The organism is Mucilaginibacter arboris (assembly GCF_009754915.1).
Classification (GTDB): domain Bacteria; phylum Bacteroidota; class Bacteroidia; order Sphingobacteriales; family Sphingobacteriaceae; genus Mucilaginibacter_A; species Mucilaginibacter_A arboris.
Genome location: NZ_WPIK01000002.1, coordinates 114,414 through 172,084, shown reverse-complemented (window position 1 = coordinate 172,084; position 57,671 = coordinate 114,414). Strand labels below are relative to the sequence as shown.

Here is a 57,671-nt window from a genome sequence, read left to right as displayed (position 1 = left end):
ATAGTTAAAAAGATGCCTGGATACCAAATACAAAACTTTTTGGCGTTGGATAAGTCCCCTGATAGATCCCGTTAATTAACCCGGTACTTGGATCAATAGGAGCTTCTGGTGTTGGACCGCTGAATTTTTTCAGGTAAAACAAGTTCTCGCCGCTGACGTAGATCCTGGCCCCCGACAGGAATTTAGTTTTACCCAAAAGATTTTTGGGGAAATCATAAGACAAGGTAATTTCCCGGCAGGCCAGGTAATTGCCGCTTTCGTAAAAATTAGAGTTATTGCCATTTAAAGTAGCGGTGCCATTATTGCCCCGGGTATAGTTTTGCTTGGAGCCCACCACCTGATCAGCATAATACACTTTGGGTATATCTGTGACAGTGTTTGTTGGGGACCATGCCTGTTTAATCAGGTCGATATAATTAAACGTTCCCTGGTAATTACCTAAAGTACGGGCAACCAGGTCATTATAAATGGTATTACCGGTATTGTACTGGAAGCGGGTGTATAAAGAGAGGGCTTTATAGGCAACATTGATATTGAAACCGCCCTGCCATCTCGGGTTGATATTGCCTAAGTAAACCTGGTCCCTTGAGTCGATGGTATCATTTTTATCCACATCCAGCCAGTTCACATCACCTGGCGTAATATGGCCGCCTTTTCCTGCAGGCAAGTTTGGCCCGGTAATATTGGCTACATTATCAATCCGGTTACCTGCTACCGCTGCCACATCTGCTGCATCTTTAAAAATAGACACTTGTTTATAACCGTAGATCTGGCCCGGTTCCTGGCCTTCCTGCAAACCCCCAACATAAATCACCTGTCCGGATTTAGGGTCATAAACCTGCAAGCCGCCCTGCCTGTTATTAACATTTCCATTATAAGGCAGTTTCAAAACTTTGTTCCTTACATAAGATGCCGTTACACCTGCGCTTAAACGAAAGCCTTTAGGGTTATTGATGATATTGCCATTCAGTGTAAACTCAACCCCTCTGTTCTGTAAAGTACCTAAGTTGGTTTTTAAGGTAGAAAAGCCGGTGTAGCTTGGTAAAGATAAGTTAGTTAGCAGATCGCTGGTGATGCGGTTGTAATAATCAAATATCAAACTGATCCTGTCTTTAAAAAAGCCAATATCAGCACCTACATCTGTAGTCCTGCTTTTTTCCCAAACCAAATTATTGTTGGTTAAACCAGTGTTTAAGAAAGTTCCCAAACCATTATATAATGTCTGAGAACTATAAACGCCCTGCACATCATAATTGCCCAAACCGGCAATATTACCGTTTGTACCATAACTTACTCGTGGTTTCAAGGTAGATACCACTTTACTGATACCGGAATTTTCAAAGAAATTTTCTCTCACCACATCCCATCCGGCAGATATACCCGGGAAAAAACCTAACCTTTTCTGAAACGCTAATTGAGATACGCCGTCTTCCCTTAATACAAAATTGAAAAGATATTTCCGGTCATAATCATATCCTACCCGGGTAAAAGAGGATATAATACGGTTTTCTGATTGCGAACTTGTATTAGCACCCACATTAAATGTTGTTGAAGCATTTGCTGTCGGGATAGCGTCTGTAGGCGCATTAGTACCATCAACCTGAATAGTTAAAGCTGTCTGATCATAATATTCTGCACCAAGCAAGGCGGTGATATGATGCTTTCCAAAATCTTTGGTATAATTTAAAATGGCATCATAAGTTTGCTGGAAAGTTCTGTAATACTGGTTATACGATTCCCTGCTGGTACTAAATGATGGCACGGCAGCGAAAATTTGGGTATAAGTTTGGGTTGCCTGCTGGAAAGACTGGTTTACCGTTTGATACAAATAACCGCTACCGGATACACGCAGGTATAAGTCGGGGCGGATATCCCATTTAACTGCTGCATTAGCTGTTATCCTGTCAACCTCGTTGCTTCTTTTAAGCTTGTTCAGCCAATATAAAGGGTTACCATCCGTAACACCATTACCCGGGTTAGGCTGGGTATCTGCCGCATCCAGCCAGGGGTTAAAAGTTGGCCATAAAGCTAAATTACGATAGAGCGTATTTATTTCAGAACTACCTACTACGCCTAATTGGGACGAAGTGCTGAACGTGGCCCCGGAAGATACTTCGATGTTAGGTTTTACTTTATAAGAGCCATTGAGTGTTCCGGAGTAACGGTTGTAATTGGAACCGATAATTACACCGTCCTCATTATAATAATCCAGGCTGCTAAAATATCTGCCTTTATCATTGCCGCCGGTAGCGCTTAAATAATGGTCCTGCGTATGGGAGTTCCTGAATAGTAAGTTCTGGATCTGCTGGCCATGGTCTTTGTAGATGATTTTACTCCCCGGATTTGCCGGATCGTCGATATCCTGCCATCCCTGCTGTAAAAGTCCGATATTTGCTGGCGTTTCTGCCTTAATATCAAAAGAAGCTGCGTTAGCGGCATCCGTTAACAAGCCATAACCTCGGCTGGCGTTAATTTGGGCCAATGTCCTGCCGGAATTGATGTTGCCCAGCCGGTTATAATAAATAAAATCGCCGGCATCCAGGTAATGGTAATTATCCCTTTGCTTGTTATAGCCTTCGGTAAATTTATAGGAAATTTGAGAAACACCTGATTTGCCCTGCTTGGTCGTGATCAGGATAACGCCGTTATTGGCCCTTGCACCGTAAATAGCCGTTGCAGCAGCATCTTTTAAAACATCGATTGAAGCAATATCCTCCGACGGAATATCATTATATGATCTGATAATACCATCAACCACTACCAATGGAGCAGTTGAACTGCTGATAGAAGCGCCGCCACGCAAGGTAATTAACGGAGATGAACCCGGCGAACCGCTGGAATTAACCACCTGGACACCAGAAATAGTTCCCTGTAAAGCGCTGCCAATGTTTGCTCGCGGAGCAGTGGCCAGCACCTGGTTATCCAGCTTGGCAACAGCGCTGGTTACGGTACTGCGCGATTGCGTGCCGTAACCAACCACTACCACTTCGTTTAAAGTGTTGGAACTTTCTGCCAGGGCCACTTGAATATTGGTGGAACTTCCTACGGTTACCTGTTTGGTTACAAAACCGATCGAAGTAAAAACCAGCACATCCCCTTTGTCGGCTTTGACTTTAAAAGTGCCGTCCAAACCGGTTTGTGTGCCCCCTGGTTTTCCCTTCACCACCACAGAAACGGCCGGAAGGGTTTGTTTGTCTTTTTCTGCGGTAACCGTACCGGAAACCGTTCCCGTTTGGGCATGTAAAACGGTATAGAGCATTACCCCTATCACCGTTAACAAAGTTTTGAAGAAAGTAAATTTTAGGTTCATAATATAATTGGTGACTATTTAATTATGTCATACATAAAGCAATATTAAGAAAATAAGATTATTAAATGCAAGTAATTGCATTAATTTTTTTATGCTGAATATCAGTTGTTTAAGATTGCATTTGCAAAATGCAGTCGAAAATCTCAAAAAAGGGTTGTAAATGTGGATTACATTGAGATGATAATGTAAAAGCTTCTTTTTGTTACTGGCAAACCTGCCCTATATGCTTCTTTTAGGGGATGAAAATCAGGGGGTTATTCGAAGTTGAAAAGCTATCGGATAGCAAACTAATTTTACCCAGCTAAAAGAAGTATAGCTTTATTATATAGGAGTTGGAACTTTTCTTTTAGATAAGCAAATGCCTGTCTTTCTTTTCAAAAGATGCGTATTAGTATTAACGGCACTTACGGCAATCGAAGAGCTGTGCATTATGCTACAACGATGCTTTACAACTGACAAATGAGTATAGAAGATTGATCTAAAATTTGTAAATTAGTAGATTGAAAAGGCAAAAAGATACCGGACTTGACTTTGAGATTGACAAGCTGACAAATTCAATCGAAAATGTTTTAACTGGCGAGGTTTTCGATACAGAAATTTTTAGGCTTACGCATACAGATAGCAGGCAGATCAAAAAAGCAGATTGGCAGTTTGATTGGCACAAAGAACTTAAACATGAAAACAAGGAAGTTTTTAAGTTGACAACTATAAACAATCCTACAATCATTCAGGGACTTTTAAGCATTGAAGATAAAACAGACCACATATTTATGCACTTAATCGAAAGTTCAAAATTTAACAAAGGCAAAAATAAAGTTTATCTTGGCGTTCCTGGAAATTTGGTTGCTTACGCTTGTAAAGTATCTGTTAACAAAGGTTACGAGGGCTTTATTGCTTTTGATGCAAAAACAGCACTGATCAAACATTATGAACAATCACTTTTTGCAACACATTTTCGCGGAATAAGAATGTTTATTGAAACAAAGGCTGTTTTAAGGCTTATTTCACAATATTTTAAAAACTAAACTATGGGATTAATAAGAGAACCGATAGACGTTGACTTGTCAACCAAGTCTGAACCATGGTCAGAGCAAGATCTCTCAGATTTTCGAAAAATCATGCAAGGCATTAAAGCAAAAAATGCTAAGCGTAAAGACAAAGCTAGTTTACGAACAAACAAAAAATCGCAACATGTCTGATAAAGCACGAACAGCCACATAAGTTTGGCACAAAACTGGCTGATGGAATTAAACATCAACTTTTGTTTGCTATTTTGCTTTAGTTCCAGCTTGACAGATTAAAATTTAGCTGGTAAAAGAAGCATCAGCATTTGATTATAAATTTAACTTTGGTTTTGGCAAAAGTTTTTCAAATGCCAGTTCTTCGCAAAAGCCCTTGCCAATAGTTACTACAATCATGATTAGAAACTTCTAATCTGTACTTTTTTGATACTATCGCTTTTAATCAATATTATGAATGACTTTCATGAATATCATTATCCAATTTCATGATATTATTATATGTCTTTTTATAGTTCCCGCGCCTGATAATCAATTGCAAGAGCATACTAAAACCCATTAATGATGAAAGAGGCAAAAGTTTACCTGCATACAAGAATTGAAACAGGACTGAAGCAATGCCCAGAATAGCAAGAAGAATTATACAAATTGTCCCAAGCCTTGTAACTAAAAATGATGGAGAAAGAAAAATTCTTTCATTAAAAGTTTTGTCAGTATTATATCGGCTGATATATGAATAAAAGATACTGAAAATACTTTCTTCCTGTATTGCTTCATTTTCTGCCTTATTGTCTTTAAACACGTAATTCTTATTTACACCATCTTTCAGATAAATACTGATGGAAGTGTATTTATTGCTGCTGAAAGTACATTTGTAATATTTAATATCATCCCACCGGCAATTGAATTCATGCATTAAATCGCCCCTCTTCAAAGCATATTCTTTAATTAAAAACGACTGACTATTAAATTCCACAATAACATTTCTGGTAAATATTTTCCTAAATCTTTGTAAAAACATAAAAGGTACAATGCATAAAAAAGCATATCCAATAAATACAAAAGAACCGCCAACTTTAAAAATCAGAGCTATAAAGATTAACAGGGATGAAAGGAATATGAACATTGCAAATGCCCACAAAGTTGCTTTCCCACTCAAATATCTTTGGGTATTATATGTTTTTTCCAAGGAATGATTTATATTATTGGTTTCCTTTCTTTAGAATTTACAGCATGATAGACACGAACCAAGTCAATATTTTACTTTGGTTAAAAGTAATGTAATTCTTATAAATTAAAATAGAACTTCCGCAATAAAATTAGCAGAAGGCATATTATAAAATTGCTATAATAGAAAATCCAGACAATTTTTTTTTCATATGTAGTAATCATAAAAGATTTATCTACGCCTTCACCTGCCTTTTTAAATTTAAAAACAGAAAACAAAAGCAGATACATAAAAAAAAATAATATAAATGTGAAAGCGTAATTTTCCATTGTATTACTATGAAAATTGATTGGAATTTTCATAATCATACAATATATATTTACCAAACTTATTGTAAACATTAGTGTAGAAATCGATATTAAACAACTGGCCGCTAAACTGGGGTTTATTATTAAACCATGTTTCTTTAGTACATGATTAAATATCACTTTATAATAAATCTCGATGTACCTTTTTATTAACATTGCTTAAAACATTAAAATTAATTTAATGGCCTACTCCTAACTATCATGGTTAAAAGTAACCGCTGCTCTTTGCCGAAAGCTAACACCAATTATAGATTAAAATAATATTTTCGAAATAACCCTGATACAAACATTAAAACCATGTTTCCCCAAAATACTAACCAAATTATTTTTTTAGTACGTTCTGTAATTGCAAAAAAACCTTTAGCGCCATCACCTATTTTCTTAAATTTTAAAACAGAAAATAAAAGTACATAGGTAAGGCCAAATGTTGCGAGAACTAATAGTATATTTTCTAATTTATTGTAATAGACTCTAATAGGAGTGTTTATGATTATACTAAAGATAGTGACTAAATTTAAAGCAAATAAATTTATAAACAATGCTGTTGCACAACAAGCCATCAGGGCCGGATTCACTTTTGCACCATCTATTTTTAAATGATAATTAAACATTACTTTGTAAAGTGTTCCAATAAATCTTTTTATCATAGTTAATGGCCTGCATACTATTAATAATTCAAGCAGTACAAATACGTCATTTTGTAATACAAATCGACAATATTAAAATTAACTGTTGTTTTTTGCCGAAATATAATCCATAATCATAAATGAAAGTAATACTTTTTTAAAACAGGAAGAATAAAAGCTAACACAAAATTGATGATATACACTGACCCAATTATTTTAGCAGTGCGTGCAGAAACTAAAAAATATCGGTTCGTATTATCCCCAATCTTTTTTAAATTAAGAATATTAAACAGGAATATATGAGTAAGATATATTATAACACTAAATAAAACGCAAGTGCCTAAGCCGCCAAAATTAAGTTTAATTTTAGTATTTAAAACGATACTAATTACCGATCAGATTAACTAATAATACTGCAATAAATAACGATGTTAGTAACCAAGCGAATAAATAAGGATTTTTTTCATTATTCCCCTTTGCATAAGCATTAAAAGTCACTTTATAAAGTGTTCCAATAAACTTCTTTATTATCATAAATTAATTGTCGCTTGCCTGTTCACATAATTCAGGTAGTACAAATGTGAAAATTCTTAATACAATTAAAGTACTTCATTTTCAAATTTTGCTTATTAATACCAATGACCTCTATTAATCTTGTTACGGATCAATGCAAGAAATACAGGGGATAAAATAACCATAAATACAATTATAAAACCAATATATTGGCCATATTTACTGTTTAAGAAAAGATCTGCTTTATACCTTTCATATATTTTCTGATATTTTTTGTGATGATAAAAAGCAAAGTAAACCATAAAACCCAATGCAATAACAAGTAAAAAAGAATTGAACCTGTCAAGTTTTGACAAGCTATAATTTACTTGGAACATCCACTCGATTATACAATTTACTGATAACAGGACACTAAAAAAGAATATGCAAAATATCCCACCAACTGTTAACGATGGAACGTCATTTTTATATTTTCCATGTTTGTAGTAGGAGTTGTAGATGATATAAAATAGTTTATACATAAATTGCAATCTCCTGTTTCACCGTTAATTAATGATCGTTTATAGTTATAAACAACCACTGCTTTTGTGGAAATCTAACTATCACTTATAAATGAAAGTAATATTTTCGAAATAAAGCTAATACAAACATTAAAACCAAGTTTCCCCAAAATACTAACCAGATTATTTTTTTAGTACGTTCTGTTATTATAAAAAAACCATCAGCGCCATCACCTACTTTTTTAAATTGAAAAACAGAAAACAGAAGCAAATAGGTAAGGCCAAATGTAGTCAGCACAAACAGGTTAATTTCTAATTTGTTATAATTTGCCTTAACAGGAATGTTTAGCATTACACTAAAAACACAGCTTATATTTAACATAAATAGATTTATAAACAATGCTGTTGCACAACAAGCTATTAGAGACGGCTTTCCTTTTGCACCATCTATTTTTAGAAAATGATTAAACATTACTTTGTAAAGTGTTTCAATAAATCTTTTTATCATAATTAATGGTCTCTTGCATATTCATATTATTCAAGTGGTACCAATGTGTGATTCATGATACAAGTGAGATGCCTTTATTTCCAAAACATACCCATCAGTATTAACGGCGCCCAGGGCAATATAAGAGAAACAATTACCAATAATCCTTTATATACCCTCATGGTTCTGCTTTCATCTTTCCAATAGTAACGCAGTTTATTATAACTGCCATTATATTTTCTGTAGTTGTATATTAGAAGAATAAAAGCTATTATTATTATAAATCCTTTACCATAATTATTAAAATCTTTTAACTGGTTACGGGTATAAAATACTCGCAGGATAAAAACCAAAACGTCTATTATATATAACATTTGAATCATCATTATGGCCACAATTGCTGTACCGCCAGTCCTTCCATCCCATTTAAAATATGCTTTGGTCATTCGGTAATAAATATAATCGAAGAAGAACTTAGGTTTAGTTTCCATTGCTGTTGTTTTTGGTTAAGAAAGCCATGCCATGCTTCTTTTACCACCTAAAAATTGGTGTTTGCATCCTGAAGAAAAGCCTGGGAACCTGATGATTTTTAGGTGATAAAAGAAGCATCAGAAATCAGGAAGCTTAGTTTGCGGCCCAACCCAAATAACCAGCCGGAACAGTTATAAAAGTAAACATCCATTTTACGGGGTTTTGCCAGTCTTTGCCTTTAAAGCTGCCCACGGGCGCTTTAATCAATACCTGGTTCCACCCTTTTTGCAGAGTTATTTTTGTTGGCTCGCGGTATTCATAGCCTTCGTCTGTCAGCGGAGTTTCGGAATTGCCTTTTTGCCCTCCCCTTTTCCAGTGCGGCGGCGGTATTAATTTTCCGTTTACCCAGACTTCACTTTGCAAATCGTTCCAGGTGCCCCATTTAGGCGAATCCGTAGCGGTAGAACGGGAAAGGTTGTTAAACCCGATCCAGAAATCCTGCACGTGGTTATCCTCGCTCCAAATGCTTGTGCTGGCATACCAGGTGGTGTTTTCCGCTGGTTTTTCGATCACCCCGCTAATTAACGGATACCACCAATGCCGCAGCACGATTGTTCCTCCAACTGCCTGTACAACAGGTGTTGCACTATTGAGGCTGAAGTTTTTATCCTCCGGGGCAAATGTTTTGGAAAGGTCTCCGTTATTCTCATAAGGCCCGTACAGTTTCCAGTTAAGGGAAGCTTGCGCCACATAAGGAAAAGGAAGGCGGCGGAAATATTCTTGTTTCTGGTCCATCAGGCGGTCTTCAAACTCAGCAAACTGTTTGGCGTTTTCACTGCCCGGGCTTCCTATCTTTGCTGTCCAGCCGGGTATTCCGCCTCCGCGCCAGCTTCGTTCTGCAAACGCAAGCATAGCCGGGTAAACCGGATTGGTGCGCAGATTATCCGCCTCGTTCTCAATTCTCCTGTCGGGCCAAACGCAAATAATACCGCCCAAAGCCCTGCTGTCGCCTTTTTGCTTATTGCCAATTTCCCGGTTAAAAATAGTGACCACGCTCTCTAAAGGGTCCATGTGGTTGAGGTACAAATGCCGCGAATCGATATACCTGATTTCAGAGTTATTTTCTATTTTCCCATTGTCGTCCATCCACATTTGCCGGATAGTGGTGTTGGTAAAATTGCCTCCGGGCTGCCAGCCGATCACCTTTTTGCCCAGCTTTTCAATATAAGCCGTAACTTCCGGAACGAAATTTTTATTGCTGATCCTAACCTCGTCCGCGCCGATATGAATATAAGGCACATCGTAGGTTTCGCAAACCTCCTTTAAAATGTTCTTAACGATAACCATGCCCGAATCACTTTGCATGCTTATACCAAAAGCCCTGGTAAAAGCAGCACTATGGCCAGGCATATCTATTTCGGGGATAAGCGTAATGTACCGTTCTTTACAAAACAAGATTAGGTCTTTCAGCTCTTCTTCTGTATAATATTCACCTTTGTTGCGCTGCATATTTTCCGCTGCTGTTAATTGCGGATATTGTTTAATGGCCAGCCGCCAGGCAATATCTTCTGTGAGGTGAAAATGAAAAATATTAAGTTTATAGCGGCCCATGATTTCGATCTGCTGCTTCAGCAGATCTACCGACTGGAAGTTCCTTCCAACATCAACCATATAACCACGCCAGGCAAAAGCAGGCCAGTCGGTTATGGTGCAGGCATCGATCATGGTATTGTCGCGCATCAGTTGTTCCAGGGTTTGCAGACCGTTAAATATTCCATGGGCAGTATTGGCATTAAGCAAAACCCGCTGACCGGAAACTTCTAAATGGTAAGCTTCCTCTTTTAACTGGGGCGCATCGGTTTTGGCCAGACGCAATTCGATAAAAGGCTCGTTGTTTTTTGCTGCGCGGCCTATGCTTACGATCAATCCTTTTTGAAGCAGTTTTTGCTGCAGGCGCAGTGCTTCTTTTTGTAATGATGCTTCTTTTACCACTATTGTTTTACAATTGTATAATTGGAAGTAACCTTCATTCCATTTTAGCGATTGTGGTAAAGGTATGAGCGAGGGTTTATTTTGAAGATCATAAACCAAAGGATAGACCAGATGCTTCCACAGCATATAACCTGCCCCTTTTTGATGCAGGCCATCGTTGGTATAAAGCGTATCTAATTTCCCTTCGGCGTTACAAAATGAAGGGAAAAGATCAACAAAAGTGTAATGATATAAAGCAGCGTTGCTACGCAGCAACTGGTTAACCCGCTTGATCTGTTCGCCTTTGTTCACATGGGTAGGAAACTTGTTCAGGGTATTGTTAACGGGCAGCAAACTTTGAACATACAATTGCGTAGTTGGCGTTTGCCCGCTTACTTTTTTAGCAATCAGGAAAATGTTTTTGGCCACAGTATCCGGAGCAGTGCCGGCAGAAAGGTCATTGATACCGATCAGGAGAAATATTTTAGCCGGTTTCCTTTCGGTAACTTCGTCGAGGCGGTTTAAAACACCAGCCGTAACATCACCGCTTATCCCTCTGTTTTTGATACGAGGATCAGCAAAAAGCTCGTCCCACTCGCTTCCGTTGGTAATGCTGTTCCCCAAAAAAATAATATCACCTTTTGTTTGCGGCAATAACCTGAAAAGCGATGACCGTTGCTGATAAAAGGTAGGAAAAGCACCATCGTTCTTCCCTTGTGTTTTTATCTGGGCAGATACAGCAGTGGTTAACAGCAATAATGTATAAAAAACAAGCTTTTTCATATCGATAAAATAAAATGCGGCACGCAAACTAATTTTCCAGCTGATGTTTATGGGATCAGTCAGGTTAGATTTATAACAAGAGCTGCTAAATTAATATTTTAGTATTATGTATTACATATTAAAAAATATTATTTCTCTTAGAAAATTGAATGCTAAAGCATGGCCTGTTTAATTTATATAGAAGTTGTTTAAACTTTTTTCCTCTCTTTTTTGGGTTGATGCTTCTTTTACAAGGTAAAAAATGTTAACCATTGTTTTTTTGATTGAGTAAATACAGACACCAATTTTTACCCGGTAAAAGAAGCATGGCACCAATCCTAAGCATATCGAAGGATCTTGTACCAATTTAAACTGGGCCCTAAAGTTTAAACAATTTCTATGTGAGAATTGATAATGCTTCTTTTATGCCTATAATTTTGCATTTTGTTTTTCAACCTGTTATAAAAGCATTTGCTGTTTTTTGTACGATAAAAGAAGCATGCTTAATAATTCAGAGCCTGTTTAAGTTTTGCCCTTTTGTTTGATGCCCCTTTTATGCTATATTTTTTTAAGTTTTTTGGTTTTTTTGGCTAAAACCTGTTTCCGGTTATCCTTTGTCCACGGCCTAAAGGGCGTGGCAACTGCATTTGAACATAATTGGACGTTCTGTCGCACAAGGCCAATTCAGCATTAGTAAACCAAGATCTGTCGTAAAACCAAGCTTTAAAATTGCCACGGCCTTCAGGCCGTGGGTTGTATAAACACCGGTAGCGGCTTTAGTCAAAAAAAGAAGCATACAAAGAATTATGGAATAAATTTTAAACATTCCCTTAAACAGTCAATAAGATTTATGTTAATCGAACAAACGGGAAAAATGATTTTCAAGGTGGTTCCGAATTCCGTTACGGAGCAATTCTGCAGAGCCTTTTTCGATCAGTTCAACCAGCCCTTTATGAGAAACAAAGTTTTTCAGGGCAATATGTTTTTTAAGCAGCCCGCTGTGATGGACATAATCAAAAACCGGCAACAACATTTTTTGAAAGTTTTTTAGGGTTTGGTTGCCGGTGATATCATACAATTTCCCATGAAACTTGATCTCTTGTTCGATCTGGAACAAATGGTTCTGCGATTTCTTCGGTTCTGATGCTACAATTGATTTTAATTCTGCAATGTCTTTAGGCGTTACACGCTGTATAATAAAATCTGCCATTCCTATTTCCAGGGAAAGGCGCATTTCAAATATTTCCCGCAGGGTATCATCGTCCATGATCTGTGGTTTCAGGCTTTTCTGAAGAATGGAAGTAAGATCAGGGCTGGTGATGACAGAACCTTTGTGCTTTTTAGATTCGATTAGACCGATCATGCGCAGGCGAAGCAGGGCTTCACGGATTACCGTGCGGCTAACGCCCATAGCTTCTGTTAGTTCAAGCTCTTTTGGGATAGCATCGCCGACTTTAAAATTTTTTTCTATAAAAAGTTCAAGAAGGTTTTTTTCCACTCGATCTACAAGCGAACTGGTATCAATATTTCTTAAGCTATCTATCAGATCGTTATTTTTCATATATAAAATATATAGTTTCAAATACTATAATTATTTATCGCTTTTAAAATAGAGTTGCTATAAGCAATATATATAGTATAAAATTTGCCAAAAATATATATAATTAGTTAAAGCGATCATGTATTACATAATACTTAACCTCATTTAAACTTTGATGTTTGATTAATATACTTAAAGCAAAATATCAAAGCATTTTGAAAACACCTTGGCAAGTTTGATTTGGAGAGAGGTTAGCGAAAATCAATACACTAATTCCGGGTATTTAGAACACCTTCCATCAATCCTGCTTTTGCCTTAATTAATTACTTCTTAACTGTAGATAAAAGAAGGGCTGCTCTTTGTAGAACAGCCCTTAGTGTTTTCCGGACAAAATCCCTTTAGTTAGTAGCCCGTAGGGGAATCGAAAGTTTTTATTTCAAATTGATTGAAATAGGCTAAACTTTACCCAACCTACTGATTATCAGTTATTTGTTTTGTTTTTACTGTTTTTGTTGCCCAACTTTAATCCAGTTAAGTAAATAAAAACTGACAGTACAATTGACAGTAAACTGCCAGTAAAAACATTAAAAACAAAATAAATAACCAACCATGGCAACCCTAAACTTTTACCTCGACAAACCAGACAAGGAAGGCAAATGCCCTATCCTGATGACTTACCTTGCCAACGGCAAGAAGTTCCGGCATTCCGTAAAATACAAGACTTTTCCCGGTCAATGGCTGACCAAGAAACAGCAGATCCGGGTAATAGAAAAGGAAGACCAGTTTGTAAACAGCCATCTGGACAGCCTGAACAGTATTATTACAGATGCACAGAAAGAATCCCTTTTGATCTATAATAAGATCAATTTTGATTTTGTAAGGGAGAAGTTTTCTGGTGCTTTAGATAAAAAAGAGGTTAAGCAAGCTGGCGTTAAGCAGAAAGATTTTATAGGCTATTTTAATGAATACATTGAAGTGGCAGCAGGTAAGATAAAACCGCTTACTATTAAACGGTATATAGCAACCCTAAACCATTTACTGGCTTTTCGGAAAGTTAAACGCTTTGAACTGAGTTTTGAGCGGATGGACAGCGAATTTTACGAAAAGTTCGTCAACTACCTAACAGTAGATAGAAACCTGTTAAACAACAGTGTCGGCGGTTATGTGAAGGTCGTTAAATCCTTTTTAAACTTTGCAACCGATAAGGGCTATAACAAAACGGGCTTGCAGTACAAGAAGTTTAAGGTATTTAAAGAAGAAAGTGACCTGATCTACTTAACCGAAGCGGAAGTCATGAAACTGGTTTATCTGGAAGAAGGGATGACAGAACGGCTACGTATTGTCCGCGATAATTTCTGCTTTGCCTGTTTTACTGGTTTGCGTTATTCGGATATTTCTATCCTCAAACCGGAGAACATCAAAGAAGGTGTTGTGCTGGTCAAAACAGAAAAGACAAAGGATTTTTTACAAATTCCATTGAACCGCTTTGCCAAAGAGGTTTTGGCAAGGAACAACGGACACCTTCCTAAACTGGCATCTAACCAGAAAACAAACGATGCGTTAAAAGAACTTGGCAAGCTGGCAGGGCTAAACGAGATGGTACACATCATTAAATACCGCGGTATAGAGAAGGTCGAGTTTTTAGAGCCGAAATATAATTTTATTGGTACGCATACCGCCCGGAGGACATTTGTAACGCTTTGCCTTGAAAAAGGGATGCGCCCGGAAGTGGTAATGAGCATTACCGGGCATAAGGACTACAAATCTTTTAAGAAATATATCAAGTTGACAGATAAAGTAAAATCTGTTGAAATGAATAAAATATGGGAAACAAATTTATTTGTTGCCTGAGTAAAAAAGTCGGTTTTAAGTCAAAAAACTTTAGTCTGTTTTAATAAAACCTGGTAAAATATAAATTTGTTTATGTTTCAATTTGCCTAACACTTATTTTTCAGTCCACGCTTATACTAAGGAAAAGCGAGCGTAAGACTACCTGTCCTATTAGTAAAAATGATCCATTTTTCATGCGGTTGGCCACAGAGCAACCACATGCGCGCTTTTAGGATAAATGCAACCCGTCCAAGTATTACTTTCTGTGGACTACACTTTAAAATGTCAAAACAAATGTCTTGGGGTGATCGGAGGATCATCAAAGAAGAAATTATTACAGAGTACAAAATTAGCTATCTGGAAATTATCATTTCAGAAAAAATCGAAGAAGTACTTACAAGAGTGCTTAAAGGGAGCCAAAGTTTACAGCAGGAAGAATTTAAAAGGTACGCTTCCGGTTTAAAAGAAGACCTGTTTGAATCCAGCAAATTAAAGCAGGAACAAATTAACCATAACGAAAAACTGCTAGATATTGGAGAGCTTGCAGCAAAATTTACGGTTAGCAAGCAAACTGTTCATAACTGGATAAAAAGGCGGATTATTACCGGAAAAAAGATGGGCAAAGGCCGTTTTTTTAGCGTCCGGGAAGTGGAAGAATCTTTAGAAAAGAAAGGCTTTAGGCATCGAAGTTGAACCAAAGAAACATACATTGTAAACAGATAGATCCCGCGCGAAAGCACGGGGTTTTTTCGTTAAGAAAGGTTTTGCACATGACGGAAACAGGGCATGATAAGCCTGTTAAATACGGTCAAATTTTACTAAAATGATAATAAAGAAAGTCCCACTATCGGGACTGAATGTAGCATGTTATAGACATTGCTACTATCGGGTGTTAAGGTTATGAGTAAAGTTAAGGGATGCTTTTAAAGCTTAATCAGCTTCTGATTTAGAAAACGAAGATAACTATTTTGACTTGCATTTTAAAGTAGTTAAACCTCCTCCTCAATGCCAATTGTGCAGCAAAGATAGCCTGCCAATTTTAAGACAAGCCCTACGGGTTTCCAAAAGACTACGGCATAAACGCTCGTGCCCCTTCCTGCCCTACGTGCCATCGCGCCACTTAGCCCATTTATTCCGTTTCCTTTTGGAAATCTTAAAATCAGCCGCTTTTTGGTGCTTACAATAGACAATGAGGCGGTGTTTGGATAAGATCGGACTACCGACTAAATAAAATGCAGCAGAAGTATTAAAAGTATCTTTAAATCAAATTGTTAAGTTGGATAAAGGATAAATCAAAGTTGATAAAATGGATTTTAACTTTAAAGAAAATCAAGAAAGGTATTCCCGTCTTGGTACGCTTCATCTAAAACACAATTTTCACATCTTCTTTATAATTCTGCAATGTACCGTTTAGACTTGCTGTCCAACCGTCAATAAATACTTTACCGTTTTTAATTGCGTTTGAATAATCATCACTCGTGATTTTCTCGCTGTTGGTTATGTAATAGTGGTTGCCGATTTTGTAAATGCAATCTTTCACTACTTCTTTGGGAACTTGTGTTGGCTCGTCTAAACCAACGGTGAAAATCATATTGTAAATGCGACTTAAAGCATCTGTTTCATTTTCAGTTATTGAAATTTGTCCTTTGTCATCCACTTTCAGTTTCGGTGCTTCCACACTGTCAAATACTTTAAAGCCTATATCAGGAACTTGTTTTTTGTCTTCTTCAAACAAGTCAGGTTTGCTGTTTACTTCTTCAATTTCTTTTGCAATTTTTTCTCCTGCTCTTTTTATGCGTTCAATTGTTATACTTGAAATGAAATGTGGCAAGTCGTTTATAGTGCAAAACTCATAAGCATCTTTTTTCTTTACAGGGTCTATGGGTTCGTCAATTTGGCAAAGTATAAATTTTCGTTTACCACCATCTTTGTTTAATTCCATTAACGCTTGACCTGTTGTCCCTGAACCTGCAAAGAAATCAAGAACAATAAAATCTTCTTCGTTTATTAGCTTTACTAATTGATTAATTAATTCAGGCGGTTTGGTATATTCAAAAACACCTTTTCCGATTATTTCATCAATAGCCTTAGTAGCATTGTCATTTGAATATTTATTCTCTGTAAACTCTAAGGTTGATAATGGTTTTGAACGTTCGATTTTAACTGTTTTATATCCATTCCCATCTTTGGCAATTTTTACATTTTGATATGTTTTAGTATAAATACGAGGGCGATTGCCCCCTCTTTTAACTTCAATGAAGCCATTTTTTAAGCCAAATTCATAAAGGTCTTTGCTCCATCTCCAAGCCCAATCTGCTCTACCGTGTTTTCCGCTTTGTCTTGATTCCCAAATATTTTTATCACCTCCTGGATAGAATATTTCTCCATCAATTTCTATTGGATAATCAAGTGATTTTACATAACTCAAACTGTCATAATCAAGAGTTTGATTGATTTTGTAAAATCCTCGTTCTTCAAAATATTCATCTTGATTTGAATAACCGTCATCATTATGTGAAACACCTTGTAGTTTTGCTTGGCTAATGTTTTTTACATAAGTCAATACATAATCGTGGTTCTTTGCAGTAGCATCAGAGGATTTACCGCCTTTCTTTGTTACTCTCGTAAACGTGGTTACAAAATTTTCCTCGCCAAATATATCATCACAAAGTAATTTTAAGTTGGCTTGTTCATTATCGTCAATACTAATAAAAATTACACCTTCTTTGCTCAATAAATCTCTTGCCAATAATAAACGTGGATACATAAAAGCCAACCAACCATTATGGCTTTTTTTGGATTTGAAACTAAAGTCCATTCTTGCAAAATCACCTTCGCTCAAATTTGCCAATCCTAATACCTCAGCTTCTTCTTTATCGAATCTGTCAGGGTAAACAAATTCCTCACTTGTGGTATTGTATGGTGGGTCAATGTAAATACAGTTTACTTGACCGCTATAATAGTTTTTTAGAATTTTCAGACTGTCGAGGTTGTCGCCTTTTAGCACTAAATTTTCTGTTGTATCAATATTCTTGCTTAACGTGTTATTAAGGCGTAATTCCTTTTCTGTCTTTTGAGCATATTTAGCTCGGGCAAAGTTTCTACCTACAAAGTTCAATCCATATCCGTTTACCTTTTCGTCAATAGGTAAACCCAAAACGGTTTTTAGTTCTTCTAAATTTATCTCGGTGTCTCGGATTACGTTGGGGTAGTTCTCTTTCAGAAAACGCAACAATTTGTTCTCGTTGTTTTCTGTTCCAACAACCGTAAATCCTGCTTTTATAAAATCTTGTTCTGCCATTGTCTTATGCGTTGTTTATCAATGCCGCTAATTGCGTTTTATTGATACGTTCTTTAAATGAAATTTTAATGTTTTGGTCTTTGTAGTGTTCGCCTAATGCCTCAAAATACTTTTTGGCAAAGTCAATCTTTCCTTTTTCATCTACTGGAATAGCAGTTGACGATTTATAACCTTTGGCTTCCACTACAAGAAATATTTTGTTGCCTTCGGTGCTTTTGATAGCATAGCAAAAATCAGGGTTGTAATCTCCCAAAGGTGTTTTGATTTTCAGGCGTGGAAGTTTGCCGAAAATTTCAATGCTGTCAATGTCGGGGTCTTGCTCCACAATTTCCAATTCAAAATCACTATCGTATTCAATCACTTCTTCAAATACCCATTTGGTTTTCAAAGAAAAATCGCCTGCAATTTCTTTTTGAAATTTGCCAACGCTTCCTGTGTCTAAGTATGTTTTTCCTTTTTCGGTCTTGAATACATTTGGCAAAACTGTTCCGTTAATTCCGTCATACTTAATGTTTGCTTTGAGCATTGCAACTAAGTTCTTGTTGATTATTTCGGAAATTTCCCTTTGTGCCTGTTCGGGATTGTTGCAAAGCATTTTAGTTTTGAAATCATCACTCAAGGCATTGAACACCTTAACCACAAATGAAATGGGCGTTTTGGTGTTGTTGGACAAAGTGCGAACCAATTCTAAGTAATCAACTTTGCTTTTATATGAAACTGTGTCGGTTAGTTTTTCTGTAATTGCTCCCTGTTCGCCAATCTTGTTCACGTTTAGTTCTGCACGAATAGTCTGCAACAAAATTTCCTCAATGTTTACGCCTTCAATTTGTGCTTTTATGTTTTGTATCAGTTGGCTTTCTTGTTCTTCACTCAAAGTTTCTAAAACATAAAAAGCATTTTTATTAATTGCATTCCATAGGTTTTGGAACTCTTGCAGGTGTGTTGCCTTTATGAAAACCTTCTTTTTCTCTTTTTTCTTCTCGGCTTTCTGAACATACGTGTTTGTATCGGTTGCAAACAAGCTTTCAATTGCTTTTACTTGTTCTTCGGGTAAATTTTGTTCTTTCAAAATCGCAGAGAACTCAGGCGATTTTTCTAAAATATCAATTCCATCAACTGTTACTTTGAAGATAATCATTTCACTATCCTCCATTGCTCTATAAATTTTACGGACTGCTGTATCATCAAAATCACCCTTTTCTTTAAGTGCTTTTTTTAATTCTTGTTCTGTAAATGTTTCAGAAATTAAAAATGAATTGTTTAAGATTTCGTTTTGAATCGCCTCAACAAAACCGTGTTCTTTGCTTGAAACAACTACGTCAAGGTTGTTGATTTTCCAAAATTCCTCCTGGTCGTCATTTAGATTTTTCAGTGTGTATCTTTGCAAGTTTTGGTTTACGCAAATGCGTAAACCACGCCCAATCTGTTGCAGTTTTGATATTTCGCTTCCTTGATTGGAAAGTTTACAAATAGTAAAAACATTTGGGTTGTCCCAACCTTCTTGCAAAGCCCAAATTGAAAAAATGAAACGTGAAGGACTTTCAAACGAAAGTAATTTCTTTTTGTCTTTTAGAATTTCATCAACTCCTGCTTTTACTTTTTCGTCAGCGTTGCCTTTGTCGCCCGAAAAATATCCCTTGTGAACCTGCAACGTGTTGTCGCTGTCAAAATCATTTTGTAAGAATTTATAGTAATCGCTTGTTTGGTCAAGTTTGCTAACAATTTCGGTGTATTGCTTTTTGTATTCTTCTTCAAATATGTTTTTGACTTTTGGATTTTCGCCACGAAACAAACTGGTGTCAGCTTCCATAAAAAACAAAGTGAGTGCTTTTACGCCTTGCTCAAACAATGTTTTTTCTTTCTCAAAATGTATTTTGATTGTTTCTTTAATCATTGCCCGCAATGATTCGTACGACAATGAATAATCAACTTTCTCAATGGTGTCGTCCGCCAAAACAATGGTGTCTTTGTTTATTTTCTTTATGCTTTTACCGTTGAAAACTGCTCCAACACCTAATTCACGTCTTGCAATAATTCCATTGGTTAATGTGCTTACAAAGGCTTTATTAACTGTTCCAACTTTTTCAATTCCAATAAGTGTATCTGTATTTTCAATTACGTCTTGCGTGTAAACCACAATTTTCTTAACCAAGTTTTGTCGGAAAGAAGAAATGCTATCTAATACATACGCCACGTTTGATAAAGGCAAACTGTCTTTTTTCTTTGGAAATGTTGCTCCAAAACGCAAGTAAAAATTGTCAAATCCCTCAAAATATGTTTTAAAGGCATTGCCTTCAAAACGGTGAGGTTCGTCCATTATAACAATTGGGTTTAAGCGTTTCAAACATTCCAAATACGATTTTGGTGGTTCCTGATTATTTACAAATAATTCAGGTGCGTTCATCTCTCGTTCTAATGGACGGTTCAGAATGTTGTCCTTGCTGTTAAATGAGCTTGGTGTCATTACCAAAACCGATAAATGCGAAGTGCCTATAAATTGCTTTACCGCAGAAAGGTTACCGCCTTCGTAAACAAAGGTTTCAATTTCTTTTTCTCTTTCGTTGGCGTAAAAAGCTTTAAAATACTCTTTGGTGTCCTCTAAGTTTGTTTTTGTTCCTTCACGGATTGGAACGGTTGGAATAAGAACGATAAATTTTTTGTAGCCAAAGTTTTTGCTCAGTTCAAAAATAGATTTGATAAACGCGAAGGTTTTACCCGTTCCCGTTTCCATCATTATGTCAATGTTTTTGTTTTCTTGAACCGGAAAATTGTATTTGTTCTTTATATGGTGTGCCGTCAGCACATCACCAAAATTTGCTTTTTGGCGAAGGCTTTCAAAAAGACCGATAATATTATTTACGCAGTCCTCTTGATAGGCTTGTATTTCATATTGAAACTGTTTTGTTTCTGTTTTTGTCGTCATTTAATACTTAAGTTTCTCCAATTTTCAAAGTTAACCGATAATGATACTGTTCAATTTCTTTTTTTATCTTTAATTCAATTGCCAACTGCTATCGGTTGGTTAAGTAACTTCATGTGCTGATTTCTTGCTTTGAAGTTGATAGGGTTCCGGCTGATAGTCCGTATCCGAAAAGCACGGTTGATTAGATTTTTAAAGAATATCGTTTAGGCTGACGCAGAACGAGCAAGTGTTGCTGCAGATGGATATTTGAAAGTATCATTGTCACCAATTATAGCAGGCGTATTAAACGATAATGGAATTGGCAGTCCTCGTCCTAAAATTAATGGGTTGTTTATTTTTAGCATAACGTCTGTCTAGGCTTACTGACAACGGTTGGGTATTGCCGGGGGGGGATTTTCAGCACTACAATTTTATAGAATTACCAATGTTCAATAACATCCGTCAGCATTATACTATTACGTCAACCCCGCTTTTGGCAATACCTTGTTAAGGGCAGGCATTTTTTATGCTGTCAGTGCTTGTATAAATGAACGCATTAAATTTATAGATTCACTAAGTTGTACAAAAGTATATCTTGTATTGTTCTTGTTTTCTGGATGATGAATTTGGTGTCTTATATAGTCAGTCAAAATTATATTTTCCACTACAATAGTTACTCCGTCTCTTCTTAGTTTGTTGTATGGAATAGTAGCTTTTCCATTTCTATAATTTACCATCTCGTTTTCCAATTCAATGTATCCATACAATTCGTTATGGTATTCTTCTGTTACTTCAGAAAAAGCTAAAAAGTTTACTTCATTTAAGGATGGATATGGCAAACTATTCGGTAAAATATTTTCAATTGTTTTTGCTCCGCTATTAGATTTTACAAGTCTAAGATGTTGAAATTCCAATTCTTTTACTAACGCCGCACTATGTGTAGTAATAATTACCTGCGTATTTGCTGTATTTGATAGTTCTAAAAATGCTTTAATAAGTTTTTTCTGATGTTCTGTATGTTGCGATGTTTCAGGCTCTTCAATTGCGTAAATGATACTTGGAATGTTTTCCACTGTTTTTCTTCTTTCAGCTTCTGCCCTAAAAAAGTTCAAAAGTATTAGTCTTTTTACACCGCTTCCTCTTTTGTTGATTGGAATATTTTCGTCACCTGTGATTGAAACACTTTTGAAAACGTCAATCCATTTCAAACTGTCTGTAGCTGGAATAACAGGATTTAAGCTACTTGCAATTTCAGGGTTCATTTCTTGGATTTTCGCTAGTGTTCTTGTTGCGACATCTTGCAACTTACTTTTCACTTCTACTGCAATTTCATTGAATTTTGCTTGTAATGTCGCATCATTTAAAATTTGTTTTACAGCTTCTTTTAAGGGGTCTTGAACTTCATTATCGCCATCACTGTTTTTTCTGTCTGATTGAAACAAAGAATAAAGGGGTAAATATGCTTGTAATTTATCCCAAATGGATTTTGTGTCACCTTTGGTAACATCAATCTCAATTTCGGCTAGTTGAAGGTCTGAATTAAAATGTTGCCAAATTGATGTCCGCATTACTGCATTTATAGTTTGGTTGCTACAAGTAATTACATTATCTTTTATAGTTTTTTGTAGTTCAGTGTTTTTCTTTTGTAATAAGTCTTTACAATTATTACCTGTTGGATGGTTAGCTTTCACAAAAACTTTTTCCTTTCCACCATTTGAATACTTTTTAATTATCTCAAGTTGATTTGTTGAGTTTAAAAGATATTCCGCTAGCAAAGTTGTTTGGTTTGTGCTGTCTATCACAATACTTGTTGGCAATTCTTCGAAGCAGACAGAAATAACTGTTTCGGTTTCTCCTAATGCAAGAGCTTGCTTATTAACATCATCCTTGTCAAGTTTGATTACACCTTTACCGTCATTGAAAAAAATGTCCAATGCCTCCAAAACTGTTGATTTACCAATGTCATTTTTTCCGACAAAAGCAGTTAAGTCGCCAAAGTCAATTTCGACTTCGCCTGTGTAGCTTCTAAAGTTTTTGATTTTTATGGCCTTAATTCTCATATGTCGTTTTTGGTTCGTAGGTTGTGTCTGTATGCTTGCCCATAAGTCTTAAATATACGCAAGTTTTAAAAGCGCAATATAACTATAGTTCAAGTTCTCTATTGCAGAATGTAATCGAACAAAGAGCCTGAATATTTTTTAACCATTGCTTTTGATGTTTTTTACATAATACAAATGATACAAAAATGCACCTTGCGTCTTTTGCATTGAAAATGTAGCGTCAATTCGGCTGCTGCGGTTAATTTTTTTTTTAATGCTGCGCACTCATGTGTTTCTAGCTGAAGGAATTTTCCATATCAAACTGCTCAATTACTCCTTGTATAAATTTATGTGGGTAACAACCGGCTTGATATGCCAGATTAACTTAATTTTTTAAAAGCTTTTAAATTAATTTTAACCAAATTTATTCGATCTTTACTGACAGTAACATTGACAGTGAAAACAAAAAACCCTTATAAATACTTGATTTATAAGGGATTTTAATAATTAGTAGTACACCCATCAGAATCAACGGGGTTAAATATCATAAAGAACAAATCCTAAAGCAGATCACAACCTTGATCTATCTTCCCTGACTGCTATACCAACTGGGTTCAATCTCGTAAAGAACAAAACCCAAAAGCAAAAAATAGAAAAAATAATTTTCTATTTTAAAAATTCTTTACTGATTTTTCCCCTAATTGTCCGATCTTTATTGACAGTAACACTGACAGTAAAAACAAAAAACCCTTATAAATACGTGATTTATAAGGGAGTAGATAAGTTTAAAGTAGCCCGTAGGGGAATCGAACCCCTGTTTCTAGAATGAAAATCTAACGTCCTAACCCCTAGACGAACGGGCCAATTTCCTTTGATTTTGGGAAGGCGAAGATAGAAGTAAAATATCAACTTCAAAAAAAATAAAAAAATATTTTACAGCACAATTTGCTGGAGAAAGCTGTTAAACCATCTGCCCGGTGGCTATACGTTATTTTAATTATACTTTTACAAAAAAATTCGCTTTTTATACATGCTTCTTTTATGGGGATAAAAACAAGTACTCACTTTTTAATAAAACCAATCTTTATTTTGCTGCTGCTCATGCTCAGTTTCCATCCGTTAAAAGCACAATCGGATAGTGCCGCACATCTGAAAGCTGTAGCTGAACCAGACTCGTTCTTATCAAAATTTGAGGCTTTTAAAGCATCAAAAAACATGGCAGGCTTACAAGCTGTTGCCAATCATAACCATTATCCATCGCCCCAAAAAGTTTTATCATGGCAAAAAGAGCTGCAACTGAACGACCGGCAGATGGCTGCCATTAATTTAATAGATAAAGAATTAAAACGAAAAGTTAATGAAATGAATGGTTTTTTAATTACCAATGAAAGGACGATGGATAGTCTTTTCAGGTATAAAAAAGTAAATAACGGCTTGCTCATTTTTTACACCAACCGTTATGGCCTGTACCAGGGAGAACTGCGAAATGCGTTGTTGCAGGCTTGCCTGAAAACAGAAGCCATATTGACCGGACAGCAAATTAAAAAATATGACAGCCTGTTACTGGATTAATACCTGTAATTACAAACCCGATTTTATACCTTTGCAGCCCATTAACTGAACATGAAAATTACATTTGATTTTGAGAAACCTTTAGGAGAACTCCAGCAGCAAATTGAAAAGGTAGAGCAGGTAGCAGAAAAAACGAAGGCAGACATGACGCCGGCGCTCACAGAACTCCATGAAAAGCTTCAGGCAAAACAAGAAGAAATTTACAGTAACTTAAACGGCTGGCAAAATGTTCAAATTTCCCGCCACCCTGAACGCCCTTACACATTACAATATATCGAATCTATGAGTACTGATTTTATTGAAATGCACGGCGACCGAAACATAGGGGACGATAAAGCAATTGTAGGTGGATTTGCCTCGCTTGACGGCCAAACGGTAATGTTTATCGGCCATCAAAAAGGCATCAATACCAAAATGCGCCAGTACCGCAACTTTGGTATGGCCAACCCCGAAGGTTACCGCAAGGCGCTGCGCCTGATGAAAATGGCCGAAAAATTTAACAAACCGATCATTACTTTTATTGATACGCCAGGCGCTTTTCCGGGCTTGGAAGCCGAAGAGCGCGGACAAGGTGAAGCCATTGCCCGTAACTTAATGGAAATGGCTGTTTTAAAGGTGCCGGTAATTTGTGTGATTATTGGAGAAGGCGCTTCGGGCGGTGCTTTAGGTATTGGTATTGGCGACCGTGTTTATATGCTGGAACATACCTGGTATTCGGTTATTTCGCCTGAATCTTGTTCTTCTATTTTATGGAGGACATGGGACAATAAAGAAAAAGCTGCCGAAGTACTGAAACTAACTTCGACAGAAATGTATAAAAACAAACTGATTGATGGCATTATCAAAGAACCGCTTGGCGGCGCGCACCAGGACCCAGATACGATGATCACTACCTTAAAACAGGTATTACTGGATGACCTGGAAAAACTAAAAGCTAAAAATGTTGATGAACTGGTAAGCGAACGGATCAACAAATTCTGTTCAATGGGTGTGGTTATTGATGAGGATGAGCCTAAACCAACATCCGAAGAAAAAAGTTAAACTAAAAAATAGATTTTCACAAAAAAGCCGGTCATTCATATAACCGGCTTTTTTGTTGATGCTTCTTTTACCACCTAAAAATCTTTGTGTCCTTCAAATTCCTGCTTAACAAATTGAACAATTAAATTTATAGTGATAAAAGAAGCATCCCGAAAACAGAATGCTTCTTTTATCGGGTAATTATTGAGGTTGCTGCTGAAACATATTGCCAAACTTTACCTGGTAATCGTTTATTAAAGCGGTCATTTTTTGGTTTAAAACAGGCTCTTTGTTATCTTTTGTAAGCTTGGCCATTTCATTAATTACGGAGATACATAACTGTATGTCCCGGCCAGACATCCTTTTGTTATCATCGTTCATCGAAGCAAAATAGTTCATCTGGTCGGTTACATAACTGGTAATCTGGTCCACTATCTTCTCCCCTAACTTTCTTTCGCCCAACTGGTAAGCCAGATCTGCCATGTAAAACTTACGGATAGCCACATCGGTATATGGGTTCAAATCTGGCATCACCTCCTCATAACGGTGCAGAACTTTTTTAGCCAGGTCAGGATGGCCTTCTTTGTACAGGTTTTCTGCCAGGGTTAAGAACGTCCTCAAAATAACGGGATAAAACATCGTTCTGGATTCATGATCTAAATAAGTAGCATTTTTCATGTTTCCCCATTTAAATTTGTTCATCACATTATTATACATCAGCAAGGTATTGCTTCTTTCTGTTGCGCCGCCTGCACCTGCTGTTGTATCAGGTTTAAAAGGCATTAAACGATAAGCAAAGCCTTCGTTGTACATGTATTTATCCAAGCCCATCATGTTATCGTTTCCAACGGTAATGGCAAAATAAATTGGCCGTTTCCAGTTGTTGTGTGCCAGCATATCCATCATCGCCAGGTTATCTTTGGTTACATAGTTTCCCGGATATTTCCAGTCAATTTCTGGCAAAATCCTGTCTTTTTCTGCTGCCGGAACTGTTCCGCTTTGAATTACAGCATCCGGATTAATTGTCCATTTAAGGTTTTTGGTTGGAAGATAGTTAGCGCTTTGTCCGCTTTCGTATTCTACTTTTGCACGGGCATCATCCGAAGTAATAAAATCAAAAACATCTTTCAATTCTACATTTCCCGGAAGTTTGGAATCGTTATAATAAGTTACATCGCGGATGCCAGCTTCAAATTTTTCATCCGGCATTGTAATAGGCAACGGTGCTGATTCGTTCATTTTTTGTTTCATCTGGCGGATATACCAGTCAGTTCCCAACAAACTCAAATTCACGATGCGCACATCCGGACGGACGTTTTCCACTTCCTGCGCGTACCAAAGCGGATAAGTATCGTTATCGCCATAAGTAAACAAAATAGCATTTGGCGCACAGGAATTAAGATAATTGGAGGCCATGTCGCGCGGTGTGGTTTTGGTAGAACGGTCATGGTCGTCCCACTCCTGGAAAGCCATTAATATTGGTGCAGCCAACAAACAAATTACGGTAGCGCCAATAGAAGCCATTTGCGGATTGGTAAACTTTCGCATTTTTTCGGCGATAAACAAAGTACCGATTCCAATCCAAATGGCAAAAGCATAAAACGAACCGGCATAAGCATAATCACGTTCGCGCGGTTGTAACGGGTCCTGGTTAAGGTAAAGCAAAATGGCAATTCCGGTAAAAAAGAACAGCAAACCAACTACACCGGCATCTTTCTGGTTTCTTTTAAAGTGATAAAAAGCACCGATCAAACCTAAAATAAGCGGCAGGAAAAACAAACGGTTGTAAGATTTGCTGCCAACGATAGATTGCGGCAAACTGCTTTGGTTACCTAACCTTAAAGCATCTATCGGTTTAATCCCGCTAAGCCAGTTGCCATCGCTGGCATTGTTGTTTTGCCCGTCGTCGTCATTCTGGCGGCCCACAAAGTTCCACAATAAATAACGCGTGTACATTTGGTTAACCTGCCAGCTAAAAAAGAAGCCGAGGTTATCAGCAAAAGTGGGGCTTTGGCCTTCGCCAATATGCATCCAGTCTTTATAAAACCCTACATGGTCTGCACGGTCGCTAAACATACGCGGAAAAATAGTATTCCGGTCATAAACCAATATTTGTTTCTTACCGGATACTTCATATTTTTCTTTCCCTTTACGGTAAAACGTTGCACCCTCCTTTTGGTCAACTGCTTTTGAATCATAATACTGGCCATAAAGTAAAGGCGTATCGCCGTACTGGTCGCGGTTTAGGTAACTCAATAAAGTGAAAGCATTGTCCGGATCACTATTATTTAAATTAGTATTTGCTTTTGCCCGGATAACCAGCATTGCAAAAGAACTGTACCCAAACAAAATGAACACAGTACAAACCAGTATCATGTTAAGCGAAGCCCTTTTTTCACGTATGTGTACTACATATTCTAAAAAGGCAACTATCGCAATGCCTATCATCCCACCAACAATCCCACCGCTAACAGCAAGCACTAAAACAAAAGCGATGGCAGCAACCAGGATGGTGGATTTTACAGGTTTGATAGTATAGAGGATACCGGCCGTCATGGTAATAACGATCAGGATAAAAAATACAGTAGCGCCGCTCCAGAAACCAAAATTGAAAGTATTTACAAAAAGCAGGTCAGCATAGGCAGCACCTTTAACAACATACTGGATTATTCCCCATAAAACCGCAGCTACAATAATTACGCCTACAATAAGCGCTGTAATGGTACCTTTTGCAGTTGCTTTTGGTGTTCTGCGGAAGTAATAAACGCAGGCAATAGCCGGAATAGCCAGCAAGTTTAACAAGTGGATACCGATGGACAAACCCATTACATAAGCAATAAAAATGATCCATTTATCGGCCCCGGGCTCATCGGCATGGGCATCCCATTTCATAATTGCCCAGAAAACAATAGCAGTACATAAAGAAGATTGTGCGTAAACTTCAGATTCTACCGCCGAAAACCAGAATGTATCCGACCATGCATAAGCCAAAGATCCAACCAAACCAGCGCCAATAATGAGGATGGTTTTAGTAAGATCGAGTTCTGATGCTGTTTTTACCACTACTTTTTTAGCAAGGGCAGTAATCGTCCAGAACAAAAACATAATTGTGGCCGCGCTGGCCAGGCCAGAACTCATGTTGATCAGGTAAGCCACATGCGCCCTATCCGCCGCCAGCAGTGAAAAAACTTTGCCAATCATGGTAAACAACGGTGCACCAGGTTGATGTGCTACCTGCAAACGATAAGCGCAGGCAATAAACTCGCCGCAATCCCAAAAACTGGCAAAAGGCTCTAACGTTAAAATATACGTAATGGCTGCAATAACAAAGGCCAGCCAGCCAAACAAATTATTAATTTTATTATACTTCATCGGGTAAAATTTCAAGCATATTTATGTGGTGCCGAAATTAACAAACTATAATGAAGTTTTAGGCAGTATAAAACTTACTTTAACAGGTTTTAACAATTAAAAGCATCATGCTTCTTTTAACAGGATAAAAAATTGAAAAAATACATTTGAATTTTAATTTATCATCCTATATTTGCATTCCTTTTCAGAACGTATTTATACCAAATGAAGAGAAGATTGCCCGATAGTATAAAGGTAGTACGACGGTTTTTGGTACCGTTTGTCTAGGTTCGAATCCTGGTCGGGCAACTTAAAAAGCAGATACGCTTAAATAACAGCTGTCTGCTTTTTACTTTAAAGGCTGTTAACACTTTACTCACCATGCCGATACAGTTCAATCCCATCAAATTATTTTCAGGTTCAGCTACACTGGAACTTTCCCGGAAAATTGCAGAATGTTATGGAAAAGAACTGGGGGAAGTAATTTTATCACGCTTTAGTGATGGCGAGTTCCAACCTTATTTTAATGAATCTGTTCGCGGTTCGGATGTTTTTATCATCCAGTCCACCAATCCGCCTACAGATAATTTAATGGAACTGCTAATGATGATTGATGCTGCGCGCCGCGCTTCTGCACATTATGTTACCGCGGTAATTCCTTATTTCGGACTGGCGCGCCAGGACCGGAAAGATAAACCACGCGTTGCCATCGGTGCGAAACTGGTTGCTAATTTACTTACCGCCGCTGGTATTAGCCGGATCATGACGATGGATTTGCATGCGGCACAAATACAAGGCTTTTTTGATATTCCGGTAGATCATCTCGACGCTTCCGTTATTTTCGTCCCTTATATCAAAAGCTTAAATTTACCTAACCTAACCATTGCTTCGCCGGATATGGGCGGTTCTTACCGGGCACGTGCTTTTGCCAAATATTTTAATGCAGAAGTAGTTATCTGCGATAAACAACGCAAACGTGCCAACGAAATTGAATCCATGACCATTATTGGTGATGTAACCGATCAGGATATAGTCCTAATTGATGATATGTGCGATACCGCTCGTACTTTAGCCAAAGCAGCAGGGTTAATTATGGACCGTGGCGCACGGAGCGTAAGAGCGGTTTGTACGCACCCTATTTTATCTGGTGATGCTTATAACACAATTGAAAACTCCGCTTTAAGTGAACTGATTGTTACCGATACCATTCCATTGAAACAACAAAGCAGCAAAATACAGATACTTTCGGCTGCTAAATTATTTGCCAGCGCTATTGCTAACGTAAACGAACATGGTTCAATCAGCAAGCTTTTTAACGTAGATTGAGAATGGCGAATAGATTATGGTTAATAGATGATAGTAGAAGAATAGTACGTTTGAAAGGGCTATGATCCATGAACTATCAACAATGAACAAACAATAAATACAAATAATAAATAAACAACAACAAAAATGAAATCAATTGCTATTAGCGGTTCTCCAAGAGAGAACGTAGGGAAAAGAGACGCTAAAGAGCTGCGTTACGAAGGCAAAGTGCCTGCAGTTCTTTACGGTGGGGATACCCAAACCCACTTTGCTGTGTCTGCAGCTGATTTGAAACCGGTAATTTACACACCCGAGGTTCATTTCATCGATTTAGAAATTGCAGGTGTAAAAAACCAGGCGATCATTCAGGATACGCAGTTTCATCCGGTAACCGACCAGTTACTGCATATCGACTTTTTATTGCTAAACGACAGCAAACCGATCACGATGGAAATACCGGTAAGATTAACCGGAACTTCTCCGGGTGTAAAAACAGGCGGTAAATTAGTACAAAAACTGCGTAAATTACGTGTAAAAGGTTTGCCAAAAGATCATTTAGATACTGTAGATGTAAGTATTGATGCACTGGAAGTTGGTAAATCTGTTAAAGTGAGCGAAATTAAACTGCCTAACTTAACTATCACCAATTCTTCGGAAGATACCATTGTTTCTGTAACTACGTCACGTGCATTACGTCAGGCAGAGCAGGAAGCAACTTCAGGTAAAAAATAAGCAATCAGCTTCTTTTATCGAACAAAAGCCTTCAGCATAAAAATTGAAGGCTTTTTTTATGCCAGTAAAAACAGTATTACCTTTGGCGGGATGAAATACTTAATTGTTGGCCTCGGAAACATCGGGCCTGAATATACAGATACGCGCCATAACATCGGTTTTATGGTTTTAGATGAACTGGTCAAACAGGAATCAGCAAAATTTTACAATATGAAGTTGGCATATTATACTGAAGTAAGTTACAAAGCACGCACGCTTCATTTGATAAAGCCAACAACCTATATGAATTTAAGCGGAAAAGCCTTGAATCATTGGATAAAAGAATTGAAAATTCCGGTAGAAAATGTGCTGGTTATTGTAGACGACCTGGCTTTACCTTTAGGAACTTTACGTTTGAAACCTAAAGGTAGTGCAGCCGGGCACAATGGTTTAAAACATATTGAACTGACTTTAGGCAGCAATGAATACGCGCGTTTACGCTTTGGCATCGGCGATAACTTTCCTAAAGGCCGGCAAATAGATTACGTTTTAAGCGGATTTGATAAAGAAGAACAATTAGAGTTGCCAGCTTTAATTGACCGTTCTATCGAAATGATTAAAAGTTTTGCAATGGTTGGAACGGAATTGACAATGACAAGGTTTAACAAGTAAGTTATCAAAATGGCAAGCGAAACTTACCATCAAAACAAAACCTTTTCAGCCATAAATTATGCTGAGAAAGAGTTGTCAGGTCGCGAATTTGACCAATGCACTTTTCAAAACGTAGATTTCAGTAATTGCAATATTCAGAATTGTATCTTTTCGGATTGCGTTTTGGAAGATTGCAATTTAAGTTTGGCAAAGTTTAAAAATACCGGTTTAAGCAGCGTAAAGTTTAAAAATTGCAAGTTGTTGGGGGTTGATTTTAATCCTGTCCGCGACTTTTCTTTTTCGGTTTCTTTTGATAATTGTATCCTCGATTATGCTTCTTTTATCAGGAAAAAATTAAGGAATACTATTTTTAAAAAATGCCGGTTGCAGGAAGCCAGTTTTATGGAAAGTGATTTAACCGGATCTGTGTTTGCCGATTGTGATTTAACCAGGACTACTTTTAACAACACCATTTTAAATGAGGCTGATTTTACTTCTGCCTATAATTTTTCCATCGACCCGGAAAAGAACAAAATGAAAAAGGCGAAGTTTTCGGTTGCGGGTTTGCCGGGATTAATAGAAAAATACAATCTGGTTATTGTGGATTAGTGAAAGCTTACTAAATTAAAGATTTCTTAATAATTTTTAAGCTATTACTATTCCTTCAAGGTAAAAAAGAAGAAATCCTGGAAATTTTAACCCGAGGGGTGGGCCGGAAGTTTAAAATGCCTGATAAATGGCTTTTTTTATCATGGAAAAAAGCCATTTGATAACTTACGCGATTATGCCTGTTGATATTAATCGTTCTCCTAATTGCACTTATTTATTCGGTTTTTTCAAAAAACTGGCATAGTTTTAAGGGAAACGCCGGGACTGACGAAAAGACTAACGCTGATCCTCACTTCAATTTATTTAAACCTACTTTAAATTTCAAAGCAGGATTTAATCCATGTAAAATCCTTATTTGCATTTCCCAATAGCATTTCAATCTAATTCTCCGTCAGTTTCTTTTCAGAAACTTATCCATATGTTCTCCTACATTTTAAATGTAATGGCACTTGTAATATAATTTGAGCCGAAATCAAGCTTAGAAAGGTCCTTTCTTAAAGTGTGAAGTTTCTTTGAATAATCCAATATGATCAGTTTATACTCCCCTATCAACAACTTTTAAAAATATTATTTAAAATTTGCTAAAACAATTTAGTTTTTATAGGTTTGGATTACCAATTAAAAAATATAAATCATGATGTGCATAACTTACCTTGCCAGTGGCTGCGTATGCCACAAAACCATTAATTTTTATAATAGCCATTTGAGTCGGTTTAACTGCCTCTTTAACAGCAACTAAGCGAAATATAAGAAAGAAGGAATTCTTATATTTTACATTTTAGCTATTATATTCCCTTAAATTACCTTTTATAATAAAACTGACTCACATGATAGATTTTACATTATCAGCAAAATGGAAAGCATCATCTCTATGCTTCTTTTTTATATTGTTTTACAGCATTCAAAGCAATGCACAGAGCAGAACAGTTACCGGTAAAATAGTTGACAGTAAAAGCAATGAAACGCTTATTGGGGCTACCGTACAAATTAAAGGCTCGACAACCGGTACAGCCACTGATATCAATGGGGGCTTCACCATCAAAGCGGACCAAGGCGACGTCCTGGAAATTAAAAGCATCGGTTATACAACTGTAACCGTACCTGCAGATTTTAACAACCCCATGTTGATCAGGCTAAATCCAACAAATACTGCCCTAAACGAAGTATTGGTTGTGGGTTATGCAACGCAGAGAAAGGCAGACCTAACAGGAGCAGTTTCCAGTATCAGAAGCAGCGACATTGCAGATTTACCTGTTGGAGGCGCTGACCAGATCCTGCAAGGAAAAGCAGCAGGTGTAGCAGTAACACAAAATACCGGCGCGCCGGGAGATGGTATTAATGTACTCATCAGAGGTGTTGGAACGATCAATAACAACAACCCGCTCTATGTGATTGATGGTATCCCAACTCAAAATGGCATCAACGAAATATCACCAAATGACATTGAAAGTATCAGTGTACTAAAAGATGCTTCGTCTGCTGCCATTTACGGCGCAAGGGCGGCAAACGGGGTAGTGATTGTTACAACAAAAAGAGGTAAAAAAGGGCCGCCAAAAGTAAGCCTGAATGCTTATTCAGGCGTACAAACACCGCAACATCTCATCAAAATGGCTAATACAAGTGAGTACGTAAGTGCTTTTAACACTGCCGCTGCTGCAGATGGGCGTGCGCAAATACCAGCAAGCTTAATTAGCACCCTGCCAGATGTTAACTGGCAAAAAGAGGTATTAAGGCCCTCTCCTATCAGCAACGTACAACTTGGTATCAGCGGAGGAAGCGAAAATACCACTTATATTGTTTCTTCAAATTACTTTGCGCAGGACGGACTGATACAAAACTCCTCTTACGACAGGCTGAACCTGCGTACTGCCATTAACAGTAATATTTCCAAAGTTTTTACGGTAGGCACAAACCTTAATTTAAGTTATGCAAAAAATCGCCAGGTTGGTACTTCCGGCGATGGGTACGGGGCCGGAAACCCCGGCGCAAGCGTGGTACGTTATGCTTTGTTCAGAACTCCGGCCACACCAGTATTTAATCAAAACGGGCAATATGTTGATATCCCCGATCATCCTGAATTTTTTGGCGACGGATTGAACCCTGTTGGTTTTGCCGACAACTACAACCGCAACTTTAACAATTACTCGGTATTAGGGAATGTATTTTTAGAAATTAACCCTGTTAAAAATTTAAAAATAAGAAGTGATTTTGGCACTAATTTCCTGATCTCGGATTATAAGCAATTTTTTGCTACCTGGGGGATCGACAGGTTTTTAAACTCGCCGAACAGCCTGGCACAATCTAATACCACTCAATTTGATTACAACTGGACCAATACTGCAACCTATAATTTAACAGTTGCAGAAAAACATGTATTTAATTTTTTAATAGGCAGCGAATTAATAAAAAGCAATACACAGGCTTTTAGTGCCTCAAGAACTGTTTACTCTGATCAAAGTTCAACTTTTCAATATTTAGATAACGGCCTGGGTATCCAGCAAAACGGCGGCAATCAAACCCATTGGGCTTTATTTTCTTTGTTTGGCCGTGTAAATTACGCTTATAACGATAAATATCTGGCTACCTTCAATTTCAGGCGCGATGGTTCATCACGCTTAGACCCCAGCAACCAATACGGTAATTTTTATGGCGGTTCTTTGGGCTGGCGTATCGACCAGGAAGAATTTATGAAAGATATTAAGCCCATATCCTTATTAAAACTGAGGGCAGGTATCGGGCAATTAGGCAACCAGGAAATCGGTAATTACAGTTATGCCACGTTAATTTCGAGCGCAGGTTATTATCCTTTTAACGGAACAGGAAACCAAGGCAATGCCATCAATACTTTAGGCAATCCAAATGTAAGATGGGAAACCAGCACGCAAACGGATATTGGTTTAGATTTAGGTTTGTTTAACAGCGCTTTACAAATTTCTGCTGATTACTTTATAAAAAACACCTCTGGTATGCTATTGCAACCGGCCAAGCCAACCAGTGCGGGCAGCGCTGCCAGTGCTTTTGTTAACGCCGGCTCGATGCGTAACCAGGGTTTTGAGTTTGAAGTAAACTATCGCAACGGCATCGGCAAAAAAGTAAAATACAGTGTTATTGGCAACTTGTCTGTTATTAATAACAAGGTTACTTCTTTGGCCGGCGGTTCTCCTTTAGTTGGCGGCCGTATAGATAACAATTATTATGCAACCCAAACGGCAGTAGGGCAGCCTGTTGGTTCATTCTACTTACTTCAGCAGGAAGGGATCTTTCAGAATGCACAGCAAGTTTTTACTCATGCCTATCAAGGCCCGGGAATACAACCGGGAGATGTGATGTTTAAAGACATCAGCGGCCCCAACGGAAAACCTGATGGGATTATTGATGAATATGACCGCACTTACGTAGGCAGCCCGATCCCAAAACTTACTTATGGTTTAACCGGAAACCTTTCTTATGCCGGGTTTGATGTAAGCTTATTCTTTCAGGGCGTTTATGGCAACAAATTATATAACCAGATCAATACCGATATTGAAGGCTTTTATCGCTCCTTTAACATTACAGAAAGGGCTGCAACGGAAAGCTGGACAGGTGAAGGAAGCACTAATGAATTTCCACGCTTATCCTGGAACGGCGCTACCAATAATAAACGCCCTTCCACCAGGTTTTTAGAAGATGGTTCTTACTTACGGCTTAAAAATATTCAGTTAGGTTATACCATTGGCGACAAGCTGGTAAAAAGATTGAAAATAACGTCAGTCAGGGTTTTTGTAAGTGCGCAAAATGTATTCACCGTAACAAAATATACCGGCATCGATCCCGAAATCTACACAAACAGCAATTCCAGCGGCGACGGAGTAAGGGCCGTAGGCATTGATTGGGGAACATATCCTTCTGCCCGCACATTTACAGCAGGTGTTAGCGCTAATTTTTAATCTCAAAACTTAAGAAAATGATAAACAGACATATAATTACAGCGATAGCAGGAAGTTTGCTATTTGTTGCTGCTGGCTGCAAAAAATCACTGGACCAACCCGTGCTAGGCACTTATCAGGCCGGTAATTATTTTACCTCGGTAGCCAATGCAAATGCAGCCGTAAACGCAGCTTATGTTCCTCTAACTTTTACCGATGCTTTTGCTAATGAAATTTGGGTTCTGGGCGATGTTGCTTCTGATGATGCCGTGAAGGGCGGTTTGCCGGGGGACCAGGCAGATATTGACAATATAGATAAATTTAATATCCTCACCAGTAATTCTGCTGTAGAAGCAGTTTGGGGACGATATTATGATGGCGTTTCGAAAGCTAACTTCGTATTAAGCGGTTTAACACCTGCAAACACTGCAATACCGGATGCAACAAAAGCAACCCTAAACGGCCAGGCTAAGTTTTTAAGAGCCTATTATTACTTTATGCTTACTAACAGTTATGGTGATATTCCATTACGTTTAACCGTTGCTACAGCTGATAACCTGCAGGCGCCCGCAGTTCCACAGGCGCAAATATATGCTCAAATAGAAAAAGATTGTACGGATGCTGCCGCTGCCTTACCGTTAAGCTGGACCGGCGCAGATTTAGGCCGTGCCACCAAAGGGGCCGCATTAACGTTATTAGCAAAAACTTATCTTTTTGAGGGCAAATATGCCATGGCAGCCCAAACCGCGCAGCAGGTTGAAGCATTAGGTATCTATAATCTCACAGCTAAGTTCACCGACAATTTTACCGCAAGCACAAAGAACAATACAGAAGCTATTTTCTCGATATGGCATACGGCAGGTTTAAGTCCAAAACAAGGAAATGCACTTAACCAGGCTTTCGCGCCAAGAGGCCCGTTAAATGGTTATGGCTTCTTCCAACCAACGCAAAGCCTGGTAGATAACTTCGAAAAAAACCCGGCTGGAGTAGTAGATCCCAGGTTAGATTATACCGTTGGCCGTGCAGGTCATCCTTATTTTGACAGTCCGTTTGATCCAAGCTGGACAGCTACCGGTTATGTAACCAAGAAACAAATACAACCGCTGTCGGAAATTCCGGCAGCAACCAAAGGGGACGGAAATTTGAATGTGGAGGCACTTCGTTTTGCTGATCTTTTGCTGATTGAAGCCGAAGCTTTAAATGAAGCCGGCAATAGTGCAGCAGCGCTGGCCCCACTAAACAAAATAAGGAAACGTGCGCGGGAAAGTTACCTGTACGACAATACCTTAACTGGGTTTGGTACTGTACCAGCAGGTTTACTGCCGGATATTACCACCACTAGCCAGGCACAGCTTCGTGATATCATCCGCCGGGAAAGAAGGTCTGAGTTAGCTTTAGAATTCGGCCGTTTCTTTGATATTATACGTTACGGAAGCACTTATGCCATGGCAGCGTTAAGAGATCAGCCAAACTTCAACTTTACCACCAACAAGTTTTTCCCGATCCCACAAAGCGAGCGCTCAACCAATAAATTATTAGGCAAATAATTAAAATATTAAAGCCATGAAGATCAATAACAAATACGTAGTTCCTGCATTGTTGGCATTCTTACTTTCATGCAGTTTTTTTGCCTGTAAAAAGAGCACCAGCCAGGTGACTTTTAACGCTGATAAAAAAAATATCACCACAGCCATTGACTCTGCTACCAATTTTTACAGCAATTCTGTTGAGGGCAAAAGGGCCGGAAACTATTCCGTCGGGTCCCGTGCAGACCTTAAAACAGCTATAGATCTGGCTACCGCCGTAAAAGCTTCCACGCAATACAGCCAGCAGGAAGTGGATAATGCTACGGCTAACCTCAGGCGTGCAATAATTACTTTTCAATCCAGGCTGATCCAGGATGTTTCTGCCGATAACTTAATTGCCCAATGGAAATTTACCGGCAACGCCAATGATGCTTCCGGCCATGGCCATAACGGAACTTTAATGACCGGTTATATTAATAGCGGGGCTTCGCCTGTTGATGGCAACACACTTCCCCAACTGATCCCGGACCGGTTTAATCAGGCCAACAGCGCTTATGATTTTCAAAATGGCGCCAATATTGAAGTGCCTTACACAACCGATCTAAACCCTAAGGAACTTACCATTACTTTATGGGTAAAACGCCATGAAACGAACCCTGATAATTACATGTTCTCTTTAAACACTTATAACGGGTTTAAATTCCAGCTACAAGGCAACAACTTTTTGTTCTTAACCATACATGCGGATGATGGCTATCATGATGTGGATAGTAACCCGGGAGTTGTTCCTGCAGATGTATGGACCTATATCGCTGTATCTTATACCAACGGAACCATGAAATTTTACATCAATGATAAATTAGTAAAAACTGCTGCCGTAACCGGTACACCTATTACACTTCCAACCCCTGTAAATTTGGTTATTGGCCAAAGTTTGCCAAAAAGCCAGATGGGCACGTCTTATTTTAAAGGCTCTATGGATGATATCCGTTTTTACAGCAGGGCTTTAACAGACGCAGAAGTACTTTCTATTTACACAACCGAACAGCCTTAGGCCTGTTTAAATTATAGCCGGTCCTAAAATATTCTCAGGACCGGCACTGATGCTTCTTTTACCACTATAAAATTTGCCTTTGCTGCCGGTTACAAAAGCAAATGGCCTTGCCGATTTTTAGGTGATAAAAGAAGCATCTCAAACATTCCGAATAAATTAAACGGGCCCTTATTTTAAGTAATTTAAATGAAAAGTTATACCATTCTTATTTCAATAGTAGCAGCTTTAGGAGGCCTTTTGTTTGGTTTTGATACTGCTGTAATTGCAGGGACCTTAACCTCGCTAAAGCATGTTTTTGACTTAAACGATGCCCAGTTAGGACTGGTAGTAGCTGCTGCCTCCATCGGTTGTATCCCTGGCGCCTTATTTGCCGGGCAGCTGGCTGATATTTTCGGCCGCAAAAAGTTAATGATCGTAACAGCCTTACTGTATATTATTGCTGCTTTAGGAAGCGGTATCGCCGCAAGTTATACACAACTGGTGTGTTATCGTTTAATTGGCGGCGTTGCTATTGGCATGGCATCAACCCTGGCACCTATTTATATATCAGAAGTGGCCCCGCCAGCGTACCGGGGCCGTTTAGGCATGCTGCAGCAGCTGGCCATCGTTACCGGTATTCTTTTATCTTTCATCTCCAATTACGCCATAGACAGTGGTTCACTCTCTTTTATAGGGCCTGCAGATTACTGGCGTTATATGCTGGCAGCAGCCGTAGTGCCTTCCTTCGTTTTTTTTATCTTATTGCTGTTCGTTCCGGAAAGCCCGCGTTGGTTAATTACTAAAAACAGGGATTCGGAATCAGAAAAGATCTTCAGCAAAATCTATGACAGAGAGCAGGCTGTTATGCAAGTGGAAACCGTTAAAAACGATATTAAAGCAGAATCTGCCCCGCGTTTAAGCGATGTGTTTACCCCGCGTTTTAAAAGAGTGGTTATTATAGGACTTGTATTTGCATCTGTTGCCCAATTTACAGGCATCAATATTATTTTTTATTATGCCCCGCTTATATTTGAAAAGACCCGGGTAGGCGGAAGCGTGCTGTTTCAAACGGTTTTAACAGGCGTAGTAAACCTCATCTTTACAATCGTGGCTTTTCCGTTAATTGACAGGGTTGGCCGCAAAAAACTGTTGCTTACGGGCTCTTGGGTGATGGGTTTGTGCATGTTTACTTTAGCTGGTTTGTTCTATTTAAATAAGATCGACAACTACCTGGTGTTAGCAAGCATATTTATCTACATAGGAGGATTTGCCTGCAGTTGGGGCGTGGTACTTTGGGTATATGTAGCAGAAATATTTCCTAATAAAATAAGGGGTACGGCAACCTCTATTGCGGTATTTGGCAACTGGGTGGCCAACTCTATTGTCTCGCTCACTTTTCCTGTTATGCTGGAGGGTTTGGGCCCGGCTTTAACATTTCTTACCTACGGCCTGATCAACTTTGGCATGATCCTTTTTGTGAGCCGCTATGTTTTTGAAACCAAGGGCGTACCGCTTGAAAAAATTGAACAGTTATACACCAGTCGTTAAACACTCTAACCAAAAATTCCGTGAAAGATACTTTATTTTTAAACCGTGCTTCTTTGTTTTTTAAAGTCCTATCAGTACTGCTGATTTTTTCTGCCGATACTTTTGCCCAAAAGAATACGGTAAACCAATTGCCGGATTGGGCTTTTGGCGGATTTAAAAGGCCTGCCCATATCAATCCCATTATTTCTCCTGACCCAAATGCTACTTTTATTGATCCTATTTTAAAAAAACCTGTTGCCTGGGAATCTAATGATACTTTTAATCCGGCGGCTGCAATAAGAAACGGCAAAATTGTAGTGTTATACCGGGCAGAAGATCGATCAGGCGTGGGTATAGGTTTCCGTACTTCAAGGCTTGGTTACGCTGCCAGTAATGATGGTTTACATTTTTCAAGAAGCAAAACGCCTGTCTTTTATCCGGCAAATGATGATCAAAAAAAGTATGAATGGCCGGGAGGCTGTGAAGACCCGAGGGTTGCCGTTACCGCAAATGGCACTTATGTTGTTTTTTATACCCAGTGGAACCGTGAGGTCCCCAGGCTTGGCGTTGCCACTTCCAAAGATTTAAAAAACTGGACCAAGCACGGCCCTATCTTTGAAGATGCTTATCATGGAAAGTTTTTAAATATCCCGCATAAATCTGCATCCATCCTCACTAAACTAGTTGGTAATAAACAGGTAATTATAAAAATAAATGGGAAATACTGGATGTACTGGGGAGAACTGCATGTATATGCAGCTACTTCAAACAACTTAGTAGATTGGGAACCGGTGGTTAACAGCAACGGAACTTTAAAAGAGCTGATCTCCCCAAGAAAAGGTTACTTTGATAGTGAGTTGACGGAATGCGGGCCGCCGGCTTTATTAACTGACAAAGGAATTATCCTTTTTTATAATGGAAAGAATAAAGCCGGCGATGATGGCGATAAACGGTTTAACGCAAACTCTTACTGCGCCGGCCAGGCTTTGTTCGATAAAAATGATCCCTCAAAACCAATCACACGTTTGGATGTACCTTTTTTAAGGCCGATGGAGCCTTTTGAGAAAAGCGGCCAGTACATCAATGGCACGGTGTTTATAGAAGGCATGGTTTACTTTCAAAAAAAATGGTTCTTATATTATGGCTGCGCAGATTCCAGGGTTGCGGTAGCAGTTTATGATCCCGCCCGGCCGGCCCCGCCCGATCCTATAGATTAGTTATCTTATAGTACCAAGCCGATAATACCATCGAATGCTTCTTTTATCGCCCTAAAATGGGCAGGGCATAAATGAGCGGGTTAAATTTGAGGCCGACCAAAGAAGCAGCTATATTAGGGCCTGTTTAAATTTGCGCGGGATTTTTTCCTGATGCTTCTTTTATCACCTGAAAAACAGGGGATTTCCCAGGCGTTTTGTTTAGGCATGGCCTACCAAAACAAAAATTTATAGGCATAAAAGAAGCATGATCAATTGTGCAGGCATCAATTTAAACAGCTTTTATATGAGAAATAGTAATTTTCCAGCATGATCGTTGTTATATTTCTATTATTATTCAACCAGGCAGAATAGGAGATCAACCGAAGGATGAAGAAAAAATTATCTATTAAAGATATTGCGCAGGAACTTAACATCTCCATTACAACCATTTCCTTTATTTTGAATGGTAAAGCAAAAGAAATGCGGATTAGTGATAAGCTCATTCAAAAAGTTAATGACTTTATGAAGGAAAAAAACTATCACCCAAATCAGTTTGCCCAAAGTTTGCGGACCGGAAAGACCAAAATGATTGCCTTGTTTGTAGAAGATATTGCAGATTCTTTTTTTGCAAGTGTTGCCCGCTTGATCGAAGAAAGTGCTTACCAAAAAGGTTATAAAATAATTTATTGCAGTACAGAAGATAATCTGGAAAAAACAAGAGAATTAATACAATTATTTAAAAGCAGAAATGTTGACGGGTATATTATCACTCCACCAAAAGGTATTGAAAAAGAACTAAGGCAATTGCTTCAGGAGGAATTGCCATTTGTGCTTTTTGACCGCTTTTTCCCTAAATTAAGTACAGATTATGTTATCATCGATAACTTTAAAGGTACTTATGAGGCCATAAAGCATTTTCAGGAACAGCACTTTAAGCATATTGCTTTTATTACCCTTGATTCTGGACAGACACAAATGAATGAGCGTTTAAAAGGTTACGAATCTGCAATGGATGAGCTTAAACTTCCTACATACACCTTAAAAATCCCCTTTAAACTGGATACAAAAAAAGTTAGAGATCAATTTACAACATTCTTTTTAGATAACAAAAACATTGATGCAGTTTTATTTGCTACCAATTATTTGGCTATAAAAGGATTCGAAACACTTAGAAATTTAAAAATCAACATCCCGGAAGATATGGGCGTTATCGCTTTTGACGACCATGAGTTTTTTAAAGTTTTTAACCCTCCGATAACTGCTGTTGCCCAGCCAATGAAAGAATTATCTGATAATTTAATTTCAATACTACTAAAGAAACTTAATTCTGAAAAGGATGATAAAGCAAACGTTAAAAACCAGATTGTTTTACCGGCACAGTTGATTATCAGAGAATCATCATTGAAAAAATAAAGATCGGTTGAATATATCCAATTTAAAAGCAATCCTGTTGAAACATATTATTCTCAGCTTTGGCTAATATTGGTTTTGCTAAATATTAGCAGCTTGAGCATGAGAAACAATTGATGTAAAGCTTACTAATTTTATATCAAACAATCATATTGGGTTCCGTTTTTAATGCTTCTTTTACGGGTAAAAAATCGTTGAAATCAATACTAATAATCTTTTTTATCCAAAATTGTCCTTAAGTAACAAGCTCATTGAAGTTGTTTAAACTTTTTTTCTGGCCCTCTTTTTCTGAGCCGATGCTTCTTTTATCGCCTAAAAATGTAACCATTCACTAAAGACCTATAAGGTTTTGAAAACCTTATAGGTCTTTAGTGATTAAATGTAAACATCAATTTTATCCGGTAAAAGAAGCATGGGCACCAAACCCCGGCATGCCAAAGGATCAAATTGAAATTGGTACCAAAAAGTTTAAACAACCTCATTATTTCCTCACAAGCATATTTTTTTAAATTAGCAGTTTAAATTACTATTAAATGAAAAAAATATACTTTTTCCTGCTGATTGTTTTGCTATTTAACCTTTCTGCATCGGCACAAAGCAATTACGCCAGCGAAAATTACACTAAAAAAGATGTGTATATAACCATGCGCGATGGCATTAAGCTTTTTACTTCTATTTATACCCCAAAAGATGCTTCTCCGCAGAAAAAATATCCAATAATCATGCAGCGCACCTGTTACAGTGTTGCGCCTTATGGAGATAACAGGTTTCCAAGAACTTTAGGCCCATCAGAAACAATGATGAAAGAAGGTTACATTGTAGTTTACCAGGATGTACGCGGCCGTTATAAAAGCGAAGGAACCTGGACGAACATGACGCCGGTTATCGATAATAAAAAAAGCAAAAAAAATGTAGATGAAGGTTCTGATACTTATGATACCATTGACTGGCTGGTAAAGAACGTGGCCAACAATAATGGCAAGGTTGGACAATGGGGAATTTCTTATCCGGGTTTTTATACGGCTGCAGGTATTTTATCTAATCATCCGGCGTTAAAAGCTTCTTCTCCACAAGCACCCATTTCTGATTTCTTTTTTGATGACTTCCATCATAACGGTTCTTTGTTAGAATCTTACTTTTTTACTTACCCTCTTTTCGGTGTACAAAAAACAGATACTACCAGCAAAGCCTGGTATGTAAACCAAATGTTTAACGCCGGAACTAAGGATGGCTATCAGTTTCTGCTTGATTTAGGGCCGCTAAGCAATGCTGATAAATATTACAAAGACAATTTTTTCTGGCAGGAAACTGTCAACCATCCCAATTATGACGATTTCTGGCAGAAACGCAGCTTGCCGCGCCACTTTGGTAAAGTAAAACCTGCGGTAATGTTTGTAGGTGGCTGGTTTGATGCAGAAGACCTTTCTGGCCCATTGGATATGTATAAAAAGATCCAAAAGACAGATCCAAGTGCTTATAATACAATTGTAATGGGGCCGTTTGGACATGGGCGCTGGTCGCGCGAAACCGGGCATACCTTTCACAGTAATGTTTATTTTGGCGATAGCATTGCTACTTTCTACCAAAAAAATATTGAAGCCAAATTCTTCAACCATTTCTTAAAAGGCAACGGCGATAAAAACTCAGGTTTACCCGAAGCTTACATGTACAATACCGGCAAAAAAGAGTGGGAAGAATTTGCGCAATGGCCTGCCGCAAATGCTTCGCACCAAAAATTATATCTGAATGCTGATGGTAAGATCGCCATGTCAGCCCCTGCTTCAGCAGGTTCTGTGTCTTACATCAGCGATCCGGCAAAACCAGTTCCTTACACTGAAGACAATACCACCACGATGGGTTTTACGCCGCACAATTACATGAGCGAAGATCAGCGTTTTGCAGGCCGCCGGCCGGATGTTTTGGTTTATCAAACTGATGTTTTACAAGATGATTTGACTTTGGGCGGAGAAATCCTGTCCCACCTAAAAATTGCTTCTACCGGAACCGATGCTGATTTTATTGTTAAACTGATTGATGTTTATCCTCCTGATGAACCAAATAATCCAAATCAGCCTAACAAAAATATTTTGATGGGTAATTACTGGCAAATGGTTCGATCTGAAGTAATGCCGGCGCGTTTCCGCAACAGCTTTGAAAAACCGGAAGCTTTGGTCCCTGATCAAAAAACAGATGTAAATGTGCGCCTGCAAGATGTGCTGCATACATTTAAAAAAGGCCACCGTTTGATGGTCCAGGTTCAAAGCACTTGTTTTCCGCTGTTTGCCCGCAACCCGCAAAAATTTGTGCCTAACCCATATAAAGCAACAGCAAGCGATTACATCAAAGCAACAGAAACTGTTTTTAACGATAGTTTTATTGATGTTGAAGTATTGAAATAAAGCGATGTTCCACAAAAAACTGATACTTCTTTTACCGGCATTTTTTTGTTGCTTCAGCTCCGCATCGGCACAATTGCTTCAGCCTAAAGAAACTTTTACCCGTGCCGATACTTTGCGCGGCATGCTAACGCCGCTTCGTACCTGTTACGATATTAATTATTATCACTTAAATGTTAAGGTTAATATCGATCAAAAGTTCATCAGCGGCAGCAACGAGTTCAGGTTTACAGCGACCCAGGATTTTAAGAAATTACAGTTCGATCTTTTTGCGAATTTAAAAGTAGAAAAAGTAATCTTTCATGGAAAAACCCTGCCGTTTACCCGTGAATTTAATGCCGTTTTCATCACGTTTCCAAACACCATAAAAAGGGGCATAAAAGAAGCATTTACAGTTTATTATTCCGGTAACCCAATTGTGGCTAAACATGCACCCTGGGATGGCGGTTTTGTTTTTACCAAAGACAGTGAAGGAAAACCCTGGGTTGCCACTGCCTGCGAAGGCTTGGGCGCAAGTGTCTGGTGGCCAAATAAAGATCATTTATCCGATGAAGTGGACAGCATGTTGATTAGCATCAGTGTACCAAAAGGTTTAAAAGATGTATCTAACGGAAGATTAAGAAAAGTAACCGAATTAAATGATGGTTACACACGTTTTGATTGGGTGGTAAAAAACCCGATCAATAATTATAATGTGGAAGCTAACATTGGCAATTATGTTCATTTTGATGATGTTTTTAATGGTGAAAAAGGCAAGCTTACTTTAGATTACTGGGTTTTGCCAGTCAATCTTGATAAAGCTAAAAAGCAGTTCGGCGATAATGTTAAACCGATGCTTACCGCTTTTGAACACTGGTTTGGCCCCTACCCGTTTTATGAAGATGGTTATAAACTAATCGAAACGCCGCATTTGGGTATGGAACATCAAAGCGGCGTAGCTTATGGCAACCATTACCAGAACGGTTATCTCGGCCGCGATCTTTCCGGAACGGGCTGGGGTTTGAAGTGGGATTTTATTGTGGTGCATGAAAGCGGGCATGAATGGTTTGGCAACAACATCACCATGAAAGATGAAGCTGATATGTGGATACATGAAAGTTTTACGAATTACTCGGAATCATTATATGTAGAGCAGCAATATGGCAAGCAGGCCGGTCAGGAATATGTACACGGAACACGAAGAGCGATACAAAATGATGAACCCATTATCGCTCCTTACAATGTTAATAAAGAAGGTTCGGGAGATATGTATTATAAAGGCGGCAATATGCTGAACATGGTCCGGACCATTATCAATAATGATGCAAAATGGCGGGGGATTTTGCGCGGGTTAAACCAAACTTTTTATCATCAAACCGTTACCACAGCAGCTATTGTTGGTTATATTAATCAACAATCCGGCTTAAACTTCACCAGCATTTTCGATCAGTATCTTCGTTATAAAAACATTCCTACGTTAGAGTTTCAGTTTCAAGATAAACAACTTTTAGCAAGATGGATAGCTGATGTAAACGGGTTTACGATGCCGGTAAGAATCAGGACAAAAGGCGGAGAATATCAATTTTTTAATTTAAGTACTTCTTTTACCCCTATAAATTTGCCATCGGCCACTAAAGAAAATATCGAAACAGATACTTTTAACTATTATATTGGTGTTTTAATTGATTAATTTTTTGATTTTGCTGTAACCATTGGGCATTAAACAGCATCTTATATAAAACTTTAACCATGAAATTACCTATTACAACCTTCGTTATTGCGCTTTTACTTTTGGCAACAGGCAAAATTTCTTTTGCGGCTTCGGCTCATTTTTCAACTAAAAGCAGAATAGAGATACAGGACCGAAGGCTTTCCGGCTTTCATGCCATTGCTTCATCCGGCTCGTTTGATGTAGTATTGCGACAAGGCGGCCCTGAATCTGTAAAAGTGGAAGCAGATGCAGATGTAATTAATGAGATTGTGACCGAAGTTAGAAACGGCGTACTGATGATCCATTCTAAAAATAATCATGGTTGGAATTCGGGCAACTTCTGGAACAATCGCAAAACGGTGATTTATATAGTTGCTAAAGATTTAAACAGTATTGGTTTGAGTGGTTCCGGTGATTTGAAAATTGATAATGAATTTAATACGAATAGTTTGCAATTGCGTTTAAGTGGTTCCGGAGATTTTCGGGGCAAAGTAAATGTAAAAACACTGGAAGCTGCTATTTCCGGTTCCGGAGATTTCAATATCGGTGGAAGAGCAGATGAATCCACTGTTTCTATTTCGGGTTCCGGTGATTTTGATGCCGGTAACCTGATGACTAAATCTACAGCAATCCGGGTTTCCGGTTCTGGCGATGCCAATATTTATGCCAGTGAAAGGCTTGATGCTTCTGTTTCAGGTTCCGGCGATATTCATTATAGTGGCCATCCAAAAAGCGTTTCTAAAGTAGCACATGGTTCCGGTGATATTTCCGGTTCTTAAAGAAGTATGAATTAGATTAAAGACCAAAGTCCTTAAAACACTTTAAATAAGAAATATTTAGCAGTGAAGATATATTTATCACAACTCCACTGCTAAAATTTCTAATTATAGATTATCTTCCTTTATCGCTTTTAAGCCTTTTGTCCATCTAAGCAATTGTGTCAACATTACGGTTGCTGCTTTAGTTAATTGTTCATTTGGGGTAAATAAGCCGTCTTCGCCAATAAATTGATTTACTGCCGGGATATTTACGGCTTCTGCTAATGATATAGTTCTTAACGAAAGCAAATCTCCTTTTAAGCTGGATGCTGCCCTAACACCGGCAAACGGGCCGATAGAATAACTTACTATTCCGGCTGGTTTATAAGCCCATTCATGAACAAGATATTCTAAAGCATTTTTAAGAGAGGCCGGATAACTGTAATCATATTCTGCCGTAACAAAAATAAAAGCATCTGCTTCTTCTATTTTAGCGCTCCATTGTTTGGTATGCTCATGCTCATATTGCCTCATCATAGGGTGAACGGGTTCGTTCATCAACGGTAAATTAATCTCCCCAAGATCAAGCAATTCGACTTCAAAATTTCCTTTTTCTTGAGCAAGGTTTGTAATCCAGTGAGAAATAATAGAGCCTTTTCTTCCAGGCCGGACTGTAGATGAAATGATTTTAAGTTTGTACATTTTATTAGTGTAAGAAAGATTAACTTTTCTGGAAATATTTTCAGTTACAAAAGTATTTATATTTGATTTCTAAAAGTTAGCACTTACCTATGGGATAGTGGTAAAAGTAACATGTGGTTGATGATATTTAGAATCATAAGTAATACTGTTTTTAGCAGCTAAAAGTTAAGTAGATAAGCTTAGATTTTCGATCAAAAAACAAGAACTACAAAAGGCGCTTTTTTTCTTATTAAATTTATAACCTACTAATAAGGTACATATGTTGATCTTATTTAATAGATTTGTGTTAAAATAAGAAAAACATGGCTTTACTTCCTTATTCCGAAGAACAAATTTTAGACCGCTTGAGGTTTGAAAATATTTAAGCAATGCAGTAAATGCAATCTAAAGTAAAATTATCTTTTACTAATCCTTAAACCGCACCAAATTCTTCCGCCCGATATCATACGTTAACCTGAACGCTTGCTGGCTATCGCCCAAATTCCCGGGCGATTGGTGTAAACTCAAAATAAAGCTTCCTTTAACCTGTCCATAAATAAATGGTGTATAAATCAGGTCTAATCGGTTATACATTTTCTTTTCGTAAAAAGCATCGCCATAAGTAATATGATGGCCTTGGCCGGCGTAAAAGTTGTCTTTCAGCCCAAAATGTTTATGATTGATATTAATCTCGGCAACAAAACCTTTTGGTATCTGGAAACCATCCAAACCTCGTACCCTTTCCAACGAAAGCATTCCGCCGGCTTCAATGGTTAAGGAATCTAAAAAGGTTTTATGACTGAAATCTAAACCAACACGAACCTGACCGCCGCCATTATCGCGGATGTAATCATTAGGAAGCAAAATTGCTGCGCCGGCATCGTGCAGCAGCATAAAATAATGTGATAAAAAGAAGGGGCCATAAGGATTAGGCAGATATTTTCCGGCCGCACCAAAAATAAATTGTTCCCGGTCTGTTGCTGTTTGCCTGCTTACCCAATCAATCCAAATCGTTTCCTTGCCCCACGGGCTTTGGTAACTGGTTAACAAACCCTGTACGTTTGGCCGATAATAAAGCAACGTATCATTTAATAAAGCAATAGGATAATCGGTTAGTAAATCTTGCCTCGGAAAAGAACCAATATCAAACAGCCAGCCTTTTTTACCGGTAAAACTATAGTAAATAACCGGATCGGCTTTCAGGAAAAACGGATTGGCGCCAAACTCATGGATCCCGTTCACCCCAAAACGAAAATGGTTAACAGAATCTAAATTAACACCCAGGTCCAGTTCGGCACGTGCACCGGAATAGGTATGCGAACGTTCTTCAAATGCGCGGTATTCGCGGTTATCCATAAAACCAAAACCATTAAAATGAATATCCAGATTTTGGGCAATGCTATTTTTAGTGGATAAAAGAAGCATCAGGGCTAAAAAGCAACAGGTGCGTAAAGTATATTTCATAGTTTATTGAATAGTAAGGTTGAAGGTCCTGCTGCTGCGCGGGCCCGCAAACGGCGCTGTTTTTACAGAAAACAAAAGTGTATAATTTCCTTTTTGCAAAGGTATTTTTAAATCGAAAGGAAAAATACGGGTTTCTCCGGGTTTAAATTTTAGCTGATTAAAATTTGCAGAAGCTAATTGATTGCTGATTATAGAATCTTCCTGCATCACATAAGCTCTTAAAACCACAATATGTGCCCGATGAACGTTACTAAAATCAATTATTTTAGGATAAGGATTGGTAATTTTAAGGTTGAGATGAACAGTTTTTCCGGGTGAGGCATTGATTTGTGCAGAATCTGCTTCTACCAAAATTTTCTGATAAGTACGCAAGCTATCAATCCAGCCGCCATAAAAAATCCCTTTCGGTGTATTTAAAATATCGCTGCTAATCCCTTTAATCGGCCCTTCGGTAACAAAATAAATGCGCTTTTGCTGCAAGCTGTCCTCCAAAGGCCAAATATCAAATTGCGTACGGCGGTAAAAGCGCGAATCGTAAGCAACACCTTTTAAAGAGTTGGTGTAATAACTGTACCAGGACGGATCCTGGAATTGATCCGGAAAGATCACATAAGCGTTTCCCGCTTTTTGTTTAATTAAATTTGCCCACTTCGGGTTGCCAAAATAACTTTTGATCACGCCAAATTTCATGCTGATCGGATTTTTCACCATCAGCCCAAGCCGCATCAGCAATAAAAGCAAAATATTAATGTATAAAAGCGGTTGCAGCCATTGTGGCATGGGTTTATGTTGAAGTGAGATGGATACCAGCATAACCAGCGGCAAAAAGCCGATCAGTGTCCAATGAGGCTGCACGGCTACTTTTAAGGTATTCGCCAGGAAAAACAATATGGTGCCTACAAAATTAAACAGCAGAGTTTTGGTAAAAATATCTGTAGCACGAAAACGGCTGATACTGTAAAACCAGAACCAGCTTACCAATGGCCCAGCCATAAACAACTGCCCTAACAGAAATAAATAAGTAAACTGGAACTCGTAATGGTCTGCTTCCCGTTCAACTAAATGATACTTCACCGAAGGAAAACCGTGATTGTATTGCCAAAAAACATGCGGTAAAAACAGTATCAGCGTAAGTACGGCAACCAGCCAGAAAGATTTCCGGCCAAATAATTTGGGGTTTGCCATCAGCGTAAAAACAACCAGCAATACAGCGTGATATTTACTGTATAAAGCGCCAGCCAAAGCTAAACTAAACAGAACAGCAATTGCCGGCGTGTCTTTCTCTAAATATTGCTGGTAAAAGAAGTAGAACAACGTACTGAAAAAGAAAAGCGGCGCATCCGGCGTGGTGGTAAAACCGAAAATGTGAAAGATGGAAATGGAAGTAACAACAAGTACAAACCACTTGGCTTCCACCTGGTATTTTTTCAGGACCTGCCACAAAACCCACCACGAAAAAGTGCTGCTAAAAACAGTAAGCAGGCGCAAACTCAACTCGTTATGAAACAAAGAACTGCCTGCACTGATAAATAAAGCCACCATTGGCGGATGGTCAAAGTAGCCCCAATCTAAAAAACGCGAGTAAAGCCAGTAATAAGCCTCGTCCGGATGGAGTTCTGTAAAATAACTTTGCAGGAAATTGACCAGGCCCCAGGCCAGCAGAAAATACTTTACTGCTTTATCTGATGAAGCTTTCTGCTGAGCTATTAATTCAGCCATGTATTACCCGATGATCATGAGTTGCAAAGGTAATTATTTAGGGTTAACATTTTTTAGGCGATAAAAACAGTATCAGCCTGAACAGGTTAAATCCTTCTCCTGTTTTTTTCTTTGCTGATCAACCCTAACTCCCGGCTGGTTTGCCCCGCAATAGCCGTATTTTCCTGCGCCCTTCTAAAAAGATAAGGCAATACAGCTTTTACCGGCCCAAAAGGCACATATTTGGCTACATTGTAACCCGCATTTGCCAGGTTAAAACTTAAATTATCACTCATGCCCAGCAATTGCGAAAAGTAAACATGCGGATGATTATGTTCAATTTGTTGTTCGTTCAATAAATCTGCCAACAGCTTACAACTTTGCTCGTTGTGCGTGCCTGCTACAAAAGCAATCTGGTCTAAATGTTCCGCACAAAAACGAATGGCCAGATCATAATCACGGTCGGTAGCTTTTTTATCCGGTTGGATTAACGTCGGATAACCTTTTTCGGCAGCCCTTTTGTTTTCCTTTTCCATATAGGCGCCACGCACTAATTTCGCTCCTAACAAAAAACCTTCCTCTACAGCAGCTTTGTGATCTTCTTTTAATGACGCTAATTTATCGCGCCGGTAAAGCTGGTACGTGTTATAAACAATCACCTTTTTTTGATTGTACTGCCGCATCATATTTAGAGCCAATAAATCAATGGTACGTTGTATCCACGTTTCTTCCGCATCAATCATCACAGGTACACCGAGTTCAAAAGCAGTATGGCAAATCAAATCAACCCGGTCAAATATTTTTTGCCAGGCTATTTCTTCTTCACTTGTAAACGGTATCCCGGCATCTGCTTGCTCCAGTACCTCAAAACTGCCTACGCCGGTAACTTTAAAAACTGTTAACGGAATGGCTGTATCGCCTTTTGCCCTTTTTATCGTCGCAATTATTTGGTCCCGTGTTTCATCAAAAACAGCTTCCTCGTTTTCGCCTTCTACCGAGTAATCCAGTATCGTTCCTACTTTTCCCGTTTGTAAGTTACGGATCGTTGGTCCGCACTCGGCAATGGTTTCCCCTCCGCAGAAATGATTAAAAACAGTTGCTTTTATGATTGGTTTAATGGGCAAACCGATTTTAAAAGCAAAGTTGGTTATAGGCGGGCCAATTTTAACCAGAAAATTTAGGTTGATGATTTTAAACAACCAGTAAGCACGTTTTAAATCAGCGTTACTTTCATGCCGAAAAGCTATTTCTGTGTTTTCAAAAGATAAAGGCGTACTTTTAGTAGTTATTTGATTCGGCTCCCTGATTTCCATTTTACAAAATTAGCTATTGAACAATAGAATAACGCCCGATAAAGGCAATTTTATATTTTTGTACCCGCATGATCGAATTTAAATTAGAAGGCGGGTTTATCCCGCTGATCCAGTTATTAAAAGCCACCAACTTAGTACAAACCGGTGGCGAAGCACAAATTGTGGTAACCGAAGGCCGGGTTAAATACAATGGCGAAGTTGATTTTCGCAAAAGATTAAAGGTAAAAGCAGGCGATATAGTTGAATTTGACGGCAAAAAAATAAGGGTAAAATAAGCATGGAAACGATACAAAGTATTTCTTACCCGGTTATTTTTAATGATAATTTTACCGGATTAAACCAGTTTTTACAAGAAGGCAACTATACGAAAGTGTTTTTTTTGATAGACGAGCAAACCGAAAAACATTGCCTGCCTTTTTTGATCGAGCACCTGAAAATAACAGATTATGACCTGATTGAGGTTACCTCCGGCGAAGAAAATAAAACGATTGATTTTTGCATTGGCATCTGGAAAATGCTGATTGATTTTGGTGCCGATAGAAACAGCCTGCTCATCAACGTTGGCGGGGGCGTGATTACGGATATGGGCGGTTTTGCAGCATCAACTTTTAAAAGAGGGATTGATTTTGTGCAAATACCAACTACTTTACTTTCGCAGGTAGATGCTTCTGTTGGCGGCAAAACCGGCATCGATATGGATCACCTTAAAAATATCATCGGTACTTTTACACAACCGAAAGCTGTTTTTATCGATACAAATTTCCTGAAAACTTTACCCGAAAGGCAATTAGTTTCGGGCTTTGCCGAAATGCTGAAACATGGTTTAATTGCAGACCGCGACTATTTTTACCTGCTAAAAGAAGCATCGCCGGAAAAAATTGACCCTGAACTGATCCGCCATTCTGTAGAAATAAAAAACAATATTGTATTGCAAGACCCGGAAGAAAAAGGTTTACGCAAGATCCTGAATTTCGGCCATACGATTGGCCACGCGGTTGAAAGTTTTTCTTTGCAAAGTGGTAAAAACCCGTTGTTGCATGGCGAAGCAGTTGCGATCGGCATGGTTTGCGAAGCATTTTTATCTGTCCAAAAAACCGGTTTACCACAAGATGAACTAACAGAAATTGTACAAACGCTGCGCCGTTTCTACGGAAAATACCCGATAAAAGAAGCATCAATCCCGGCTTTGATCGAGATTATGAAAAGCGATAAAAAGAATGCTTCGGCCAGGATCAACTGCTCGTTATTGACGCAGATCGGACAATGCACTATTGATAGTTTCTGCACGGAAGATGAACTTTGTGCAAGTTTACTTTTCTACCTTAATTATTAACATGTTTGGTTTAGACCATAAAAATGAAGCTGCCGCCGGCTTGTTTGCCCTGCTGATCATCCTCACGCTGGTGGAGATGTATTTCAGCTACCGCGAAGACCGGAAATACTACGAAAAACGTGATACCTGGACGAATATTTACCTTACCACTTTAACGTTTTTCATCAACTTAACGGTTAAAGGCGCTACGTTTTTTGTGCTGAACTATTTCTATCAATTCCGTTTGTTCGAGATTAAAAACGTGTTTTTGTACTGGTTTGTGCTGGTTGTGGTGCAAGATTTTTTATATTGGGTTTTGCATTACGTTGGCCATTATTGTCGCATGTTTTGGGCGATGCACGTTACGCACCATTCCTCTGAACATTTTAATTTAACTACCGGTTTTCGTTCTACTGTTTTTGAACCACTTTATCGTGTTTTCTTCTATTTGCCGCTTGCCTTGATGGGTTTTTCGGCTATGGATATTTTGTACGCTTATTTGCTAACACAATTGTATGGCAACTTAGTGCATACTCAGGCAGAAATCCACTTCCCGAAATGGTATAGTTTTATTTTTGTTACGCCTGCGCATCATCGCATTCATCATGCTTCCAATGTTCCTTATTTAGATAAAAATATGGGCATGTTGTTAATTATTTGGGACCGGTTATTTGGTACTTTTCAGGAAGATCTGCCGGAACCAATTAAATACGGCTTAACTACACAACCAGAAGATATGGGTGCTGTAAACATCATTTTCCATGAGTGGAAAGCTTTGCTAACTGATGTAAAAAAAGCACCAACTTTTGCAGATAAAGTTAAATATTTGGTAATGCCTCCCGGCTGGAGCCATGATGGCAGTACGCAGGTTGCTAAGGTGATGCAAAAGGAGTATTATGCGGGGTTGGATAAACAGAAACTATCACATTAACTATTATGGACAAATCCATCGCAGCCGTTTTTATTAGGTTTGTTTGTACCGCTTTTTAACAATATCAGCAGTACTGTAAACACAACGGAATTTCTTTTCTTTCAATCCACTATATAATTCTTTATCGCCTGTCCATAAACAACCTTTTAGATGATTTGTAAGCGCAACAAAATCAACATCGTCAGGGTCTATATCTCGAACTATTTGTTCGGCTTTTATCCATGTTGCAGGTGAAATAATAGCTTCATTTATAAAATTAATTTTAGTTAGCACCTTTTCATACGCATCGTGCATTTCTTCATCAGTCAATTTTGATATTTTGATAAGTTTAGACCAGTGTTTGCGAATTTCAAAGCGCATGTAATCACAACTGTAAAATTCAAAGAATCCGTTGGAGTTAAAAATTAAATCGCCAGTTGTTCCGTTTGAATTTAAAAGTGTACTGAAGATAATGTTAGTGTCAACAATAATCTTCTTCATTTAATCAAACGGTCCCGGTTCGCTTTCCACCAGCCCTTTTTAACTTCTTTGGCAAGTTCATCTACTTGTTCCTGGCTGGCTTTTGAATTTGCCGTTGCTTCTTTATAGGTCAGGTAATCAACCAACCGCTGCAATTCAGTTGTATCAACCGAAGCCGGAAGTCGAATAATTACTTCTTTATTTGTTCTTTCTATTAGCATCTTTTCATGTGATATTTTCTCTAAATTAATGAAATTACTACTTTGCGCGAAATTAACCTTTTATGAGTATAAAATTATTTAAACAAGCTTATGCAACCCAAATTGATTTAGAACCAAAAATGTTCTTAACCGAATTGCATATGGAAGCTTTTCTAATTGAAAATCCTGATATTTTAAGTATTAGCGATATTAATTCAAAAGTCGAAGTCATACAAACTCAAATACATATTAAAGGAGCAAGAAATGATTCTAATGGTGATGGCAGGTTAGATATGCTTATTTATATTAAAGGAGACAAACCTGATGATGAATTTTTAGCAGTTGTTGAATTGAAGAAAGGGAAACTTGAAGAAGCACATCTATCGCAATTGCATGATTATTTAAGGTCACTAAATAGTTTTGAAAAGAAAAAAGAAATTTTCAGAGTAAACAATGTTGATGAGAAATATTTAAGTAAAAAATTGATAGGAATTTTAATTGGTAGCGATATTGATTCTGATCTTAAAGCTAAATTTTTAGCAGGAAATACAATTATTGATGATGTAGAAACTTTCGGAATGACTTTAAGCAGATTTGTCGCAAAAGATATAAATGAGAGTTATATAATTTCAGAAACTTTTGCTAAAAAAGCATCTTCTTTTAATCGGGTTCGCTTTCCTTCTTGGGATGAATATGAAAAACAACAAAGAAGCAATGGGATACCTGATAAAATATTATTTATAGCAAAGGATGTACATAATTATTTTAAGTATGAGTTAGATTTGGCTGATAAAGATATTAAATATACAATCCGAGATTTTTCTCTTAATAACCCAAACGGTAAAAGAGTAAAAGTTTTTGCTTATTGCACTTTGAGTCAATCTTCACTAAAAATTTATTTTACACATTTAGGTGCTTCTCCGAATTTTGCTAATGTCAAACCTCATTATAAACAATACCCTAATCAATATTTTGTAGAACTTAAAAAAGACGAAGACTTTAATAATGATATAAAATTCTTAATTAAAAAATCATATACTGACATTCTTGACAGAACGATAGAAAATTAAAATGGTAAAAGATCATCATCACTAATCGTATTAATGTTTTTTAAAATTTGATACTTTTCACTAATAAAATCCATTATTTCAATCAAATGTTGTACGTTTTGATCAGATAGATTTCTAAAATCAGCAAGTTTAAAATTTACAACTTCACCATTTTCAAATAAATCATCAATATCTTTTAATTCGCCTTGCATACTTAAATTCAGAATTGAATTATAGGTGCTACTATTAAAATCTTCAAGTTTATTTATAGTTTCAACAAGTAAAGCTCTGTATTTTATGCCTATCGTATTTGAGTTATCCATAATAAATTGATGTAATTTTATTACTAAATATACAATAATCCGCAAGCATACCCTACGTTATCAGTTCCTTAATTCAGAAAATATTTCAACTTTCCTCTTGACATTCTCATTTTTCCATGTACATTTGAAAACGCAATACAACAATGACTATCAACAACACATTTTTCTTCGGTTTCTTTTACTTTTACTTTAGTGGTAAGGGCCGGGTCTGATATGTTAAATCTGAAATAAAGAAATAAAACATCAAAAAGTCCCGGGCCCAACAGCCGGGACTTTTTTGCATTTACAAGCATCATGAACAAACCACGGGTTGCCATACAAGGAATCAAAGCTTCTTTTCATCAGGAAGCGGCAGTTAAGTTTTTTGGAGAAGATATTGAATTGGTAGAATGTACTTCTTTTAAGCAAACATTTGAAGCATTAAGCCGCAAAGAAGCTGATTACGTGGTGATGGCGATAGAAAACAGCATTGCCGGCAGCTTATTGCCCAACTATTCGCTGATGATGAATTACAATTTCCCGGTTGTGGGCGAAGTTTCCCTGCGTATCCAATTACATTTGCTGGCTTATCCGGGCGTTAAGTTTGAAGATGTAAAATATGCCATCTCCCACCCGATCGCTTTGCGGCAATGTGTTGATTTTATGGAAGAATATCCGCAAATCAAAGTAATAGAAAGCAGTGACACCGCGGCTTGCGCGAAACGTGTACATGATGAAAAGCTGATGGACACAGTTGCCATTGCCAATACGATGGCTGCCGAATTATACGAGTTA

General features: G+C 38.0%; 42 protein-coding genes and 2 tRNA genes (1 of these 44 only partly in view). 25 read left to right on the top strand and 19 right to left on the bottom strand.

Translation table 11 applies throughout. From position 1 onward, the window contains the following. Nucleotides 1–4: 4 nt before the first annotated feature. On the bottom strand, nucleotides 5–3,310 hold the full coding sequence (locus tag GO621_RS02670) for a SusC/RagA family TonB-linked outer membrane protein (protein WP_157563943.1): 3,306 nt from the start codon (nucleotides 3,308–3,310) through the stop codon (nucleotides 5–7). A 500-nt stretch (nucleotides 3,311–3,810) separates the two neighbouring features. Between GO621_RS02670 and GO621_RS02665 the strand changes: the two genes are divergently transcribed. Continuing rightward, nucleotides 3,811–4,335, top strand: coding sequence for a hypothetical protein (locus GO621_RS02665; protein WP_157563940.1), 525 nt, complete (start codon nucleotides 3,811–3,813; stop codon nucleotides 4,333–4,335). 3 nt (nucleotides 4,336–4,338) lie between these two features. After that, nucleotides 4,339–4,509 carry a hypothetical protein gene (locus GO621_RS02660; RefSeq protein WP_157563938.1) on the top strand — a complete coding sequence of 57 codons (171 nt, stop codon included), beginning with the start codon at nucleotides 4,339–4,341 and terminating at the stop codon, nucleotides 4,507–4,509. Between the two features lie 271 nt (nucleotides 4,510–4,780). On the opposite strand, the gene GO621_RS02655 is transcribed toward GO621_RS02660, so the two are convergent. The 6 genes from GO621_RS02655 to GO621_RS02630 all read right to left on the bottom strand — a co-directional run bounded on the left by GO621_RS02655 (nucleotide 4,781) and on the right by GO621_RS02630 (nucleotide 12,756). Next, complete coding sequence (locus tag GO621_RS02655) at nucleotides 4,781–5,350, bottom strand: hypothetical protein (protein WP_198170104.1); 570 nt, start codon at nucleotides 5,348–5,350, stop codon at nucleotides 4,781–4,783. Nucleotides 5,351–6,110: 760 nt separating this feature from the next. Continuing rightward, entirely contained in the window at nucleotides 6,111–6,512 is a 402-nt protein-coding gene (locus GO621_RS02650) for a hypothetical protein (RefSeq protein WP_157563935.1), read from the bottom strand. Nucleotides 6,513–7,610: 1,098 nt separating this feature from the next. Beyond that, a complete protein-coding gene (locus GO621_RS02645) occupies nucleotides 7,611–8,012 on the bottom strand; it encodes a hypothetical protein (RefSeq protein WP_157563933.1) in 402 nt (133 codons plus the stop codon). 74 nt (nucleotides 8,013–8,086) lie between these two features. Beyond that, a complete protein-coding gene (locus GO621_RS02640) occupies nucleotides 8,087–8,482 on the bottom strand; it encodes a hypothetical protein (RefSeq protein ID WP_157563931.1) in 396 nt (131 codons plus the stop codon). A gap of 133 nt (nucleotides 8,483–8,615) precedes the next feature. After that, the gene (locus GO621_RS02635; RefSeq protein WP_157563929.1) at nucleotides 8,616–11,216 is read right to left on the bottom strand and encodes a family 20 glycosylhydrolase; all 2,601 of its coding nucleotides are present in this window, start codon (nucleotides 11,214–11,216) and stop codon (nucleotides 8,616–8,618) included. An 832-nt stretch (nucleotides 11,217–12,048) separates the two neighbouring features. Continuing rightward, nucleotides 12,049–12,756: a FadR/GntR family transcriptional regulator gene (locus GO621_RS02630; protein WP_157563927.1), complete on the bottom strand. Its 708-nt coding sequence runs from the start codon at nucleotides 12,754–12,756 to the stop codon at nucleotides 12,049–12,051. 588 nt (nucleotides 12,757–13,344) lie between these two features. Between GO621_RS02630 and GO621_RS02625 the strand changes: the two genes are divergently transcribed. Then, nucleotides 13,345–14,586, top strand: coding sequence for a site-specific integrase (locus GO621_RS02625; protein WP_157563925.1), 1,242 nt, complete (start codon nucleotides 13,345–13,347; stop codon nucleotides 14,584–14,586). Nucleotides 14,587–14,859: 273 nt separating this feature from the next. Further along, on the top strand, nucleotides 14,860–15,258 hold the full coding sequence (locus GO621_RS02620; protein WP_198170103.1) for a helix-turn-helix domain-containing protein: 399 nt from the start codon (nucleotides 14,860–14,862) through the stop codon (nucleotides 15,256–15,258). A 670-nt stretch (nucleotides 15,259–15,928) separates the two neighbouring features. Here GO621_RS02620 and GO621_RS02615 read toward each other — a convergent pair. The 4 genes from GO621_RS02615 to GO621_RS02600 form a co-directional block, all read right to left on the bottom strand. Then, complete coding sequence (locus tag GO621_RS02615; RefSeq protein ID WP_157563921.1) at nucleotides 15,929–17,866, bottom strand: site-specific DNA-methyltransferase; 1,938 nt, start codon at nucleotides 17,864–17,866, stop codon at nucleotides 15,929–15,931. 4 nt (nucleotides 17,867–17,870) lie between these two features. Further along, nucleotides 17,871–20,789 carry a restriction endonuclease gene (locus GO621_RS02610; RefSeq protein WP_157563919.1) on the bottom strand — a complete coding sequence of 973 codons (2,919 nt, stop codon included), beginning with the start codon at nucleotides 20,787–20,789 and terminating at the stop codon, nucleotides 17,871–17,873. Between the two features lie 503 nt (nucleotides 20,790–21,292). Beyond that, a complete protein-coding gene (locus GO621_RS02605) occupies nucleotides 21,293–22,828 on the bottom strand; it encodes an ATP-binding protein (protein WP_157563917.1) in 1,536 nt (511 codons plus the stop codon). A gap of 770 nt (nucleotides 22,829–23,598) precedes the next feature. After that, a tRNA-Glu gene (locus GO621_RS02600) sits at nucleotides 23,599–23,670 on the bottom strand. Between the two features lie 238 nt (nucleotides 23,671–23,908). Here GO621_RS02600 and GO621_RS02595 point away from each other — a divergent pair. Together GO621_RS02595 and GO621_RS02590 are read left to right on the top strand one after the other, a co-directional pair. Next, a complete protein-coding gene (locus tag GO621_RS02595) occupies nucleotides 23,909–24,379 on the top strand; it encodes a hypothetical protein (RefSeq protein ID WP_157563915.1) in 471 nt (156 codons plus the stop codon). Nucleotides 24,380–24,430: 51 nt separating this feature from the next. Next, complete coding sequence (locus tag GO621_RS02590; protein WP_157563913.1) at nucleotides 24,431–25,420, top strand: acetyl-CoA carboxylase carboxyltransferase subunit alpha; 990 nt, start codon at nucleotides 24,431–24,433, stop codon at nucleotides 25,418–25,420. 180 nt (nucleotides 25,421–25,600) lie between these two features. On the opposite strand, the gene GO621_RS02585 is transcribed toward GO621_RS02590, so the two are convergent. Next, nucleotides 25,601–28,771 carry a glycosyltransferase family 117 protein gene (locus GO621_RS02585; protein WP_157563912.1) on the bottom strand — a complete coding sequence of 1,057 codons (3,171 nt, stop codon included), beginning with the start codon at nucleotides 28,769–28,771 and terminating at the stop codon, nucleotides 25,601–25,603. 217 nt (nucleotides 28,772–28,988) lie between these two features. Between GO621_RS02585 and GO621_RS02580 the strand changes: the two genes are divergently transcribed. From GO621_RS02580 to GO621_RS02515, 14 genes are all read left to right on the top strand, one after another. Next, a tRNA-Gln gene (locus GO621_RS02580) sits at nucleotides 28,989–29,059 on the top strand. A 72-nt stretch (nucleotides 29,060–29,131) separates the two neighbouring features. Next, nucleotides 29,132–30,076 (top strand): ribose-phosphate pyrophosphokinase, encoded by a 945-nt coding sequence (locus GO621_RS02575; protein ID WP_157563911.1) that lies wholly within the window; start codon nucleotides 29,132–29,134, stop codon nucleotides 30,074–30,076. A gap of 126 nt (nucleotides 30,077–30,202) precedes the next feature. Further along, nucleotides 30,203–30,787, top strand: coding sequence for a 50S ribosomal protein L25/general stress protein Ctc (locus GO621_RS02570; protein WP_157563909.1), 585 nt, complete (start codon nucleotides 30,203–30,205; stop codon nucleotides 30,785–30,787). Between the two features lie 90 nt (nucleotides 30,788–30,877). After that, on the top strand, nucleotides 30,878–31,438 hold the full coding sequence (gene pth, locus GO621_RS02565; protein ID WP_157563907.1) for an aminoacyl-tRNA hydrolase: 561 nt from the start codon (nucleotides 30,878–30,880) through the stop codon (nucleotides 31,436–31,438). A 9-nt stretch (nucleotides 31,439–31,447) separates the two neighbouring features. Further along, nucleotides 31,448–32,026 (top strand): pentapeptide repeat-containing protein, encoded by a 579-nt coding sequence (locus GO621_RS02560; protein WP_157563905.1) that lies wholly within the window; start codon nucleotides 31,448–31,450, stop codon nucleotides 32,024–32,026. 827 nt (nucleotides 32,027–32,853) lie between these two features. Next, entirely contained in the window at nucleotides 32,854–35,952 is a 3,099-nt protein-coding gene (locus GO621_RS02555; protein ID WP_157563904.1) for a SusC/RagA family TonB-linked outer membrane protein, read from the top strand. Nucleotides 35,953–35,969: 17 nt separating this feature from the next. Continuing rightward, nucleotides 35,970–37,478 (top strand): RagB/SusD family nutrient uptake outer membrane protein, encoded by a 1,509-nt coding sequence (locus tag GO621_RS02550; RefSeq protein WP_157563902.1) that lies wholly within the window; start codon nucleotides 35,970–35,972, stop codon nucleotides 37,476–37,478. 16 nt (nucleotides 37,479–37,494) lie between these two features. Next, a complete protein-coding gene (locus GO621_RS02545; RefSeq protein WP_157563900.1) occupies nucleotides 37,495–38,511 on the top strand; it encodes a LamG-like jellyroll fold domain-containing protein in 1,017 nt (338 codons plus the stop codon). Between the two features lie 186 nt (nucleotides 38,512–38,697). Beyond that, nucleotides 38,698–40,038, top strand: a complete 1,341-nt coding sequence (locus GO621_RS02540; protein ID WP_157563899.1) for a sugar porter family MFS transporter — start codon at nucleotides 38,698–38,700, stop codon at nucleotides 40,036–40,038. Between the two features lie 20 nt (nucleotides 40,039–40,058). Then, on the top strand, nucleotides 40,059–41,234 hold the full coding sequence (locus tag GO621_RS02535; RefSeq protein ID WP_317163377.1) for a glycoside hydrolase family 130 protein: 1,176 nt from the start codon (nucleotides 40,059–40,061) through the stop codon (nucleotides 41,232–41,234). Nucleotides 41,235–41,600: 366 nt separating this feature from the next. Beyond that, nucleotides 41,601–42,626, top strand: coding sequence for a LacI family DNA-binding transcriptional regulator (locus GO621_RS02530; protein WP_157563897.1), 1,026 nt, complete (start codon nucleotides 41,601–41,603; stop codon nucleotides 42,624–42,626). A gap of 530 nt (nucleotides 42,627–43,156) precedes the next feature. Then, on the top strand, nucleotides 43,157–45,022 hold the full coding sequence (locus GO621_RS02525; RefSeq protein ID WP_157563895.1) for a CocE/NonD family hydrolase: 1,866 nt from the start codon (nucleotides 43,157–43,159) through the stop codon (nucleotides 45,020–45,022). A 4-nt stretch (nucleotides 45,023–45,026) separates the two neighbouring features. Further along, nucleotides 45,027–46,688 carry a M1 family metallopeptidase gene (locus GO621_RS02520; protein WP_157563894.1) on the top strand — a complete coding sequence of 554 codons (1,662 nt, stop codon included), beginning with the start codon at nucleotides 45,027–45,029 and terminating at the stop codon, nucleotides 46,686–46,688. A 59-nt stretch (nucleotides 46,689–46,747) separates the two neighbouring features. Continuing rightward, the gene (locus GO621_RS02515; RefSeq protein ID WP_157563892.1) at nucleotides 46,748–47,488 is read left to right on the top strand and encodes a head GIN domain-containing protein; all 741 of its coding nucleotides are present in this window, start codon (nucleotides 46,748–46,750) and stop codon (nucleotides 47,486–47,488) included. 105 nt (nucleotides 47,489–47,593) lie between these two features. Here the strand turns inward: GO621_RS02515 and GO621_RS02510 are convergent, their stop codons facing one another. The 4 genes from GO621_RS02510 to GO621_RS02495 form a co-directional block, all read right to left on the bottom strand. Beyond that, nucleotides 47,594–48,169, bottom strand: coding sequence for an NADPH-dependent FMN reductase (locus tag GO621_RS02510; RefSeq protein ID WP_157563891.1), 576 nt, complete (start codon nucleotides 48,167–48,169; stop codon nucleotides 47,594–47,596). Between the two features lie 405 nt (nucleotides 48,170–48,574). Further along, the gene (locus tag GO621_RS02505; RefSeq protein ID WP_157563889.1) at nucleotides 48,575–49,612 is read right to left on the bottom strand and encodes a hypothetical protein; all 1,038 of its coding nucleotides are present in this window, start codon (nucleotides 49,610–49,612) and stop codon (nucleotides 48,575–48,577) included. A 3-nt stretch (nucleotides 49,613–49,615) separates the two neighbouring features. Beyond that, complete coding sequence (locus GO621_RS02500) at nucleotides 49,616–51,331, bottom strand: glycosyltransferase family 39 protein (RefSeq protein ID WP_157563887.1); 1,716 nt, start codon at nucleotides 51,329–51,331, stop codon at nucleotides 49,616–49,618. An 86-nt stretch (nucleotides 51,332–51,417) separates the two neighbouring features. Further along, the gene (locus GO621_RS02495; RefSeq protein ID WP_157563886.1) at nucleotides 51,418–52,623 is read right to left on the bottom strand and encodes a proline dehydrogenase family protein; all 1,206 of its coding nucleotides are present in this window, start codon (nucleotides 52,621–52,623) and stop codon (nucleotides 51,418–51,420) included. Between the two features lie 68 nt (nucleotides 52,624–52,691). Between GO621_RS02495 and GO621_RS02490 the strand changes: the two genes are divergently transcribed. The 3 genes from GO621_RS02490 to GO621_RS02480 are packed head-to-tail and all read left to right on the top strand — an operon-like array spanning nucleotide 52,692 to nucleotide 54,866. Then, on the top strand, nucleotides 52,692–52,898 hold the full coding sequence (locus tag GO621_RS02490) for an RNA-binding S4 domain-containing protein (protein ID WP_157563884.1): 207 nt from the start codon (nucleotides 52,692–52,694) through the stop codon (nucleotides 52,896–52,898). 2 nt (nucleotides 52,899–52,900) lie between these two features. Continuing rightward, nucleotides 52,901–53,956: a 3-dehydroquinate synthase gene (gene aroB / locus GO621_RS02485; protein ID WP_157563882.1), complete on the top strand. Its 1,056-nt coding sequence runs from the start codon at nucleotides 52,901–52,903 to the stop codon at nucleotides 53,954–53,956. Next, nucleotides 53,916–54,866 carry a sterol desaturase family protein gene (locus tag GO621_RS02480; protein WP_232335569.1) on the top strand — a complete coding sequence of 317 codons (951 nt, stop codon included), beginning with the start codon at nucleotides 53,916–53,918 and terminating at the stop codon, nucleotides 54,864–54,866. Before aroB ends, GO621_RS02480 begins: the two co-directional genes overlap by 41 nt. A gap of 33 nt (nucleotides 54,867–54,899) precedes the next feature. Here GO621_RS02480 and GO621_RS02475 read toward each other — a convergent pair whose 3' ends face one another. Both GO621_RS02475 and GO621_RS02470 read right to left on the bottom strand, forming a co-directional pair. After that, a complete protein-coding gene (locus GO621_RS02475) occupies nucleotides 54,900–55,346 on the bottom strand; it encodes a PIN domain-containing protein (RefSeq protein ID WP_157563880.1) in 447 nt (148 codons plus the stop codon). Continuing rightward, nucleotides 55,343–55,546 carry a hypothetical protein gene (locus tag GO621_RS02470; protein WP_157563879.1) on the bottom strand — a complete coding sequence of 68 codons (204 nt, stop codon included), beginning with the start codon at nucleotides 55,544–55,546 and terminating at the stop codon, nucleotides 55,343–55,345. Before GO621_RS02470 ends, GO621_RS02475 begins: the two co-directional genes overlap by 4 nt. 62 nt (nucleotides 55,547–55,608) lie before the next feature. Here GO621_RS02470 and GO621_RS02465 point away from each other — a divergent pair, with 62 nt between their 5' ends. Next, nucleotides 55,609–56,595, top strand: a complete 987-nt coding sequence (locus GO621_RS02465; RefSeq protein ID WP_157563877.1) for a PDDEXK family nuclease — start codon at nucleotides 55,609–55,611, stop codon at nucleotides 56,593–56,595. On the opposite strand, the gene GO621_RS02460 is transcribed toward GO621_RS02465, so the two are convergent. Further along, complete coding sequence (locus GO621_RS02460; RefSeq protein WP_157563875.1) at nucleotides 56,592–56,897, bottom strand: hypothetical protein; 306 nt, start codon at nucleotides 56,895–56,897, stop codon at nucleotides 56,592–56,594. The genes GO621_RS02465 and GO621_RS02460 overlap by 4 nt on opposite strands. Nucleotides 56,898–57,191: 294 nt before the next feature. On the opposite strand from GO621_RS02460, the gene GO621_RS02455 reads away from it, so the two are divergent. Then, nucleotides 57,192–57,671 carry the 5' portion of a prephenate dehydratase gene (locus GO621_RS02455; RefSeq protein ID WP_157563873.1) on the top strand. The gene runs 351 nt beyond the window's last position, so the window shows 480 of its 831 coding nt (coding positions 1–480); it begins with the start codon at nucleotides 57,192–57,194; its stop codon lies beyond the right edge, outside the window.

Bases quoted from the DNA above. Each gene is read 5' to 3' on its own strand.
- GO621_RS02670 (WP_157563943.1), bottom strand. From the start codon at position 3,310: ATGAACCTAAAATTTACTTTCTTCAAAACTTTGTTAACGGTGATAGGG.
- GO621_RS02660 (WP_157563938.1), top strand. From the start codon at position 4,339: ATGGGATTAATAAGAGAACCGATAGACGTTGACTTGTCAACCAAGTCT.
- GO621_RS02655 (WP_198170104.1), bottom strand. From the start codon at position 5,350: ATGTTTTTACAAAGATTTAGGAAAATATTTACCAGAAATGTTATTGTG.
- GO621_RS02650 (WP_157563935.1), bottom strand. From the start codon at position 6,512: ATGATAAAAAGATTTATTGGAACACTTTACAAAGTAATGTTTAATTAT.
- GO621_RS02645 (WP_157563933.1), bottom strand. From the start codon at position 8,012: ATGATAAAAAGATTTATTGAAACACTTTACAAAGTAATGTTTAATCAT.
- GO621_RS02640 (WP_157563931.1), bottom strand. From the start codon at position 8,482: ATGGAAACTAAACCTAAGTTCTTCTTCGATTATATTTATTACCGAATG.
- GO621_RS02635 (WP_157563929.1), bottom strand. From the start codon at position 11,216: ATGAAAAAGCTTGTTTTTTATACATTATTGCTGTTAACCACTGCTGTA.
- GO621_RS02630 (WP_157563927.1), bottom strand. From the start codon at position 12,756: ATGAAAAATAACGATCTGATAGATAGCTTAAGAAATATTGATACCAGT.
- GO621_RS02625 (WP_157563925.1), top strand. From the start codon at position 13,345: ATGGCAACCCTAAACTTTTACCTCGACAAACCAGACAAGGAAGGCAAA.
- GO621_RS02620 (WP_198170103.1), top strand. From the start codon at position 14,860: ATGTCTTGGGGTGATCGGAGGATCATCAAAGAAGAAATTATTACAGAG.
- GO621_RS02615 (WP_157563921.1), bottom strand. From the start codon at position 17,866: ATGGCAGAACAAGATTTTATAAAAGCAGGATTTACGGTTGTTGGAACA.
- GO621_RS02610 (WP_157563919.1), bottom strand. From the start codon at position 20,789: ATGACGACAAAAACAGAAACAAAACAGTTTCAATATGAAATACAAGCC.
- GO621_RS02605 (WP_157563917.1), bottom strand. From the start codon at position 22,828: ATGAGAATTAAGGCCATAAAAATCAAAAACTTTAGAAGCTACACAGGC.
- GO621_RS02595 (WP_157563915.1), top strand. From the start codon at position 23,909: ATGCTCAGTTTCCATCCGTTAAAAGCACAATCGGATAGTGCCGCACAT.
- GO621_RS02590 (WP_157563913.1), top strand. From the start codon at position 24,431: ATGAAAATTACATTTGATTTTGAGAAACCTTTAGGAGAACTCCAGCAG.
- GO621_RS02585 (WP_157563912.1), bottom strand. From the start codon at position 28,771: ATGAAGTATAATAAAATTAATAATTTGTTTGGCTGGCTGGCCTTTGTT.
- GO621_RS02575 (WP_157563911.1), top strand. From the start codon at position 29,132: ATGCCGATACAGTTCAATCCCATCAAATTATTTTCAGGTTCAGCTACA.
- GO621_RS02570 (WP_157563909.1), top strand. From the start codon at position 30,203: ATGAAATCAATTGCTATTAGCGGTTCTCCAAGAGAGAACGTAGGGAAA.
- pth (WP_157563907.1), top strand. From the start codon at position 30,878: ATGAAATACTTAATTGTTGGCCTCGGAAACATCGGGCCTGAATATACA.
- GO621_RS02560 (WP_157563905.1), top strand. From the start codon at position 31,448: ATGGCAAGCGAAACTTACCATCAAAACAAAACCTTTTCAGCCATAAAT.
- GO621_RS02555 (WP_157563904.1), top strand. From the start codon at position 32,854: ATGATAGATTTTACATTATCAGCAAAATGGAAAGCATCATCTCTATGC.
- GO621_RS02550 (WP_157563902.1), top strand. From the start codon at position 35,970: ATGATAAACAGACATATAATTACAGCGATAGCAGGAAGTTTGCTATTT.
- GO621_RS02545 (WP_157563900.1), top strand. From the start codon at position 37,495: ATGAAGATCAATAACAAATACGTAGTTCCTGCATTGTTGGCATTCTTA.
- GO621_RS02540 (WP_157563899.1), top strand. From the start codon at position 38,698: ATGAAAAGTTATACCATTCTTATTTCAATAGTAGCAGCTTTAGGAGGC.
- GO621_RS02530 (WP_157563897.1), top strand. From the start codon at position 41,601: ATGAAGAAAAAATTATCTATTAAAGATATTGCGCAGGAACTTAACATC.
- GO621_RS02525 (WP_157563895.1), top strand. From the start codon at position 43,157: ATGAAAAAAATATACTTTTTCCTGCTGATTGTTTTGCTATTTAACCTT.
- GO621_RS02520 (WP_157563894.1), top strand. From the start codon at position 45,027: ATGTTCCACAAAAAACTGATACTTCTTTTACCGGCATTTTTTTGTTGC.
- GO621_RS02515 (WP_157563892.1), top strand. From the start codon at position 46,748: ATGAAATTACCTATTACAACCTTCGTTATTGCGCTTTTACTTTTGGCA.
- GO621_RS02510 (WP_157563891.1), bottom strand. From the start codon at position 48,169: ATGTACAAACTTAAAATCATTTCATCTACAGTCCGGCCTGGAAGAAAA.
- GO621_RS02505 (WP_157563889.1), bottom strand. From the start codon at position 49,612: ATGAAATATACTTTACGCACCTGTTGCTTTTTAGCCCTGATGCTTCTT.
- GO621_RS02500 (WP_157563887.1), bottom strand. From the start codon at position 51,331: ATGGCTGAATTAATAGCTCAGCAGAAAGCTTCATCAGATAAAGCAGTA.
- GO621_RS02495 (WP_157563886.1), bottom strand. From the start codon at position 52,623: ATGGAAATCAGGGAGCCGAATCAAATAACTACTAAAAGTACGCCTTTA.
- GO621_RS02490 (WP_157563884.1), top strand. From the start codon at position 52,692: ATGATCGAATTTAAATTAGAAGGCGGGTTTATCCCGCTGATCCAGTTA.
- aroB (WP_157563882.1), top strand. From the start codon at position 52,901: ATGGAAACGATACAAAGTATTTCTTACCCGGTTATTTTTAATGATAAT.
- GO621_RS02480 (WP_232335569.1), top strand. From the start codon at position 53,916: ATGAACTTTGTGCAAGTTTACTTTTCTACCTTAATTATTAACATGTTT.
- GO621_RS02475 (WP_157563880.1), bottom strand. From the start codon at position 55,346: ATGAAGAAGATTATTGTTGACACTAACATTATCTTCAGTACACTTTTA.
- GO621_RS02470 (WP_157563879.1), bottom strand. From the start codon at position 55,546: ATGCTAATAGAAAGAACAAATAAAGAAGTAATTATTCGACTTCCGGCT.
- GO621_RS02465 (WP_157563877.1), top strand. From the start codon at position 55,609: ATGAGTATAAAATTATTTAAACAAGCTTATGCAACCCAAATTGATTTA.
- GO621_RS02460 (WP_157563875.1), bottom strand. From the start codon at position 56,897: ATGGATAACTCAAATACGATAGGCATAAAATACAGAGCTTTACTTGTT.